Origin of the sequence: Rhodococcus sp. T2V (genome assembly GCF_029269925.1) — a bacterium.
Taxonomy (GTDB): Bacteria; Actinomycetota; Actinomycetes; order Mycobacteriales; family Mycobacteriaceae; genus Rhodococcus_F; species Rhodococcus_F koreensis.
In genome coordinates this window covers 1-57,463 of sequence record NZ_JARJBD010000012.1, presented here as the reverse complement: position 1 = coordinate 57,463, position 57,463 = coordinate 1, and the positions used below count along the sequence as shown (strand labels likewise).

General features: G+C 65.9%; 52 protein-coding genes (1 of these 52 cut by a window edge). 17 read left to right on the top strand and 35 right to left on the bottom strand.

Going from position 1 to position 57,463, the window contains the following annotated elements:
- From P3H15_RS13020 to P3H15_RS12975, 10 genes are all read right to left on the bottom strand, one after another.
- Positions 1-369, bottom strand: partial view of an EamA family transporter gene (locus P3H15_RS13020; protein ID WP_276137614.1) — the 5' end (the start) only. 603 nt of this gene lie to the left of the window's left edge; 369 of the gene's 972 nt are visible here — the first part of the coding sequence; it begins with the start codon at positions 367-369; the stop codon falls past the left edge of the window.
- A gap of 5 nt (positions 370-374) precedes the next feature.
- On the bottom strand, positions 375-1,160 hold the full coding sequence (locus P3H15_RS13015; protein WP_276137613.1) for an enoyl-CoA hydratase-related protein: 786 nt from the start codon (positions 1,158-1,160) through the stop codon (positions 375-377).
- Between the two features lie 116 nt (positions 1,161-1,276).
- On the bottom strand, positions 1,277-2,134 hold the full coding sequence (gene menB / locus P3H15_RS13010; protein WP_276137612.1) for a 1,4-dihydroxy-2-naphthoyl-CoA synthase: 858 nt from the start codon (positions 2,132-2,134) through the stop codon (positions 1,277-1,279).
- Between the two features lie 104 nt (positions 2,135-2,238).
- Complete coding sequence (locus tag P3H15_RS13005; RefSeq protein ID WP_276137611.1) at positions 2,239-2,997, bottom strand: SDR family NAD(P)-dependent oxidoreductase; 759 nt, start codon at positions 2,995-2,997, stop codon at positions 2,239-2,241.
- 38 nt (positions 2,998-3,035) lie between these two features.
- Positions 3,036-3,959 (bottom strand): hydroxymethylglutaryl-CoA lyase, encoded by a 924-nt coding sequence (locus P3H15_RS13000; RefSeq protein WP_276137610.1) that lies wholly within the window; start codon positions 3,957-3,959, stop codon positions 3,036-3,038.
- A 19-nt stretch (positions 3,960-3,978) separates the two neighbouring features.
- Positions 3,979-5,217, bottom strand: coding sequence for an acetyl-CoA hydrolase/transferase family protein (locus tag P3H15_RS12995; protein WP_276137609.1), 1,239 nt, complete (start codon positions 5,215-5,217; stop codon positions 3,979-3,981).
- Positions 5,217-6,410 carry a thiolase family protein gene (locus P3H15_RS12990; protein WP_276137608.1) on the bottom strand — a complete coding sequence of 398 codons (1,194 nt, stop codon included), beginning with the start codon at positions 6,408-6,410 and terminating at the stop codon, positions 5,217-5,219. Before P3H15_RS12990 ends, P3H15_RS12995 begins: the two co-directional genes overlap by 1 nt.
- On the bottom strand, positions 6,410-7,159 hold the full coding sequence (locus P3H15_RS12985; RefSeq protein ID WP_276137607.1) for an SDR family NAD(P)-dependent oxidoreductase: 750 nt from the start codon (positions 7,157-7,159) through the stop codon (positions 6,410-6,412). The genes P3H15_RS12990 and P3H15_RS12985 overlap by 1 nt, the downstream gene beginning before the upstream one ends.
- Positions 7,159-8,325, bottom strand: coding sequence for an acyl-CoA dehydrogenase family protein (locus P3H15_RS12980; RefSeq protein ID WP_276137606.1), 1,167 nt, complete (start codon positions 8,323-8,325; stop codon positions 7,159-7,161). The genes P3H15_RS12985 and P3H15_RS12980 overlap by 1 nt, the downstream gene beginning before the upstream one ends.
- A 72-nt stretch (positions 8,326-8,397) precedes the next feature.
- Positions 8,398-9,477, bottom strand: coding sequence for an acyl-CoA dehydrogenase family protein (locus tag P3H15_RS12975; RefSeq protein WP_276137605.1), 1,080 nt, complete (start codon positions 9,475-9,477; stop codon positions 8,398-8,400).
- 165 nt (positions 9,478-9,642) lie between these two features.
- Between P3H15_RS12975 and P3H15_RS12970 the strand changes: the two genes are divergently transcribed.
- Positions 9,643-10,356, top strand: coding sequence for a FadR/GntR family transcriptional regulator (locus P3H15_RS12970; RefSeq protein WP_072937099.1), 714 nt, complete (start codon positions 9,643-9,645; stop codon positions 10,354-10,356).
- 65 nt (positions 10,357-10,421) lie between these two features.
- Here P3H15_RS12970 and P3H15_RS12965 read toward each other — a convergent pair whose 3' ends face one another.
- Together P3H15_RS12965 and P3H15_RS12960 are read right to left on the bottom strand one after the other, a co-directional pair.
- On the bottom strand, positions 10,422-12,377 hold the full coding sequence (locus tag P3H15_RS12965; RefSeq protein WP_276137604.1) for an AMP-binding protein: 1,956 nt from the start codon (positions 12,375-12,377) through the stop codon (positions 10,422-10,424).
- A gap of 2 nt (positions 12,378-12,379) precedes the next feature.
- Positions 12,380-13,555 (bottom strand): acyl-CoA dehydrogenase family protein, encoded by a 1,176-nt coding sequence (locus tag P3H15_RS12960; RefSeq protein WP_276137603.1) that lies wholly within the window; start codon positions 13,553-13,555, stop codon positions 12,380-12,382.
- Between the two features lie 62 nt (positions 13,556-13,617).
- Between P3H15_RS12960 and P3H15_RS12955 the strand changes: the two genes are divergently transcribed.
- Positions 13,618-14,070 (top strand): MaoC family dehydratase N-terminal domain-containing protein, encoded by a 453-nt coding sequence (locus tag P3H15_RS12955; protein WP_276137602.1) that lies wholly within the window; start codon positions 13,618-13,620, stop codon positions 14,068-14,070.
- Positions 14,067-14,483 carry a MaoC/PaaZ C-terminal domain-containing protein gene (locus tag P3H15_RS12950; protein WP_276137601.1) on the top strand — a complete coding sequence of 139 codons (417 nt, stop codon included), beginning with the start codon at positions 14,067-14,069 and terminating at the stop codon, positions 14,481-14,483. Before P3H15_RS12955 ends, P3H15_RS12950 begins: the two co-directional genes overlap by 4 nt.
- A 64-nt stretch (positions 14,484-14,547) precedes the next feature.
- On the opposite strand, the gene P3H15_RS12945 is transcribed toward P3H15_RS12950, so the two are convergent.
- Together P3H15_RS12945 and P3H15_RS12940 are read right to left on the bottom strand one after the other, a co-directional pair.
- Positions 14,548-16,230, bottom strand: a complete 1,683-nt coding sequence (locus P3H15_RS12945) for an AMP-binding protein (protein WP_276137600.1) — start codon at positions 16,228-16,230, stop codon at positions 14,548-14,550.
- Positions 16,231-16,338: 108 nt separating this feature from the next.
- Entirely contained in the window at positions 16,339-17,118 is a 780-nt protein-coding gene (locus tag P3H15_RS12940; RefSeq protein WP_276137599.1) for an enoyl-CoA hydratase/isomerase family protein, read from the bottom strand.
- 249 nt (positions 17,119-17,367) lie between these two features.
- On the opposite strand from P3H15_RS12940, the gene P3H15_RS12935 reads away from it, so the two are divergent.
- Together P3H15_RS12935 and P3H15_RS12930 are read left to right on the top strand one after the other, a co-directional pair.
- The gene (locus tag P3H15_RS12935; RefSeq protein ID WP_276137598.1) at positions 17,368-18,492 is read left to right on the top strand and encodes a LuxR C-terminal-related transcriptional regulator; all 1,125 of its coding nucleotides are present in this window, start codon (positions 17,368-17,370) and stop codon (positions 18,490-18,492) included.
- Complete coding sequence (locus P3H15_RS12930; RefSeq protein ID WP_276137597.1) at positions 18,485-19,456, top strand: LuxR C-terminal-related transcriptional regulator; 972 nt, start codon at positions 18,485-18,487, stop codon at positions 19,454-19,456. The genes P3H15_RS12935 and P3H15_RS12930 overlap by 8 nt, the downstream gene beginning before the upstream one ends.
- 20 nt (positions 19,457-19,476) lie before the next feature.
- On the opposite strand, the gene P3H15_RS12925 is transcribed toward P3H15_RS12930, so the two are convergent.
- A complete protein-coding gene (locus P3H15_RS12925; RefSeq protein WP_276137596.1) occupies positions 19,477-19,797 on the bottom strand; it encodes a 2Fe-2S iron-sulfur cluster-binding protein in 321 nt (106 codons plus the stop codon).
- A gap of 335 nt (positions 19,798-20,132) precedes the next feature.
- Here P3H15_RS12925 and P3H15_RS12920 point away from each other — a divergent pair, with 335 nt between their 5' ends.
- The 4 genes from P3H15_RS12920 (at position 20,133) to P3H15_RS12905 (ending at position 25,332) form a co-directional block, all read left to right on the top strand.
- A complete protein-coding gene (locus tag P3H15_RS12920) occupies positions 20,133-21,455 on the top strand; it encodes a cytochrome P450 (RefSeq protein ID WP_276137595.1) in 1,323 nt (440 codons plus the stop codon).
- A 4-nt stretch (positions 21,456-21,459) separates the two neighbouring features.
- Entirely contained in the window at positions 21,460-22,689 is a 1,230-nt protein-coding gene (locus P3H15_RS12915; protein ID WP_276137594.1) for an NAD(P)/FAD-dependent oxidoreductase, read from the top strand.
- A gap of 61 nt (positions 22,690-22,750) precedes the next feature.
- Positions 22,751-23,857, top strand: coding sequence for an NAD(P)-dependent alcohol dehydrogenase (locus P3H15_RS12910; RefSeq protein WP_276137593.1), 1,107 nt, complete (start codon positions 22,751-22,753; stop codon positions 23,855-23,857).
- 38 nt (positions 23,858-23,895) lie between these two features.
- Positions 23,896-25,332 carry an aldehyde dehydrogenase gene (locus P3H15_RS12905; protein WP_276137592.1) on the top strand — a complete coding sequence of 479 codons (1,437 nt, stop codon included), beginning with the start codon at positions 23,896-23,898 and terminating at the stop codon, positions 25,330-25,332.
- A gap of 158 nt (positions 25,333-25,490) precedes the next feature.
- On the opposite strand, the gene P3H15_RS12900 is transcribed toward P3H15_RS12905, so the two are convergent.
- The 11 genes from P3H15_RS12900 to P3H15_RS12850 all read right to left on the bottom strand — a co-directional run bounded on the left by P3H15_RS12900 (position 25,491) and on the right by P3H15_RS12850 (position 37,182).
- The gene (locus tag P3H15_RS12900; RefSeq protein WP_276137591.1) at positions 25,491-26,321 is read right to left on the bottom strand and encodes a 5'/3'-nucleotidase SurE; all 831 of its coding nucleotides are present in this window, start codon (positions 26,319-26,321) and stop codon (positions 25,491-25,493) included.
- The gene (locus tag P3H15_RS12895) at positions 26,318-26,863 is read right to left on the bottom strand and encodes a hypothetical protein (RefSeq protein WP_276137590.1); all 546 of its coding nucleotides are present in this window, start codon (positions 26,861-26,863) and stop codon (positions 26,318-26,320) included. Before P3H15_RS12895 ends, P3H15_RS12900 begins: the two co-directional genes overlap by 4 nt.
- Positions 26,860-28,092, bottom strand: coding sequence for a phosphotransferase family protein (locus P3H15_RS12890; protein WP_276137589.1), 1,233 nt, complete (start codon positions 28,090-28,092; stop codon positions 26,860-26,862). Before P3H15_RS12890 ends, P3H15_RS12895 begins: the two co-directional genes overlap by 4 nt.
- Positions 28,089-29,087 (bottom strand): hypothetical protein, encoded by a 999-nt coding sequence (locus P3H15_RS12885; protein ID WP_276137588.1) that lies wholly within the window; start codon positions 29,085-29,087, stop codon positions 28,089-28,091. Before P3H15_RS12885 ends, P3H15_RS12890 begins: the two co-directional genes overlap by 4 nt.
- Positions 29,088-29,134: 47 nt before the next feature.
- On the bottom strand, positions 29,135-29,893 hold the full coding sequence (locus tag P3H15_RS12880) for an ABC transporter ATP-binding protein (RefSeq protein ID WP_276137587.1): 759 nt from the start codon (positions 29,891-29,893) through the stop codon (positions 29,135-29,137).
- Positions 29,862-31,508, bottom strand: a complete 1,647-nt coding sequence (locus tag P3H15_RS12875; RefSeq protein ID WP_276137586.1) for an ATP-binding cassette domain-containing protein — start codon at positions 31,506-31,508, stop codon at positions 29,862-29,864. Before P3H15_RS12875 ends, P3H15_RS12880 begins: the two co-directional genes overlap by 32 nt.
- Before the next feature lie 7 nt (positions 31,509-31,515).
- The gene (locus tag P3H15_RS12870; RefSeq protein WP_276137585.1) at positions 31,516-32,406 is read right to left on the bottom strand and encodes a branched-chain amino acid ABC transporter permease; all 891 of its coding nucleotides are present in this window, start codon (positions 32,404-32,406) and stop codon (positions 31,516-31,518) included.
- A gap of 4 nt (positions 32,407-32,410) precedes the next feature.
- Positions 32,411-33,520, bottom strand: a complete 1,110-nt coding sequence (locus P3H15_RS12865; RefSeq protein WP_276137584.1) for an ABC transporter substrate-binding protein — start codon at positions 33,518-33,520, stop codon at positions 32,411-32,413.
- 216 nt (positions 33,521-33,736) lie between these two features.
- Positions 33,737-35,083, bottom strand: a complete 1,347-nt coding sequence (locus P3H15_RS12860; protein ID WP_276137583.1) for a CdaR family transcriptional regulator — start codon at positions 35,081-35,083, stop codon at positions 33,737-33,739.
- A gap of 51 nt (positions 35,084-35,134) precedes the next feature.
- The gene (locus P3H15_RS12855; protein WP_276137582.1) at positions 35,135-36,025 is read right to left on the bottom strand and encodes a PaaX family transcriptional regulator C-terminal domain-containing protein; all 891 of its coding nucleotides are present in this window, start codon (positions 36,023-36,025) and stop codon (positions 35,135-35,137) included.
- A gap of 59 nt (positions 36,026-36,084) precedes the next feature.
- Positions 36,085-37,182 carry a CaiB/BaiF CoA-transferase family protein gene (locus P3H15_RS12850; protein WP_276137581.1) on the bottom strand — a complete coding sequence of 366 codons (1,098 nt, stop codon included), beginning with the start codon at positions 37,180-37,182 and terminating at the stop codon, positions 36,085-36,087.
- 142 nt (positions 37,183-37,324) lie between these two features.
- Between P3H15_RS12850 and P3H15_RS12845 the strand changes: the two genes are divergently transcribed.
- The 5 genes from P3H15_RS12845 to P3H15_RS12825 all read left to right on the top strand — a co-directional run bounded on the left by P3H15_RS12845 (position 37,325) and on the right by P3H15_RS12825 (position 43,460).
- Positions 37,325-38,497 (top strand): 2-hydroxyacyl-CoA dehydratase subunit D, encoded by a 1,173-nt coding sequence (locus P3H15_RS12845; RefSeq protein WP_276137580.1) that lies wholly within the window; start codon positions 37,325-37,327, stop codon positions 38,495-38,497.
- A 28-nt stretch (positions 38,498-38,525) separates the two neighbouring features.
- A complete protein-coding gene (locus P3H15_RS12840) occupies positions 38,526-39,866 on the top strand; it encodes a 2-hydroxyacyl-CoA dehydratase subunit D (protein ID WP_276137579.1) in 1,341 nt (446 codons plus the stop codon).
- A gap of 3 nt (positions 39,867-39,869) precedes the next feature.
- Complete coding sequence (locus P3H15_RS12835; RefSeq protein ID WP_276137578.1) at positions 39,870-40,826, top strand: acyl-CoA dehydratase activase; 957 nt, start codon at positions 39,870-39,872, stop codon at positions 40,824-40,826.
- Positions 40,823-41,623 carry an SDR family NAD(P)-dependent oxidoreductase gene (locus P3H15_RS12830; RefSeq protein WP_276137577.1) on the top strand — a complete coding sequence of 267 codons (801 nt, stop codon included), beginning with the start codon at positions 40,823-40,825 and terminating at the stop codon, positions 41,621-41,623. Before P3H15_RS12835 ends, P3H15_RS12830 begins: the two co-directional genes overlap by 4 nt.
- 187 nt (positions 41,624-41,810) lie before the next feature.
- Positions 41,811-43,460: an AMP-binding protein gene (locus tag P3H15_RS12825; RefSeq protein ID WP_276137576.1), complete on the top strand. Its 1,650-nt coding sequence runs from the start codon at positions 41,811-41,813 to the stop codon at positions 43,458-43,460.
- Positions 43,461-43,818: 358 nt separating this feature from the next.
- On the opposite strand, the gene P3H15_RS12820 is transcribed toward P3H15_RS12825, so the two are convergent.
- From P3H15_RS12820 to P3H15_RS12790, 7 genes are all read right to left on the bottom strand, one after another.
- Positions 43,819-44,979: an acyl-CoA dehydrogenase family protein gene (locus P3H15_RS12820; RefSeq protein WP_276137575.1), complete on the bottom strand. Its 1,161-nt coding sequence runs from the start codon at positions 44,977-44,979 to the stop codon at positions 43,819-43,821.
- A gap of 226 nt (positions 44,980-45,205) precedes the next feature.
- Entirely contained in the window at positions 45,206-46,030 is an 825-nt protein-coding gene (locus P3H15_RS12815) for an enoyl-CoA hydratase/isomerase family protein (protein ID WP_276137574.1), read from the bottom strand.
- Positions 46,031-46,051: 21 nt separating this feature from the next.
- Complete coding sequence (locus P3H15_RS12810) at positions 46,052-46,930, bottom strand: SDR family oxidoreductase (RefSeq protein ID WP_276137573.1); 879 nt, start codon at positions 46,928-46,930, stop codon at positions 46,052-46,054.
- 12 nt (positions 46,931-46,942) lie between these two features.
- Positions 46,943-48,568 carry a class I adenylate-forming enzyme family protein gene (locus tag P3H15_RS12805; protein WP_276137572.1) on the bottom strand — a complete coding sequence of 542 codons (1,626 nt, stop codon included), beginning with the start codon at positions 48,566-48,568 and terminating at the stop codon, positions 46,943-46,945.
- 234 nt (positions 48,569-48,802) lie between these two features.
- On the bottom strand, positions 48,803-49,399 hold the full coding sequence (locus P3H15_RS12800; protein WP_276137571.1) for a TetR/AcrR family transcriptional regulator: 597 nt from the start codon (positions 49,397-49,399) through the stop codon (positions 48,803-48,805).
- Positions 49,400-49,497: 98 nt separating this feature from the next.
- Positions 49,498-50,136 carry a response regulator transcription factor gene (locus P3H15_RS12795; RefSeq protein WP_276137707.1) on the bottom strand — a complete coding sequence of 213 codons (639 nt, stop codon included), beginning with the start codon at positions 50,134-50,136 and terminating at the stop codon, positions 49,498-49,500.
- 5 nt (positions 50,137-50,141) lie between these two features.
- The gene (locus tag P3H15_RS12790) at positions 50,142-51,731 is read right to left on the bottom strand and encodes a GAF domain-containing protein (protein ID WP_276137570.1); all 1,590 of its coding nucleotides are present in this window, start codon (positions 51,729-51,731) and stop codon (positions 50,142-50,144) included.
- Between the two features lie 126 nt (positions 51,732-51,857).
- On the opposite strand from P3H15_RS12790, the gene P3H15_RS12785 reads away from it, so the two are divergent.
- The 3 genes from P3H15_RS12785 (at position 51,858) to yddG (ending at position 55,134) form a co-directional block, all read left to right on the top strand.
- The gene (locus P3H15_RS12785) at positions 51,858-52,748 is read left to right on the top strand and encodes a carbon-nitrogen hydrolase family protein (RefSeq protein ID WP_276137569.1); all 891 of its coding nucleotides are present in this window, start codon (positions 51,858-51,860) and stop codon (positions 52,746-52,748) included.
- Positions 52,749-52,816: 68 nt separating this feature from the next.
- Entirely contained in the window at positions 52,817-53,737 is a 921-nt protein-coding gene (locus tag P3H15_RS12780; protein WP_072937065.1) for a polysaccharide deacetylase, read from the top strand.
- 335 nt (positions 53,738-54,072) lie between these two features.
- The gene (gene yddG, locus P3H15_RS12775) at positions 54,073-55,134 is read left to right on the top strand and encodes an aromatic amino acid DMT transporter YddG (RefSeq protein ID WP_276137706.1); all 1,062 of its coding nucleotides are present in this window, start codon (positions 54,073-54,075) and stop codon (positions 55,132-55,134) included.
- Positions 55,135-55,231: 97 nt separating this feature from the next.
- Here the strand turns inward: yddG and P3H15_RS12770 are convergent, their stop codons facing one another.
- Positions 55,232-56,593, bottom strand: a complete 1,362-nt coding sequence (locus P3H15_RS12770) for an MFS transporter (protein WP_276137568.1) — start codon at positions 56,591-56,593, stop codon at positions 55,232-55,234.
- A 427-nt stretch (positions 56,594-57,020) separates the two neighbouring features.
- A partial coding sequence (locus P3H15_RS12765) for a GntR family transcriptional regulator (protein ID WP_276137567.1) occupies positions 57,021-57,463 on the bottom strand: 443 nt, incomplete at its 5' end.

Genomic DNA, 57,463 nt, shown 5'->3' with positions numbered 1-57,463 from the left:
ACCGGACAGCGTGCGGTAGATGCAGATCCACAGCGGCACCATGGCCACGAGGAGCGCCGTCACCCCGGAGGGCACGCCGTGCAGCTGGCCGACCGAGGTCAGGCCGTTCCCGCAGGCGAGCAGCAGTACGCCCAGGAACGAAGCGCCTGCCGCTTCCCGCCAGGTGAGGCGCAGCCGCCGCCAGCCACCGCGACAGGCCAGGAAGGCGACCATCAGCAGAGCGGCAAGGAGGAACCGCGCACCCATCGAGCCGAGCGGAGGGACCTCGTCGATCACCAGACGGATCGCGAGATAGATCGATCCCCAGATCACATAGACGAGGAACAGGGCCAGCGCGATCGCACCCCGCCCGGCACGTGCCGGCGTCATGACGCTCAGGAGAATCGCGGAGCGCGCTTCTCGAGGAAGGCGGTGATGCCCTCCTTCGCCTCTCCGTTCTCGAACAGGTCCTGCTCCTGGGCGACCTCGAACCGGAAGCCCTCCTCGAGCGGGGTGTCGAACGACGCGTCGACCGTGCGGATGACGGCGCGCTGCGCGGGCAGCGACATCGTGCACAGCTCGGCCGCGAGCGCCTGCGCTGCGTCGGTGGCGGTGCCGGCGTCGACGAGTCGGTCGATCAGTCCGATCGCATGGGCCTCGGCGGCGAGGACCTGACGGGCACTCAGCATGATGTCCAGGGCGCGGCCACGACCCACGAGACGCGGAAGCCGCTGCGTTCCACCAGCTCCTGGGATGAGGCCGAGCTTCACCTCGGGCAGCCCGAACTTCGCGTCCGCTCCGCCGACTCGCAGGGTGCAGGCCATTGCCAGTTCGAGGCCGCCGCCGAGTGCGAGGCCGTCCACCGCGGCGATCGAGATGCGGTCGGCCGACGCCAGCCGGTCGAGCGCCCCACGAAGTCGATCGCCGTACGCGGTGAAGGACTCCGCGTCCACGGATGACATGTGCTTGATGTCCGCGCCGGCCGCGAAGAAGCCCGGAATGTCCGAGCGGACGACGATCACCTTCACCGATCCATCGGCGTCGGCTGCGTCGAGCGCCGCGTTCAGGCCGTCGATGATCGGCAGCCCGAGCGCGTTCGCCGGCCTGCGCTGCAGCGTGATCGTCATGACGCCGTTATCGACGTCGCTCCACGCGACTGCGGGCGTTGCGGTTTCCGACATGCACACCATCCTTCTCGGTCCAGTCACACGTGAGCGGCAATGTGCGCGCGGGCACGCTTTGCCACTCACGTGAGGTATTGAACCAACCATACTAATTGTTGGACCGAAATGGAAGATCAGGGCCGACGCGGGAACTTCTCGAACTCCGGGCGCCGCTTCGCCTTGTACGCCTCGCGCCCTTCCTTCGCCTCCTCGGTCGAGTAGAACAGCAAATTCGCGTCGTGGGCGAGCTGCTGGATGCCGGCCATCCCGTCCTCGGCGGCATTGAAGCTCGCCTTCATCAGCCGCAGCGCGAACGGCGACAACTGGAGCATCTCGCGGCACCACTGCACGGTTTCCCGTTCCAGGTCGGCGAGCGGGACGACGGTGTTGACCAGCCCCATCTCGCGCGCCTGCTGTGCGTCGTACTGCCGGCACAGGAACCAGATCTCCTTGGCCTTCTTCACCCCGACCAGCTCGGCGAGCAGCCCCGCACCGTAGCCACCGTCGAACGACCCGACCTTCGGGCCGACCTGGCCGAACCGGGCATTGTCCGCTGCGATGGACAGGTCGCAGACCAGGTGCAGGATGTGCCCGCCGCCGATCGCGTAACCGGCGACCATGGCGACCACCGGCTTCGGCAGGCGCCGGATCTGAATCTGCAGATCGGTGACGTGGAACCGGCCGACACCGCCCGCCTTGCCCGGCTCGGTGAGGTAGCCGGTGTCGCCGCGCACCCGCTGGTCGCCGCCGGAGCAGAACGCGTCGGGACCCTCACCGGTCAGCACGATGACGCCGACCGAGGAGTCCTCACGGGTATCGACCAGAGCCTCGGAGATTTCCATCAGCGTCTGCGGCCGGAACGCGTTGCGCACCTCCGGCCGGCAGATCGTGATCTTCGCGATCCCGTCGCCGCTGTGCTCGTATCGGATGTCCTCGAATTCACCGACTGCCGTCCAGGACACGAAATCCGTTGTATCACTATTGTTCGTCATGAGGCGATCATAGGCACACGTGCGAACGATCGTTATCAACAGAGCCCGCAAAACGACGAAGGTGCGGCCCGGAAACCGGGCCGCACCTTGGGAATCGCCGCCCGTCAGGACATCGTCAGACCACCGCTGACGGACAGGGTCTGCCCGGTGACGAATTCTGCTGCATCGGAGGCGAAGTACGCCACCGCGGCACCGATGTCGGTTGCCTGACCGAGCCGCTTCATCGGCACGGCGCGGGTCATGCCGCCGATCACCTTGTCGGCGTCCTGGCCGGAGCTGTCCGCGAACTTGCGCAGCGCCGGGGTGTCGGTCGGGCCGGGGCACACGGTGTTCGCGGTGACACCCTTCGTCGCGATTTCACGGGCGAGGGTCTTGGTGAAGGCGATGATGCCGCCCTTGGCGCCCGAGTAGACGGCCTCGAGCGACGAGCCGACGCGACCGGCGTCCGAACCGATGTTGATGACCCGGCCGAAGCCGCGCTCGACCATGCCCGGGACGGTCGCCTGGATGACCCGCAGCTGGCCCTTGAAGTTGATGTCGAGGATCCGGTCCCAGAACGCCTCGTCGGTCTTCAGGAACGGCATGAAGTCGTCCCAGCCGGCGTTGTTGACGACGATCTCGACCGGGCCGAGCTGCTCGGCGACCTGCTTCACCGCGGCCTGCACGGACGCGGTGTCGGTGACGTCGACGGGCACGGCGATCGCCTGGCCGCCGGCGTCGCGGATTCCGGCGGCGGTCTCCTCGGCGACCTCCAGGTTGAGGTCCGCCACCGCGACGCGGAAGCCCGCTGCCCCGAGGGCGTCGGAGATGCCCTTACCGATGCCCTGTGCACCGCCGGTTACGAATGCGACTCGATTACTCATGTTCTTCTCCGTCTTGTGGTGTTCGTGGTGGAAAGCGGTCAGCGCGGGCTCGCGGCCCATTCGATGGGGCCTGCGACGATCGAGTGACTGGTGAGTTTGCGGCCGAGCACTGTCTGAGCTTCGCGCGCGGCCTCGATGACCCGCGGAAGGTCGAGACCCGTCTCGACGCCCATCTCGTGGAACATGCTCACCAGATCCTCGGTGGCGATATTGCCCGTCGAGCCTGCCGGAACGGGGCAGCCGCCCAGCTCCCCGAAGCTCGATTCGAAGCTCGCGCAACCCGCTTCGAGTGCAGCGTACGCGTTGGCGAGGCCCTGGCCACGCGTGTTGTGGAAGTGTGCGGTCACCTCGACCCCGGGCAGCCGGTCGAGCGCCGCGGCGAAGAATTCCGACGCGTATGCCGGGTTGCACATGCCTGTGGTGTCGCCGAATCCGATCTCGGTGGCGCCGGCCTCGGCGAACCGTTCGGCCAGGTCCAGCACGCGTCCCAACTCGACCTTGCCCTCGAACGGGCAGCCGAACGACGTCGCGATCACCGCGGCGCAGTCGAGACCCTCGGCGACGATCCGCTTGGCCATGACATCGTTGTCGGCCATCGTCTCGTCGACGGTGCGGTTGACGTTCTTCTTGTTGTGGGTCTCCGACGCGCTGACGAAGATTGCGACCTCGTGGAACTTGTCGCGCACCTTCAGTGCATTGTCCAGCCCCTTGCTGTTGGGGACGAGCACCATCAGTTTGGTGTCGTCGGGCACCTCGATGCGACCGAGTACCTCCACCCCGTCCGACAGTTGAGGGATCACGTCCGGCCGCACGAAACTGGCGACCTCGATCCGGGTGAACCCTGCCCGTCCCAGAGCGTTGATCAACCGCACCTTGTCGTCGGTCGGGATGTGCTCCGGTTCGTTCTGGAAGCCGTCACGCGGTCCGACCTCCCGGATCTGGACCCGCTGCGGACGTGCCATGGCGTTGACTCCTTTCCCCTCACTCCGTTGCGGACGCAAGGTCGTACTCCTCGAGATCGAATTCCAGCCTTTCACGGTGCTCGGGTGCCGCCACGGCGATCATGCGCCGCGCACGCTCGCCCAGGGAACATCCGCGCAGTGCCGCGGCACCGTGTTCGGTGACCACGAAGTCCACGTCGGCGCGGGCAGTGGTGACCGCACCGTATTCCAAAGCGGTCTTGATCGTCGACTCCCCGCGCGAATCCGCGCGCATCGCGATGATCGAGCGGCCGCCGGTCATCGCCGCGGCCCGGGAGAAATCCACCTGACCCCCGACGGCACCGGCGTAGGTCGTGTTGCGCAGTTCCGCGCCCACCTGCCCGGTCAGGTCCACCTCGATCGCCGAGTTGATCGACACGAACGATCGCAGCTGCGAGAGAACCTGCGGCGCATGGGTGTAGCTCGCCGGGCGGAAGGCCACCGGAAGGCCCGGCAGCCTGTCGTACAGTGCCGCCGTTCCGAGTGCGGCGCCTGTCACGTGCAGCCCCGGATCGATCTCCTTGCGCGCCCCGGTCAGCACGCCCCGGTCGATCAAGCGGAGCGCCGCGTCGGAGATCATGCCGGAATGCATCCCGAGGTCCTTGTGACCCTCGAGAGCGGTGAGGACGGCGGACGGCAGCGTCCCGACGCCGATCTGGATCGTGTCTCCGTCCGCCACGAGATCGGCGACGTTCCGCGCGATCGCCCGTTCCACCGCGGCGGGCTCACGGTCCGGCGCCTCGAGCAACGGCCGGTCGGTTTCCATCACCGCAGCGAACCGCGACAACGGAATTCGCGGTGCGCCCAGCGTGACGGGCATGCGCCGGTTGATCTCGGCGATGAGAACCGGTGTGTGGTCGAGGGCGTCCGCGATGTAGTCGACACCGACCCCGAGCGAGCAGTTCCCGGCCGAGTCCGGCGGTGACACCTGCACGAACCCGACGTCGCACGGCAGCCGCCGTTCGGCGAACAGCCGCGGCAGTGCCCCGTAATGGCAGGGCACGACCTCGAGGCGGGCGAGGCGGCGGAGTTCGCCGAGGCCACCATAGGAGACGACGGAGAGTTCGTCGGGCAGTTCGCTCGTCAACCGCCGATTCCAGGTCAGTCCCACGAATGCCCGGACCGGGCCGATCGACGACACCTGGTCGAGCAGGGCGTGGACGAGCGGGGTGGGTTCCGCGCTCGTCTGGCTCCACCAGATTCCGTCGCCGGGCCGGATGTGCGGCGTCAGGTCGATCATCAGTCGATCCGCTGGATCAGGGTCGCCGTTCCCAGGCCGCCGCCGCAGCACATGGTCACCAGACCGATTTCGGCGTCACGCCGCTCGAGTTCCGCGACGATGGTGGCGATGAGCCGGGCACCGGTCGCGCCGACGGGGTGACCGAGCGCGATCGCGCCGCCGTTGACGTTGACGCGGTCCATGTCGGGCTTCAGTTCCCGCTCCCAGGCCAGAACGACCGAGCTGAACGCCTCGTTGACCTCGAAGAGGTCGATGTCGTTCATGCTCATTCCGTTGCGGTCGAGCAACTTCCGGGTGGCCGGGATCGGACCGGTCAGCATGATGATCGGGTCCACCCCGACGGTCGTCTGATCGAGAATCCGGGCCCGGGCCCGCAGTCCGTGCGCGTCGACGGCCTCGCGGGAAGCGAGCAGCACACCGGCTGCCCCGTCCGAGATCGGCGACGAACTGCCCGCCGTGATCCGGCCGTTCTCCCGGAACACTGTCTTCAGCCCCGCCAGGCTGTCCAGGCTCGTGCCGGGGCGGATGGTCTGGTCGGTGGACCGGGTCTCGCCCGCGAGTTCGAGGGGGATCATCTCGGCGTCGAAACGGCCCGCCTCGATGGCCTCGGTCGCCAGACGATGGGAGCGGACGGCGAACTCGTCCATCTCCTGCCGGGAGATCTCCCACCGGTCCGCGATGAGTTCGGCACTCTCGCCCTGGTTCACGAAGTCGTACCGGTCGCGCAGCGCTTCCGGCCACGGGTCCCCGTACAGTTCGGAGATCTTGGCCGGTGAGTTCATCGGCACGTGGCCCATGTGTTCGACACCGCCGGCCACGACGACGTCGTGGGTGCCGGAGCCGACCAGGGCGGCGCCCATCTCGACAGCCGTCTGGGCGGATCCGCAGCGGCGGTCCAGGACGACGGCCGGGACCTCCGGCGGGTAGCCGACCTGCAGCCAGGCGTTGCGGCCGATGTTGCGGGACTGTTCGCCGAACGGTGCGGTGCACCCGATCACGAGGTCCTCGACCGTCGCCGGAGCCAGCCCGCTGCGGCGGATCAGGTCGGTGTACACCGCGCCGAGCATGTCGTTGGGATGGGTGTCGCGGAACCAGCCGCGGTCGGGGTGCGACTTGCCCATGGGGGTGCGGGCTGCTTCCGCGATGATCACCTCGCGGGCGGAACGCTGGAAGGGGTTGCGCTGCTCGGCCATCAGATCACCGTCCCGCCGTCGACGGGCAGCACCTGGCCCGTGATGTACGCCGCGCCGTCGGACGCGAAGAACACGAAGCTGGACGAAATCTCGTCCGGTTCCGCCCAGCGGCCCAGCGGGATCCGCGCGAGCGTCTTGGCGGCGAGCTTGTCGTTGCTCCGGATGTTCTCCGTCATCTTGGTGGCGGCGAGCGGCGCGATCGCGTTGACCGTCACCTGCTTCTTGGCGAGTTCCCGCGCCAGCGACTTCGTGAGTCCGATGATGCCCGCCTTCGCGGCACCGTAGTTGGCCTGCCCGATGGTGCCCACCAGGCCGGCCGCGGAGGTCACGTTGATGATGCGCCCACTGCCGTCGGTGGGCAGGTACGGGAGGACGGCCTTGCTGCAGACGAAACTGCCGACGAGGTGAATGTCGACGATGCGGCGGAAGTCGTCTTCTTCGAGGTTCGGGAACATTGCGGGCGCGATGGCGCCGGCGTTGTTGACCAGGATGTTGAGCGTGCCGCCGTTCAGGGCGGCGGCCTGCTCCGCCGCCGCGGCGGCCGCGTCCCCGTCGCGGACGTCGAGGGCCGCGGACTTCGCCGAACCGCCGGCCGCGGTGATCTCCGCGGCCACGGCCGCAGCGGCCTCGCCGTCGACGTCGGTGACGAGCACGGCCGCACCGGCTCGCGCGTATGCCAGCGCGACCGAGGCACCGATGCCGCTGCCGGCACCGGTCACGAGCGCGGATTTTCCGGTGAGTTCGAACATCAGTAGCTCCTGGGAAGGCCGAGGACGTGCTCGCCGAGATAGTTGAGAACCATCTCCTGGCTGAGCGGGGCGATCTTGGTCAGGCGGGCTTCGCGGAAGTACCGGGCCACGTGGTACTCCTCCGAGTAGCCCATGCCGCCGTGGGTCTGCAGGGCGCGGTCCGCGGCCTGGAAACCGGCGTCGGCGCAAAGATATTTGGCCATGTTGGCCTCGCGGGCGCAGGGCTTCCCGTTGTCGTAGAGCCACGTCGCCTTGCGCAGGACGAGTTCCGCGGCGTCGAGTCGGGCCAGCGAATCGGCGAGCGGGAACTGCAGGCCCTGATTCATGCCGATGGGGCGGCCGAACACCTCACGTTCGTTGGCGTACTGGACGCCGCGGCGCAGGGCGGCCCGGCCGATGCCGAGGGCCTCCGAGGCGACGAGCATGCGCTCCGGGTTGAGGCCGTCGAGGATGTACCGAAAGCCCTTGCCTTCCTCGCCGACGCGGTCCTCGACGGGGATCTCGAGGCCGTCGATGAACAATTCGTTCGACGTGACCGCGTTGCGCCCCATCTTCTTGATCGGGCGGATGTCGACCTTCGAGCGGTCCAGGTCGGTGAGGAAGAGTGTCAGACCGTCGGTTTTCTTCTTCGCGTCCTCGAACTTCGTGGTCCGGGTGAGAAGGAGGATCTTCTCCGACTCCATCGCCTTCGAGATCCAGACCTTGCGGCCGTTGACGATGTACTTGTCGCCCTCACGCCGCGCGAACGTGGTGATCTTGGTGGTGTCGAGGCCCGCGCCGGGTTCGGTGACGCCGAAGCAGACGTGCAGGTCGCCGTCGACGATCCGCGGGAGCGTGCGCTGCTTGAGTTCCTCGGAGCCGTGCACGATCACCGGGTGCATTCCGAAGATCGACAGGTGCATCGAACTCGCGCCGTTCATGCCGGCGCCGGACGCGGCGACTTCCTCCAGCAGGATCGAGGCCTCGGTGATGCCCATACCGTGTCCGCCGTAGGCCTCGGGTGTGGTGATGCCCAGCCAGCCGCCCTTGGCGAACGCGTCGTAGAACTCGGTGGGGAATTCGTGCGCGCTGTCCTTCTCCACCCAGTACTGCTCGTCGAACTTGCCCGCGAGCTCTCGCACCGCATCTCGGATCGTCGCCTGATCCTCGGTCAGATCAAAGTCCACAGCACGTCCCGTCGTCGTTGGTTCCGTTTGGACTTAAATTACTAAAGGACAGACCAAAAAGTCAACGGTCGATCATCCGGCGGCCGGCAGGAGGGGCAGATCCCGCGCCAGACGCTCGTTCCACACGCCGTGTCCGCCGAACAGCTTCTCGTCGAGCTTGGCGCGCTTGTAGTAGAGGTGCAGATCGTGTTCCCAGGTGTAGCCGATCGCACCGTGCATCACGAGAGCACTGTCGGCCGCCTGCACCGCGTTTCGCGGCACCTGCGCCTTGGCGACCGCGGCATGGATCGCACGGTCGGCGAGGCCGAGATCGACCGAGGCCGCGGCGTAGTAGGCGATGGAACGTCCCGCCTCGACGGAGACGAGAATGCCTGCCGCAGCGTGCTTCACAGCCTGGAACGACCCGATCGGGACGCCGAACTGCTGGCGCTGCTTGCTGTAATCCACCGCGAGCCGCAGCATGCGGTCCATCGCCCCGAGCGAGTCGGCGGCCACGAGCACGGCCGCCCGCAGCCCCGCGTCCTCGAGCGCGGTGGCGGCTTCGACGTCGATGCGCTGTCCGGCGGCGCTGTCGAACCGGACGTCCGCGGCCGCGCGGGACGAGTCGAGGAGGTGCCGCGGTTCGATCGCGACGCCGGGGTCGTCGACGCGCACAAGATACAGAGCGGCGGTTCCGTCGGGATCCACCGCGGGGACCACCAGCAGTTTCGCCCGTTCGGCGCCGAGCACCGTCGCGACGCGACCGGTCAGTGCGCCGGTCTCGTCGACGCGCACCGAGCCGGCGAGACCGAACGGACGGGTCGCGTCGACGGCAACCGCGGCGAACCCACCGCCGGCCAGCACGTCGGAGGCGACGTCGACAGGCAGCAGGGGTGCCGCGAGAACCGACGCGGTCCAGGCACTCGACGGAGCGGCGTATCGGCCCAGCGCCTCGGCAGTCAATGCCAGCTCGAGCAGACCACCGCCCTGACCACCGATTTTCTCGTCGAGACCGGCGGAGAACCAGCCCTCCTCGACGAATTTCTGCTCGAATTCGGCAGGATCTCCCGATTCACCCCACTTGCGGACATTCGCCGGAGCGGCAAACCGTCCGAGCCAGCCGTCGAGGGCTTCGGTGAACATTTCCTGCTCTTCTGACAGTTCCCAGCGCATACAACTGGTCCTCTCGATGAGACGAAGAATAGGCTGCAAGACAAGTGCAGCGAGAACCCAATGGTATATTAGGTCTGACCGTTAGACCAGAGAGGGCGGGGAGCCATGCCACCAGCCGTGCCGAACACCACCCGGAACGGACGTTCCTCCATTCAGTTGACACCGATGGAGGTACCGAAGGCGTCGGACGTCCTCGCCAACGAACTGCGCGAGCGCATTCTCAGCGGGGACTACGTCGAGGGCACACCGCTGCCGCCGGAGCGCGAACTCGTCGTCCAGACGAAGATGAGCCGCACCACGGTGCGCGAGGCCCTGCGCATCCTCGAAGTACAGGGACTCGTCCGCATCAAGGCGGGCCGGGCCGGTGGCGCCTTCGTTCAGCGACCGGGCGAACAGTCCATGGCCGACACGGTGGCACTGCTCATCCGCGGTCGTCAGATCCGCCTCGCCGCACTGCTCGAGACCCGCGAGGCGATCGAACCGTTCTGCGCACAACTCGCCGCCCGCCATCGCACCGACGAGGATCTCGCCCGACTGGACGCCGCCAACGACGACATCGCCGGAGCGGGCGACAAACTCGACGATTTCCTGCAGGCGAACATCGATTGGCACGTCGCCGTCGCGAGCGCCAGCCACAACGAACTGCTGTCGGGGCTCATGATCTCGCTCTCGCGGGCCATCTACGCCGCGACCGAGAACGAAGGATTCATCGACGACAAGGTCCGCGAGATCACCGTCAAGGCGCACCGCTCGGTGACCAGGGCAATTCGCGAGAAGGACGCCGAGGCCGCGGTACGGCGCATGAGCAGGCACGTCCACTCGTACGCCGAGTCGATCAAGGACTTCGAGCAGCGCACCGACATTCCCCTCGACGAATAGCTTTTCCGTTTTCCTGCTTCGACGACGAAGGCCCCACACCGTGCGGTGTGGGGCCTTCGTCGTACTCACGATGCCGCGTCGCGTGCCCCCGCCACCACTGCGCGGATCTCGTCGACGGCCTCCGGGTTCTCGGCACCCGACAGGTCCCCGGGATCGATGCCGAGCGCGGCGGCCCGCACCGCTCGGCGCAGGATCTTCGCCGACCGGGTCTTCGGCAGGCGCGACACTCGGTGAACAGCGCTCGGCGCGAACGGTTTCCCGAGTTCCGCGGCAACACCGGCGACGAGTTCGGCCGAGATGTCCGTCGTGTCGGTGTCCGCGCGGGGAACCCAGAACGCCCAGACCGCCTCGCCCTTCTTCGGGTCGGGGACACCGACCGCCGCCGCCTCCGACACCGCCGGGTGCGCCGTCAGGACGGCCTCGACCTCCGCCGGGGCGAGACGCTTTCCCGCCACGTTCATGACGTCGTCCGATCGGCCGCGGATGTACCACTGACCGTCGTCGTCGACGAGGGCGTAGTCGCCGTGCCGCCACATGCCGGGGAAGGTGGACCAGTACGCCTCCAGGTAGCGTTCCTCGTCCTTCCACACCCCGCGCGTCATCGACGGCCACGGTTGCCTGCACACGAGTTCGCCCTGTTCCCCGCGCAAGGAGCGGCCCGCGTCGTCGACGACATCCACGTCCATCCCCAGCGACGGACCGCCCAGCGAGCAGCTGCGGATCGGCTCCACCGGATACGGCGCCAGGAACGAGCCGCCGACCTCGGTGCCGCCGGAGAAGTTGATGATCGGCACCCGGCCGCCGAACACGTCCCGCGCGAGCCACTCGTACGAGTCCGGGTCCCACGGCTCGCCGGTGGACCCGATCGTGTGCACCGAGGACAGGTCGTACCGTGCCGCGACGTCCGTGTCCCGCCCGCGCAGGGTTCGGATCAGCGTCGGTGAGACACCGAGCATCGTCACCCGGTGACGCTGTGCGAGCTGCCACAACCGGTCGGTGTCCGGCACGTCCGGCGAACCTTCGTACAGCACGAGGGTTCCGCCGTTGGCGTGGGTGCCGATGATCGACAGCGGGCCCATGATCCAGCCCATGTCGGTGATCCAGCAGAACACGCCGCCGCGCGACAGGTCGAACGAGTACGCGACCTCGCTGGCCGTCTTCACGAGGAACCCGGCATGGGTGTGGACCGCGCCCTTCGGCTTGCCGGTCGTACCCGACGTGTACGCCAGCGCGAACGGCTCGCCCGCGTCCATCGCCTCCACCGGGCCCGGGTCACCGGCATTGCCGAGGAGCTTTCCCCAGGAGATGTCCCGATCGGTGGAATCGACTGGGACGCCGATGTTCTCGACCACGACGACCGACTGCACCGTCGGGCACGCGGCCAGCGCGTCGTCGAGGGCCGGTTTCATCGTGACGGACTTGCGTCGGCGGACCGTTCCGTCCGCGACGATCACCACCTTGGCATCCGCGTCCTGGATGCGGGACGCGATCGCGCTCGGAGCGAACCCCGAGAACAGCGGAACCAGCACCGCACCGAGCCGCGCGACGGCATACACCGACACGACCGCCTCGGGGATCATCGGCAGGTAGAGGGCGACGGCGTCGCCCTTGCCGACGCCGAGTTCCCGCAGTCCGGCCGCGGCCCGCTCGACGTCCGCCGCGAGTTCGCGATACGAGAGGCTGCGGACCGTGCCGTCCTCGGCCTCGTGCGCGACGGCAGTCCGGTCGGCGACCGCGGGATCGGCGAGCCACCGCTCCAGACACGCGTCGACGACGTTGGACGTGCCCCCGACGAACCACTCCGGGTACTCGATTCCGCGTGAGGTGTCGAGCACCTCGCGGTACGGCGATCGGAACGGCAGCCCGAGGTCGCGGACCACGGCGTCCCAGTACCACCGCACGTCGGCGACGGAGCGGGCGCGGAGTTCACCCAGGCCCGAGAGACCGTGGGCGCGGGCGAGCCGGGTGACGTTGGCGTTCTCGACGTACTCGTCGGTGGGGCGCCAGGTGTAGTCGGACACGGTCAGCTCCTCGGCATTTCGAGCATGCGCTCGGCGACGATGTTGCGCTGGATGAAGGTGGAACCGCCGGCGATGGCGGTGCCGCGGGCCTGATATGCGAGCCGTTGCCACCTCGCCGTCTTCTGCGGCTCGTCGTCGAGGGCGAATTGCCCGCCCACCGGCTCGAGGGACAGCCGGAAATCGGCGAGTTCCTCGACGAGGGGGCAGAAGAACAGCTTGCCGATGGACGTGACCGGCCCCGGTGGGCCGTCGTTGGCCGCGAGGGTGATGACGCGCTGCCCGATGAGGTAGTGCACGAGGGCCCGGCCGTAGAGATCGGCCACCTTCTGCCGGATCACCGGGTCCTCGCCGAGCGGACGACCCGCGTCGTCGGTCTTTCCCGCGATGTCGGAGACGATGTCGTCGACGGCACGCTTGGTGTTGACGCGGCCCGTCGCGATCGCCACCCGCTCGTAGGCGAGCGTGCCCATCGCGACCTTCCAGCCGCCGTCGACCTCGCCGACGACGAGGTCGTCGGGGATGAACACGTCGTCGAGGAACACCTCGTTGAACTCCGCCTCGCCGAGCATGTGCGCGAGCGGTCGCACGGTGATTCCCGCACTGTCCATCGGGACGAGGAAGTACGTGATGCCCTTGTGCCGCGGACCGCCGCCGGTGCGGGCGAGCAGGATCGCGTGGGCGGCGATGTGTGCGCGGCTGGTCCAGATCTTCTGCCCGTTGACCTTCCAGCCCCCGTCCACCTTGGTGGCCTTGGTGCGGAGGGACGCGAGGTCGGACCCGGCCTCCGGCTCGGAGAACAGCTGGCACCAGATCTCTTCGCCGGTCAGGATCGGCCGAAGGAACCGTTCCTTCTGCGCCGGTGTACCGAAGTCGATGATGGTCGGGCCGGCGAAGTCCTCACCGATGGTGTTGAGGCGCTCGGGTGCGCCCACCCGGTCCATCTCCTCGGTGAAGATGGCCTTGCGGATCGGGTCGGCGGCCTGGCCGCCGTACTCCTTCGGCCACGACATCCCGCCGTAGCCGGCGTCGAAGAGCAGCCGCTGCCATTGCTGCCAGAACGGCACCTTGTCGACCAGATCGACCGGTTCCGGCCACGGCAGCGTCGGGACCGCTTTTTCGGCCCACTCCCGGACTTCTGCACGGAATGTGGCCTCGTCTGGGGAATCAGCGAGCTCCATTGCACCCTCCTCACGAATTTAGGCTCAATGATACTATAGGTCAGTCCATAAAGGAGGCCCGGATGTCCGACCCACTCCCCGCCGGCGTCGTCGACCGCGTCGAATACGACGTCGAACGCGGCAAGATCCGCGAATTCACGCGCGCCACGTTCACCACCGATCCCGTCCACACGGATCCGGCCGTCGCGCGCGACGCCGGGTTCCCCGACGTGCCGGCCACTCTCACGCACACGGTCGTCGCCGGACACCAGCGCGACCAGCGCGCGTTCGTCGACTCGCTGGGCCTGGCCCTCGCCCGGGTGGTGGTCGGTTCGGTCACGTGGACGTACCTGCGACCGCTCACCGCCGGCGACCACGTGGTCGGCACCCGCCGCGTCGTGGGCGACGAGCAGCGAGAGGGCAAGCGCGGCGGGACGATGCGCGTCGTGACCCTCGAGACCGAATACGTCGACACCGACGGCGAGCCCGTGGTCCGGCTCGAGGAAGTCCTGATCGAACGAGGAGAGCAGCGATGAGAACACCGGCCAAGGTACGCGTCGGCGATACTCCGGACGTCCGGGTGGTCGGTCCGGTGACTCAGACCGACATCGTCCGGTTCGCCGGGGCGGGAGGCGATTTCAACCCCTTGCACCACGATCCCGGCTTCGTGGCCACGTCGGGATTTCCGGGCGTCATCGCGATGGGTCAGATGCAGGCCGGGATCCTGGCCGGATGGCTGTCCGACACGTTCGGTGTCGAGCACGTGCGCTCCTTCGGAGTCCGGTTCATCGCTCCGGTCTTCCTCGGCGACACACTGACCCTGGGTGGCACGGTGGCGTCGATCGACGAGACCGAGGGAGAGTCGCTCGCAACGCTCGATCTCGTCGCCTCCGGAGACAAGGGCCCGGTGGTCACCGGATCGGCGACGGTCGTGGTGGCCTCGACCTGATCACCCTTCTCGAACAATGCGAAAGGGGGCGAAACCGATCGGCTTCGCCCCCTTCTTCATTCGATCAGCTGACGGCCTGTGCCCGTTCCCGGTCGGCCTCGATCTTCGCCGCGATCTGGGCGCGCAACACGTTCTTCTGGATCTTGCCCGTGGCCGTCGTCGGCAGCGCCTCGACGATCTCCAGCCGCTCCGGAACCTTCTGGATCGCCACCCCCTGCTCGAGCAGGTAGGTCTTGATCTTCTCGAGCGTGATGTCGCCGTATCCGGGCGCGGGGACGAGGTAGAGGCACACCGCCTCCCCGAGGCGCTCGTCCGGCATCGCGACCGCCGCGACACCGCGGACGGCGGGATGCGCGGCCAGGAGGTCTTCGACCTGACGCACACTGATGTTCATGCCGCCGCGGATCACGATGTCCTTGGTCCGGCCGGTGACCCGCACGTAGCCGTCCTCGTCCATCCGGCCGAGATCCCCGGAGAGGGAGTAGCCGTCGGGGGTGAACAGCTTGGCCGTCTCCTCGGGATTGTGGAGATACCCGAGCATGTGCATGGCGCCCTTGTAGGCGACGTCGCCCTCCTCGCCGCGCGGAACCTCGTTCCCGAGTTCGTCGACGATCTTGACCGATTGCAACGGCAGCGGACGACCGTCCGAGGTGAGCGACCGCTCGGGCTCGTCGTCGACCGTGCACATGGTGGTCGTGACATTCTCGGAACGGCCGTACAGGCTGAGCACCTGCAGGCCGGGGAACAAATCGGCCGCCTTCGTGACGAAGCTCGCGGGGATCGGGGCGCCGGCCGCCACCCACAGCCGCATGCTACTGATGTCGTGCACGGCGGGGTCGTAGACGTCCATGACCATCTGCAGGAACGTCGTGGCACTCACCGCGACCGTGCAGCCGCGTTCCTTGATCTGTTCCATGCCCCGGACCGGCTCCCACACCTCGATGAGATGCGACGCCGCCCCGTGCATGAGCGGGAGGACGATGCTGGTGACCAGGCCTGTGGTGTGGGTGATCGGCGAGGGGCCGAACTGCACGTCCTCGGGCGTGTACGCGAACCCCTTGGCCAGCAGACGGGATCCGCAGGCGAACGTGTTGAACGTGTGGATGCAGCCCTTGGGACGGGACGTGGTGCCGCTGCTGTAGACGATGACGAACGGCTCGTCCGGACCGACACCGGGCCCGAGTTCGTCGATCGCCTCGTCGGCGCCGATGTCCGCGAACAGCGACTCGAACGACACCGCACGATTCGGGAGTTCGCCGCTCCCGCGGACGACGACGACATCCTCGAGCGACTCGACGGCACCCACGATGTCGGTGTACATACCGGCGTAGTCGAACTTCTTGAAACTCTGCGGCGTAATCGCCAGCCGCACACCGGCATTACCGAGGATGTACTCGACGTCGTCGCGGCGGTAGATCGGCATGATCGGCACCAGGACGGCGCCCAGTCGCGACAACGCGACGGCAATGATCGCGAATTCGATCCAGTTCGGAACCTGCACGGACACGCGGTCGCCGGCAGCGATGCCGTGGCGCCGAAGGCCGACCGCAAGACTCAGCGCCTTGTCGCGCAACTCCCGGAAGGTGATGCCGCCGCTGGTGTCGTCGGTCAGGAAGACACGGTCGCCCCGCTCGGCGACCTGAGCCTCGAGCATGTCGAAGAAGGTGTCGCGGTGCCACTGCCCGGTGGCATAGAACTCTCGGATCTGTTCGTCCGAATAGCGATCGGTGACCGATGCGAACGCCATGGGAAGCCTTCCTCTGTGCGCAGATGTGAAGAGGGAATAGAACAATCTGTGTTGGCCCTCACAATATAATGGTTAGACCGAAACTGCAACGAGCTCCCCGCCCGGCGATCATCGCATGCTCCATACGGGAGAACGCTTTTCGCGAAACGCGGTGACGCCCTCGACGATGTCCTCGGTCGTGAACGCGAGAGCGAGCTGGGACTGCAGCGCCGCGAGTGCATCCGGCAGCGACATGTCCCGGGTGTTGTCGATCGCCTCCTTGCCCAGCCGCATGAGCAGCGGCGATTTGCCCGCGAGCCGCCGCGCCCACGCGCGGACCTCCGCCTCGAAGTCGCCGTCCGGGATCACGCGGTTCACGAGCCCCAGTTCGAGCGCGTCCGTGGCCGTGATGAGCTCGCCGTACATCATCAACTCGTTCGCCTTGAGTCGCCCGACGTTCCGGTAGATCAGGGCGGAAATCATGAACGGGAAGACGCCGACGTTGATTTCCGGGCACCCGAACCGGACCGACTCCTTGGCGAGCACGAAATCGCACGCCAGCGCCAGACCGAACGCACCGGCCAGCACGTCGCCGCCCGCCGCGCAGATCACCGGTTTCCCGAGACCGCCGATGAGCTGATACAGCCGTGGGAAGCGATCCAGACCGGCGTATTTGACGATCGTGGGCGTCTCGCTCGCGAACGCCTTGAGGTCGCCGCCCGCCGAGAAGATCTTCTCGTGCGAGGACGCGAACACGACAACCCGCACGTCGTCGTCCTCGCGCGCACGTTCGAGTGCGGCGAGCAGCTCGTCGAGCACGTCGTCGGACAGCGCGTTGCGGGTTTCGGGGCGATCGAGAGTGAGGACGGCAATGTGCTCGTCGACGTCGTATCGCACGGGGTGCGCCATAGGGCCGATCCTTTCAATTTTGGTCTTACCATTCGACCCTAGTACGACGACGGTATCCGCGACAAGAACCTGTCCGCATCACTTTCGCGGAATACGTGACGTATTTGGACTGACCATATACATTGGAGTGAGGTCGCGGACGGCGCGGAAACGTCCCAGGTGACACCTCCTATACTGTGCGGTACGTCACAGGAATGGGCGACGGTGTCGTCGTCATCCGTGCGGCGGCCGCGGCGCAAGGAGTGGTGAGTGGTCATTTCGACGAGTTCGTTCGAGCTTGCCGAGCAGGCAGTCGCAGAGTTGCAGGAGCTTCTCGGCAGCGAGCCGAACCTGATCCGGCTGGCGGACGGCGAGCCCGATCTCACGGTGATCCGTGCATTCGCGGCCCGGAAGCTACGTGAAGGTGTCGCGTCCCCCGAGCACACGCTGCGCCTCGCGGAACTGGTGACGCGACTCGACGCCGCGAGCCGCGACGACATCGCGCGCCGACTGCGCGTGCACACTGCCCAGTTCGAGGCATTACAGCGGGTCGTGCGTGCGCTCGACACCGGCTCGGACCGCATCGCCGAAGTCGTGACACAGGAACTGTGCACGAGCCTGGGATACGGCAAGGCGATGTTCTCCGTGGTCCGCGGTTCCACCTGGTCTCCCGTCGCACTAGCCGTCAACCCCGAACTGACAGGGGACTTCCACGAACTCATCACGGCGATCGACGGACGCGAGATCTCGCTGCGCGAGGCCCCCCGCGAGGCCGAACTCGTCCGGCGCCGCCGGCCCTACGCGGTGGACGCCGCCGACACCTACCGGCATACGTACCGACCCCTCATCGACTTGTCGCGGCCCGCCGGATACCTCGCGGTTCCCATCGTCGTCGACGCCCGCGCGGTGGCGATGATCCACGTCGACCGCCAGAGCGACAGCCTGTCCGACACCGACGTCCACATCGTCGGAGTACTGGCGGGCGCGTGCGCCTCGTCGAAGGAACGCGCCGACCTGCGTCGCCAGATCCGTACCCGCAACGAGCACGTCGACGCCGAGATCCAGCGGCTCACGCAGGCACTGCGACACCTCGAGCAGCCCCTGACGATGCCGGAACTCGCCACGTGCGACCTCCCCCGCTCCGGCGCGCAGAGCGGGGAGGACACGTCGCAGGCGCCGGTCGTGCCCCGCGCGCACACCTTGACCACTCGCGAGCGCGAGGTGCTCACACTGATGGCGACGGGAGCGACCAATGCGGCCATCTCCCGTCGCCTGTGCATTTCCGACGGCACCGTCAAATCCCATGTCCAGCGGATCTTCAAGAAACTCGGCGTCTCGACGCGGGCCGAGGTGGCGGCTCTGTGCGCCAACGCCAAGACGGTGTCCGGTGGCTGACGCGCCCCACCCCGACGAGAACACCGCGGACACCGAACTCGAACGCGCCATCGCGGACGTGCTGACCGAGATGCGGGTGGCCGACCCGGCGCAGTCGACCGAACTCGGGAGACGCCTCGTCGACCTCCTCGACCGCAGAAACGCCGCCGACGCGAACCGGACCGCCGAGATCGGTGCGATCGCGGCGGGCATCGATCGCGCCGTCCGAGCACTGGACGACGCCGCCTCGAGCGCGGAACTGATGAGCCGTGCGTGCGAACGTGTCGCGGAATTGTGCTCTGCGACTGGAGTTGTCCTGTCCCGCCTCGACGGGGACCGGATCGTTCCCGTGGCCTGGTTCAGCGCCGACCCCGGCACGATGCCGGCACCACCGGCCGAATTCGACGTCGTGGACGGTTCGCCAGAGGAACAGGCGCTCGCGACGAACACGGTCAGAGTCGGCACCGGCGCCCCCGCCGCACTGCAAGAACTGCTGGGCACCAACGGTTTCACAACCGCTCCGGTTTTGGTCGGTGGCGGCGCCGCCGCGCTCGTGCACATCGACACACCCGTGGACGACTCCCGCCGCCGCGCACTGGGGGTGTTCGCCGAAGTGCTCGGCGGGTGCTTCGAGCGAGTCGGCCTGGAATCGCGCCGTGAGCGCCAGAGCGCGCTCCTGCACGACAGCGCCCGGCGATGGGCCGGCGACACCGACGTCGACACGGCGCCTCCCCGCGGCGCATCCGAACTCGCCCCGGCCCAGGCCGACCGCGACGCCGCCGAGCGGCGCCTGCTCGACCCCCTGACCGACCGCGAATCCGACGTCGTCCGATTGATTCTCACCGGGGCATCGAACTCGGCGATCGCCGAGGAACTGGTCATCACCGTCGACACGGTCAAGTCGCACGTGAAACGCATCCTCCGGAAACTCGGTGCCACCAACCGTGCCGAACTGATCGCGAAGTATCAGTCCGGCACCCGGTGACGCTGACGGTGGAAGGCCCCTCAGGCTTCCGAGGACGGCACGGTCACGGTGACGGTGTCCACGTCCGGCGTGAGCACGAGCTGGCAGGCGAGACGCGAGCACGGCTGGACACCGTCGAGGAATTCGAGGAGGTCCTGTTCCTCCAACGTCGGTTCGCCGAACGCCGCACTGGAATCGTCGTCCAGGTACACGTGGCAGGTGGCGCATGAGCAGCTACCGCCGCATTCGGCGACGATGCCGGGAAGGTTGTTGCGGACCGACCCGTCCATCACGCTCTGGCCGGCGGGAACGTCGACGGACGACGTCGAGCCGTCCGGAAGCTGGTACACGACGGTGGGCATGGCGATCTCCTTCAGGTTGACCGGTGAACATCTGCGCGGCCGTCATGCCGTAGCGAAGGTCCGGCCGCGTTCTCGGTACCGAAAATTGTGGCGCCGGTCACTGGCCGGGCACATCACCACTTCGACTGATTACCCCCCTCCCGTGGGGTGATCCTTGCCCCGCCGACCCCGATGTGCGCCGGGGTGACCGGGCACACATCCCCCGTTAGGTGGACAACTTTCAATCAATGGTGTGATGCCCCTCACTCTCGTGGCTGACAGGCTGAAGTCACTCCAGTCGGCGAGGGCGCCGCGACGTTCGGCGCCGCACCACACTGCACCACGAAGGGGAATCGATGAGCACTACAGAGCAGGTCACGGAACTTGTTCCGGACACCGTCGCCCGTCAGATCGTTCTACCCGAAGGACACCGGGACAACGACGCACTGTTCGAGGCCTACCGCTGGCTGCGCGAGAACAATCCCCTCGGCCGTGCCGTGGTGGAGGGGTACGACCCCATCTGGCTGGTGAGCAAGCACGCCGACATCATGGAGATCGAGCGGCAGCCCGACATCTTCACCAGTGCGGGCGGCGAGGACAAGGGCTCCGTCAACCCAATCCTGGCGAACCAGGCCGGCGATCAGTTCACCAAGAGCATCAACAACGGCAGCCTCCGGATCCTCGAGACCCTCACCTACCTCGACCCGCCGGAGCACACCGCGATCAAGGACATCGCGCTGGACTGGTTCCGGCCCACCAACCTCGCCCAGTGGGAAGCGACCATCCGCGATCTCGCGAAGGCTGCCGTCGCCCGGCTTCTGAAGACGGACGGCCGGATCGACTTCGTCAAGGACTTCGCCCTCCACTACCCCCTGCACGTCATCATGAGCCTGTTCGGGGTGCCGGAATCGGACGAGCCCCGCATGATGGCCCTCACGCAGGAGTTCTTCGGCACGGCCGATCCCGATGCCGCGCGGGAGGACGTCGAACCGCTCACCCCGGACGCCGCCGCGAAGCAGTGGGTGGCCACGATTCAGGATTTCTACGCCTACTTCGAAAGGCTGCTGCAGGACCGGCGCGCCAACCCCCGCGACGATCTCGCGACCATCATCTCGGTGGCACGCAACGAGAGTGGCGAGTACTACCCGAACGAGGTGGCCTACGGCTACTTCATCGCCATCGCCACCGCGGGTCACGACACCACCTCGAGTACCCTCGCCGGCGGCATGCTCGAACTCGGCCGCAACCCGGAACTCCTCGCGAAGGCCAAGGCCGATCCGGCGCTCGCCCCGCACATCGTCAACGAATCGCTGCGCTGGGCCTCGCCGGTCAAGCACTTCATGCGTCAGGCGACGCAGGACTACACGCTGCGCGGCCGCGACATCAAGAAGGGCGACCGCTTCATGCTGCTGTACCAGTCGGGCAACCGCGACGCGGACGTCATCCCGGACCCCGACACCTTCGACATCACCCGCAGGCCCAACAAGCACATCGCCTTCGGTTACGGCCCGCACATGTGCATCGGCCAGCACCTGGCGAAGCTCGAACTGCGGATCATGTTCGAGGAACTGCTCCCCCACATCGAGTCCCTCGAACTCGCCGACGACACGAAGATGATCCAGACCAATTTCGTCGGCGGGCTCAAGAACATGCCCGTCCAGATCGAGTTCACCCGGTAACACCATGGTCACGTCACATGCGTCACCCACCGTGGTGATCGTCGGGGCCGGGCATGCCGGCGGCACGCTCGCCGGCATGCTGCGGCAGCAGAAGTTCGACGGTCGCATCGTCCTGTGCGGGGACGAAACCCATCCGCCGTATCACCGCCCGCCGCTGTCGAAGAAATACGCCGACGACGAGTTCGTGCAGTGGCTCAAGCCGGAATCGTTCTACGCCGACAACGAGATCGACACGCTGCTCGGCGATCCGGTCAGCCGCATCGACCGGGACGCGCGAACCGCGACGACCGTGTCCGGAACGGTGCTGGAGTACACGACACTCGTCCTCGCGACGGGCGCCGCGCCGCGGACGCTCTTGCTCCCGGGAAGCGATCTCGAGGGCGTGCTCAGTCTCCGCACCCTCGCCGACGCCACGATGCTCCGCGAGGCGGTGCACTCCGGATCGGCGCTCGCGATCATCGGCGGTGGGTACGTGGGACTCGAGGTCGCGGCGTCGGCCCGCGCCCGCGGATGCGACGTCACGGTGATCGAACGGGAGGACCGGGTGCTGGCCCGGGTGGCGAGCCGGGAACTGTCGACGGCACTCACCGACTTCCACCGGAACCGCGGGACCCGCATTCTCACCGGGGCCGAGGTCCGGGGAATCACGGGCTCCGGCGGCCGCGTCGCCGGGATCGAACTCGGCGACGGAACCGAGATCGCCTGCGACGTCGTCCTGGTCGGGGTCGGTGCCATCCCGAACGACGCGCTGGCACGCGAGTCCGGCCTCGAATGCCTCGCCGGAGTCGTCGTCGACGGGTCGGCCCACACCAGCGATCCGCACGTTCTCGCGATCGGGGACGTGACCTATCGACTGCACGACACGCTCGGGAAGATGGTGCGGCTGGAAAGCATTCCGAGTGCGGTCGAGCAGGCGAAGCAGGCGGCGGCGGTCATCATGGGCGCCCCGCTCCCACCGCACGAGGTGCCGTGGTTCTGGTCGGATCAGTTCGATCTGAAGATGAAGATGGCGGGCATGGTCGGGCCGGACACGCAACCGATCCTGCGCGGCGACGCCTCCGCCACCTCGTTCGCACTGTTCCATCTCGACAGCGACGGGATACCGGTGGCCGTCGAGACCGTGAATGCCGCAGGCGAATTCATGGCCGGAAAGAAGTTCATCGGAAATCGCACCAAGGTCGACCGCACCGCCCTCGCCGATCCCGCGACGCCGTTGCGGGAAGCCGCTCTCTGAGCATTCGATCCACGCCGGTCCTTCTCGGGCCGGCCCCCACACAGACATGGAGTCATTGACGATGGAAGCACTCGCAGCAGTCGCGAGAGAACCCCACACCGAGTTCTCGCTCGAAACGATCACCATCGACGGACCGAAGGCCGGCGAGGTACTCGTCGAAATCGAAGCGGTCGGCATCTGCCACACCGACCTCGCCGCACGCGACGGCGCCCTCCCGACCGCCCTGCCCGCCGTCCTCGGCCACGAAGGTTGCGGCTTCGTCCGCGCAGTCGGCGACGGTGTCACCAAGGTCGCCGCCGGCGACCGCGTCGCCATCACCTTCAACAGTTGCGGAACCTGCCCCTCCTGCACCACCGGGGCGCCCTCCTACTGCCACCAGTTCATGCACCTCGCCTACGACGGAGTCCGCGAAGACGGCACCGGTCCGCTGTCGACCACCGACGGCGAGTCACTGACCGGCCTGTTCTTCGGACAGTCCTCCTTCGCCACCTACAGCCTCGCGTTCGAACGCAACGTCGTGAAGGTTCCCGCCGACGTACCCGCCGAACTTCTGGCTCCGCTCGGCTGCGGAATCCAGACCGGCGCAGGCGCCGTCATGCGCTCCCTCGACTGCCGACCCGGATCCGCGATCCTCGTCGCCGGCGCCGGATCTGTCGGGCTGGCAGCCGTCATGGGCGCCGTCGTGCAGGGCGCCACCACCATCATCGCCGTCGAACCGCACCAGTCGCGCCGCGACCTCGCCCTCGAACTCGGCGCCACCCATGTCATCGACCCCGGTGCCGGTCCGCTGGCCGAGCAGGTCCGCGCGATCATCCCCGCCGGCGTCGACTACGCGATCGACACCTCCGGCGTCCCCGCCGTCATCGAATCACTCGTCGGCGCCATGACCTTCCACGGCAAGATCGGCCTCATCGGCGTGCCCGCCGACCCCGCAGCCTCGGTGCCGCTCAACATCATCAACTCCCTCGCCATGGGGCTGACGATCACCGGAATCATCGAGGGCGACAGCGTCCCCGACGAGTTCATCCCCGAACTCGTCGAGCTGTACAAGGCCGGGAAGTTCCCGCTCGACAAACTCGTCACCACCTTCCCCTTCGCGAAGATCAACGACGCGATCGACGCCCAGCACCGCGGCGAAGTCCTCAAACCCGTGCTCCTGCACGACTGACGACCCCACCACCGAACCTTTCCGATAAGGACACCCCGATGACGATCGACTACCCCGATCTCTACATCCGCGGCGGATGGACCCGGCCCGCCGGCGATTCGACGATCCCGGTCATCTCCCCCACCACCGAGCAGCGCATCGGCTCCGTGCCGGAGGGCACCGAAACCGACATCGACGACGCCGTCGACGCCGCCCGCGCCGCGCTCACCGAGTGGGGGTCGTGGACCGCGGCCCAGCGCGCCGAGGTCCTGAACCGGTTCGCCGACGAACTCGAGTCCCGCGCCGAGGACACTTCCACCCGGGTCAGCAGCCAGAACGGCATGCCCATCACCCTCGCCCGGCAGTTCGAGGGCGGGTTCCCACCGGTTCTACTGCGCTACTACGCCGACATGGCAGCGAAGCAGGAAGACGAGATCCGGCCCGGCATGCTCGGCGGCTCCACCCTCGTCACCCGCTCCCCGATCGGCGTGGTCGGCGCCATCGTCCCGTGGAACGTGCCGCAGGCCATCACCTTCCTCAAACTCGCCCCCGCCCTCGCCGCCGGCTGCACCGTCGTCCTCAAACCGTCCCCCGAAACCGTGCTCGACGCGTTCCTGATGGCCGAGGCCGCCATCGCCGCCGGACTCCCCGCCGGTGTGGTCAACATCGTCCCCGGTGGACGCGACCTCGGCGCCTACCTCGTCGCCCACCCCGGAATCGACAAGGTCTCCTTCACCGGCTCCACCGGCGCCGGACGCGCCATCGGCCGCACCTGCGGCGAACTGCTACGCCCCGTCACCCTCGAACTCGGCGGAAAGTCCGCCGCCGTCGTCCTCGACGACGCCGACCTCGCCGCGAACATCGAGTCGTTCTACGCCGCCACCCTGCTCAACAACGGGCAGATCTGCTGGCTCGGCACCCGCGTCCTCGCACCCCGCTCACGCTACGACGAGATCGTCGACACCATCACCGACCTCGCCAAGGGCCTGTCGGTCGGCGACCCGCTGTCCGACACCACCCAGATGGGACCGCTCGTGTCGTCCCGGCAACGCGACCGGGTGGAGGGATACATCGAGAAGGGCCGCTCGGACGGCGGACGCGTCACCACCGGCGGCCGCAGACCCGCCGACGCCGAACACGGATGGTTCGTCGAACCCACCGTCTTCGCCGACGTCGAGACCGGCCACACGATCGCCCAGGAAGAAATCTTCGGGCCCGTCCTGTCGGTCATCCCCTACACCGACGAGGCCGAAGCCATCACGATCGCCAACCACTCCGACTACGGCCTCGGCGGCTCCATCTGGACCGCCGACCCTGAACGCGGCACCCAATTCGCCCGGGGCATCGCCAGCGGAACAGTCGGAATCAACGGCTACTCCAACGATCCGACCGCCCCCTTCGGCGGCATCAAGAACAGCGGCCTCGGCCGCGAACTCGGACCCGAGGGCCTCGCGAGCTACCAGCAGCTCAAGAGCATCTACCTCGACGTGCGATGACCCCGTGAGTGCGGCCGTGCGACACCACGCACGGCCGCACCCACTTCCACACGAGAGAACGGACGACGCCGGTGACCAACGAAGAACTCGCCGTGCTCGACTTCGCGGTCAAACGGGCACCCTTCGGCGGCGGCTCGACGAACTGTGCACCGTGAAACTCACACCCGCGCGCCCCGACAGGCGGAGGTCGTATTCGCGCGTTCGCACGATGCACTGGCGAGGATCCAACGCCTCTCGATGGCCGACTGCACCCGGCCTCCGGCGTTCCCGTCCGTCCTCCAGGGGAGTGCGAGCACCGTCACCGAAATCAGGCCGCGGGCGACGAGGCCGGCGTCCGATCGGTCGTCGTAAGGCGGCGGGTTGCGCCGCCTGCGCAGCGCGAGACTATTGCCTTCGAAGTCGAAGGCGACGTCATCGCAACTCACGGGTCCCGGATCAGCGAAACTCAGGCCTCTCAGTTCCGGGAACGGAAGCGCGGGCACGTTCACGTTCACCGCGACCGGTGGCAGCCCGGCATCGACCAGTCCGCCGATGACACTTGTGGCTACCCGACTGGTCGTGTCGAGACCGAGCACCGAGTGCGCTTCGGTGCTGAATGCCGCGGCACAGACATCGAGGGATGCGGCCGTGAGTGCGGCGCCGACCGTCCCCGAATGCAGGACGAGCCGGCCAGTGTTGAAGCCGGGATTGATCCCCGACACAACCAGATCCGGCTTCCACCCGAAGGCGCTGCTGCAGGCGGCCCGGACCCCGAGCGCAGGTGGCGCGTCCACGGAATAGGCTTCGATTCCCGCGAAACATTCGACGCCGGGCACCGACACCGTCACTCGATTCCTGTCCCGGATCACGCCGAGGCTGGACGCGCTGCCGCTCGACTCGGCGCTGGGAGCGACGACCACGACCTCGCGGCCGTCGCCCTCAGCCGCGGCAGCGAGCGCCGCAAGTCCGGCCGCCTCGATGCCGTCGTCATTCGTGACGAGGATTCTCATCCGGCGTCAGAGGAGGCGCGGTCGAGGAGTTCCTCCAATTGGGGAACCGATCCGGGATCGGGTTCGAAGCCGAACGGGAGATACCAGGCACTTTCCATCTCGACCAAAGGCTCGATTCCGCCGATCACTCGTGTGCTGATGCGTTCGCGGATGTCTTCAGGCGCCTGCCGGGCGGTTCGGAGGACACCGCGCACGACCGCCCAGAGCCTCTGCGAGGACGCACGCAAATCCTGGGTATGTGCATCCGCATCGGCGTGGACGGATCGCGCATCGGATACGGCGCGGGTGAGTCGGTCGCCGACGTCCGGGGAGATCAGCGCGGCGTCGTCGAGAAGGGCCTGTGCGATGTCCATCTGGCGGCCCAGTTCGTAGCGTTGCCGGGCATGGATGTCGTACACGCGGGTCCGCAGGAATTCGAGGAAATCGATCGTCAGTCGAAGCTGCTCGACGGCCTGCGGATCCAGCGGGTCGACCGCCGGTGCGACGGTGTCACGCAGCGACTTGATCGCAGCACGGAGGGTGTTCTCACTGTGGTCCATCATGTGTTCTTCCCCTTCAGGAGCGTGATGAGTTGGCGAGAGATCACCGGGACCAGTCCCTCCACACGGGTGAGCAGGATGTCCTGGTGTGACTTTCCCAGCCGGGCGATGCGGTAGGAGGACGCCATCGTCGACACGATGATGGTGAAGCAGTTCAGGATCTGGTAGAACCGCAGCCGCTCCGGATCGACGGTGAGACCGGAGACCTCGGTGTATCGATCGAAGAACTCGTCCAGAGGGATGAGGCCACACACGAAGTAACGTCCGTCGGCGTCGTAGTGGCCCATCGTGGGGAGCGTGATCCATGCCAGGTCACGGTGCCGATCACCGATGAGGCCACGCTCCCAGTCCAGCCACCCCAGGATCCGACCGGACTCCTCGTCGAAAAGGAAGTTCCCGCTGCGGAAGTCGCCGTGGACGACACCGGCGACATCCAGGGTGGGCAGATTGCTCAGCAGCCAGTTCGCCGTGATCTCCATGAGCGGGGAATCCTCGCCCCGGTCCTCTTCCCAACAGCGCAGTGCATGGTGGACCATCCATTCTGCCGACTCGGTGGAACCGGTGCGGGGAACCTGCAGATGAGTGAACGACCGGCCCGAGACATCGGTGTTGTGGATCTTGGACAGGTGGTCGAGATACTGAGGTGCCAGCACCCTCCGGTGGTCCGGCCCGAAATCCGTACCGAGACCACTGATCCGCCCGGTCCCCGTGGCCCGAGGTTTGGTGACGCCCTCCACGAACTCGTAGATCAGCGCCGGTTCCGGAAACCATTCCCCCTCGGCGTCGAGGAAATGCGGTCTCGGCACCGGGATCACACCGTTCATGAGAGTCAACAGTTCGTGCTCACGAGCGCGGCTCGTCGCATTCGATCCCTCACTGGGGTCCATCCGAAGCACGAGATGTTCCGGCCGACGGCGACCCGCGGGATCGTCACGGTCGAGTGTGAAACCGATCTGGATCTTGGACACTCCCCCGGTGAACCAGTGCAGATCTCGTATCTCGAAGTTGGACGAACCGAGTTCGTGGCCGAGAAATTCGTCGAGGATCTTGGCCATCTCGGCGAGATCCGGGCGGCGATACGACGGGCCCTTGCGGCGGCTCATCTTGCGTGTCAGCATCGTGTCGACCTCACGCTCCGTCGGGTACTCCCGACGGACTGCGTCGATGAAATCCGGCGACGGGTCGTCGCGGTCGTCGAAGTCGAGACCCCACGTCAGGTCGTGATCGTTCATGCGTTCAGCCCCCGTGCACGGCCGTGGCTGGACATCCGCTCTGCCAGATAGTCCAACCCGTAGATGTCGGCCATCTCCCCGTATCCCACCTTGTCACCCCAGTGGTAGCGGAAGACCCCCTGATAGCTGACGTGGGAGGGGTTGAAGCTGTACCAGGGGTGGCTCGAGATCGCCGTGCCGAAGAACTCGTACTCCTTTCCTCGCGCATCGGTGATCCGGATGTGATTGTTGATTGCCAGGAGTTGCGTGTGTTCGGCCCGGATGTCGGCGTCCACCACGGGATGGACCTCACCGTTCTCCACGACGAAACCGAATCGGAGCTTCTCGTATCTGACCTGACCGTCCCGCAGGTCGATCAGGACGGCGAGGTGAACGGCCAATTCGGGCCCGAAGTTCACCGATACCCACGCCACCGAGCGGGTACCTGTCTCCGTACGGGGGCCCCAGCTGTGATCCATCCCGTCATAGCAATCAACCTTGTATTTCTTGCCACGCAGCTCGAGGTTTCCGGTGATGTGCCCCTTCACCTCGAAATGGCCGTTCTCCCATTCGTCACCGTGTCGACTGTCCGCCGCACTCCGGTCCGCCACGAGGAGCGGATTCTGCTCGGGATCGCCCGGATCGAACGGCTCGTGCAGGGCCCGAAACGACAGGTCCAGTGAGCACGCACCCAGTGCGTTCTCGTAGCTGACGTCGTACTCCTTGGGTGTCGGAGCGTTCACGCTGAGCCCATTCCCCAGCGTGAATTTGGCGAAGGATTCGGGACAGGGCAGGTGCACCTGCGGATCGGTGAATGCGATCTCGTACGGCTGTGTGCAGAATCCCTTGCCGATGAGGATCGACGACGTGGCAATTCCGACATTCGGGCGGGCGAGAACGTACACATTGCCGAAGATGCCCTCGTCGGGGATGGCGAATGGCAGGAACATCGTCTCGGTCCAGGTCCGATCGTCCGGGTCCCTGGGATGAAACTCGGAGTCTGCATCTGTGATCATCGTGGTTCTCCTCTATAGGTGCGGATATGGAATGGATAGCGTTGGAACTAGGCAGTTTCCGGCACACCGGCCGTCCGGCCGGTGCCGAGATACGCTTCGGCGATCAAGGATTCGTCCATCTGGGAGCTCGGACCGACGAAGCCCAGCCGGCCACGGGACAGGACCGCTGCACGGTCGGCGACTCGGAGCGCGATCTGGCTCTGCTCGGCGAGAAGGACGGCTGCCCCACCGAGTGCGTCCCGGTGTTCGCCGAGGAATTCGTAGATCACCTCGACCATGACCGGGGCCAGCCCCATGCTGGGCTCGTCGAGCAGCAGCACCGCGGGTCGCGCCATCAGCGCGCGTCCGATCGCAACCATCTGCTGTTCTCCGCCGCTGAGTAGGCCGGAGGGAGAATTGCGCAGGCGCGCGAGGGGCGGGAAGAGTTCGTGGACACGGTCTATCGAGGCTTCGATTTCCCGTCGGGGGCAGCGTCCCGCTGCATGTGCCGCGAGCTGCAGGTTCTCCCGGACGGTCAGTGGCGCCACGACCTGGCGGCCCTCGGGGACATGGACGATCCCGGCGCGGGTGATCCGGTGCGTCGGAGTGGATGTGATGTCCCGTCCGCCGAAGCGAATCTTGCCATTGTTCTTACGGGCCTGATTGGTGATTCCGCGGAGCAACGTCGACTTGCCTGCCCCGTTCGGACCTATGAGAGCGAGGGTCTCCCCCGCGTACAGTGTCAGCGTCACATCCGTGACCGCAGATACGTGCCCGTAGGAGATGCTGACATCCTCAAGCGAGAGAACCGGATCCGATGTAGGCACGGATGACCTCCTTGGAATCGAGTACGTTGTCGGGTTTGCCTTCGGCGATTTTCCTGCCGAAGTCCAATACGACGAGCCGATCGCAGAAGGAACGCATCATCGCCACGTCGTGCTCCACCACGATCACAGCGACACCACGCGATCTGATGTCCGAGATCGTGTCGAACACGTCTTGCCGCTCAGTGGGATTCATACCTGCGGTTGGCTCGTCGAGCAGTAGTACGCGGGGCTCTCGCGCAAGGGCACGCGCGATCTCCACCCGTCGTCGCACCCCGTACGGCAGGCTGCCCACCGGGATGTCGGCGGCCCAGTCGAGACGATTTTCGGTGAGCAGATTTCGGGTCCGCTCGTGCACATCGATGCCCGGACGCCGCGCGATGCCCAGCCGGACGTTGGTCGACACAGTCTCCTCGTCCATCAGTCGGATGTTCTGGAAAGTCCTGGCGAGCCCGGACTGAGCCGTGACGTGTGGGTGACCCCAGAGTTCGGAGAAGTCGTGCTCGAGCAAGGTGCCGGTTCCGCTCTCCGGACGATAGACGCCGGACAACACGTTCAGGAGAGTCGTCTTTCCCGACCCGTTCGGGCCGATGATGCCGAGCACCTCCCCGGATCGTGCTTCGATATCGACAGCGTCCAGCGCGCGCAGGCCCCCGAATGACATGACCACATCTCGCACCTCGAGGACGGTGTCGCCTGCGGGCCCGTCGTCCCGCAGGAGTGGGAGCACCCGCTCCGCGGATGTCTCGTCCGCGCTGTCCGGTGAGGAGGGACTGCTGCGGACCGGCCACCACGAGCGGAGACTCCCGAGGATTCCGCTCGGCGCAAAGGCGACGATCAGCACGATCAGCACGCCGTTGACCAGTGCCTCATACGAGGCAAGACCGGTCAAGGCGACGGGCAGGCCGATGATGACGAGCGCGCCGACGAGCGAGCCGGTGACGAACACCGTCCCTCCGATGACCACTATTGCAAGTAGCTGGGTGAGTAGTTCGAAGCTGAACTGGCCCGGTTCCACGAAGCCCGACATATGGACGTGGAGGGCGCCGGCGGCTCCCGCAAGGATCCCCGAGAGCGCAAACAACGCGGTCCGGTAGCGGACGACGTCGACTCCCTGGTGGCTCGCCATGAGGGAGTCCTCCCGCATGGCACTGATCGCGAGCCCGAATCGCGAACGCTTCAGTGCGATGAGACCCGCAACGGCGACGACGACCACGATGCAGATCACGAGATCGGTCGTGGTCCGCGGGATGCCCACCTTGCCCTGTGCGCCCCCGGTCAGTGGCAGATTCAGCACCGCCACGCGCACGATTTCCGCGAACGCGATGCTCGCGATGGCCAGGTAGATGCCGTTGAGCCGGTGCAACAGACCGGCCAGCAGCAGGGCGACGAATCCGGATGCGAGCGTCCCCCCGATGAGAGAGACCACGAACGGGGCCCCTGCATCGACGGAAAGTACAGCCGAGACGTACGCCCCGACAGCCATCAAACCGACTTGGGGTACAGCGAAGATTCCGGCGCTGAGCACAACGTAGAGCGACAGGGCAACGAGTGAGAGGACGATTCCGTCCCTGATCACGAAGTCGTACGCACCGAAGATCGAAAAGAATTCTGTCATGGTCGTGTCACACCCTTGTCAGTTCTGCGCGGGTCCGGAACAGACCTTCGGGCCTCAGAGCGAGGAAGAGGAGCATCAAGACGAAGACGACGAGATCGCGGTAGGTGCTCGACAGGTACCCCGTCGCACAGGTGGACGCGATCCCGATGACGAGACCGCCGACGAGCATGCCGCCGACACTGCCGAAGCCGCCGACAACCATGGCTCCGAGCGCGATCACCAGGTAGGTCGAGCCGAGTCCGGCATCGATGACGTTGAACGCGATGGCGACGAACGACGCGGCGACACCTGCCATGGCGCCTGACGCGAAGAACACTCCGGCGCTGACGCGATCCACGTTGACGCCGAGAATCGCGGCGGTGTCCTTGTCGAAAGCGACGGTGCGGATCTCCCGGCCGAGCTCCGTTCGGGCGAGTAGCCAACTCGTCACGGCGACGATGACGAGCACCAGGCACACCATGATCAGGTGCAGGGTGGTGATCCGAACGGGGCCGATCGACAGCGGTGCACTGGTGAACGCGTCGGCGTTCATTCGCACGACGGCACCGTCGAGGTGGTGGTGTGCCAGCTCGACGAGCACGATGAGGCCGCCCATCGAGGAGATGAAGGCCGCCATCTCGCCGCCCCGGCGATGAAGGACACGGCGGATCAGCAGGAAGTAGGCCAGCACGTTGAGTAATCCCGCCAGCACCGCGACGACCGGCAAGGCGGCCAGGAGGGACCAGCCGAGTCGTGAGGTGAGCTCCCAGGCGAAGATTGCTCCCCAGGTGAAGACCGCTGCATGCGCGACGTGGAAGATCCGGAGGTTTGCCATCACCAGACCGAAACCCGATGCATAGAGCGCATATACGCTGCCGAGAACGATCCCGTTGACGGTTTGCTGAAGCAGGAAGTCCATGGATTCACCCGTCCGATCCGGCGAGGACCATGGCTCCTCCGTCTGCGAACGTGGCCATGACCCCGCTCGAGATCGCGAGACCGTCCGCGGTCATTTCGAGCCCGAGAATCCCGTGTTCTCGCACCAGGTCCGAGGTCGAGGCAGCGGGAAGGAGATCACGCAGAGCGCTACCGTCAACGGTTCCACTCTTCTCTGCCTGGATCACGGCAGCCACTGTCGTCCAGCCGACCTGATAACCCAGGGCACCGTAGGCAGTGGGGACCTCACCGTACTTCTCCGTGTACCGTCGTTCGAAGGCTGTGGGATTGGTTCCGCCTGGCGCCCATACCTGCGGAAACTCGAAGCCTCGGGCCGAGTCCCGGGCCACCGTGTAGGTTTCACCGCTGATCGCAACCGTTCCGACCAGTTTCACGTGCTCGAATTCACCGGCGTTCTTCATCTGGAGGATGAGATTTCCGGCCTGGGCCGGGAGGACCGAGAGAACCACGGCATCGAGCTGATCCCGCCTGAGATTCGCCAGCACAGCGGAGAAGTCGGTGTCCTGGGACGAAACCTCCTGCCGAGATGCAAATCCGGCCGGTAGCCCCTTCTCGGTTGCCTCCGCCAGAGTGGTGAAGGATGGATTGTCGCCGGCCACAACCAGACCGATACGGGTGTGGCCCTCCTCGGCCAGGCGACTGCCGACCGACATCGTGGGCGTGCTCAGATCGGTGAATCGGAACGAGTACCCGCCCGAGTTCTCCAATGCGCTACCGGCGCCGCTGACCAGGGTGATCCGGTCTTCGTTCGCCAGGGGCGCCACCGCTTGACCGAGTGGGCTCTGCGAGTCCTGGACAACGAGTGGCACACTCTGTTGACGGAGTTTGTTGTACCCGGTCACCGCCGACGGTACGGCCGATTTGGCATCCTCGGTGAGGACCTCTATCGATACACCGGACTCGTCCAGTATCGGTTCGGCCTCGTGCAGAGCGAGTTCGAATCCTCGCTCGAAGGGCTTGCCGAACGACATCGCCGCGTCACCCGTGAGATTGGCGAGGAGCCCAATCCGGACGGCACCAGAGTTGTCACCGGCCGGGCCGCCACATCCGGTGAGTGCCAGAAGCGCAGCAACCATCGCGGCTGCACCCGCTAGTCGTCGCTTTCGCGTCCAGTTGACGGATCGCATAGGAACTCCTTGCTATTCGTACTCCGAAGCATGTGAGTTGGAACACGCTGGGCGCCAGTTAAAGCCGTCGTCGATTCGAAGGTCAAGAACTTCGGCCCGGACTCACGTCGCCGCATTGGAGAAGTCGACAAGGAGGGGTTCAGCTCCCTCGAATCTGCCCCACGTTCAACGCACTACACGGTCGAAACCCGGCACCGCGTGGTGACCCTGGAGTCGGAGGATCAACAACGCAGTCTGGGCGCTGAGCTGATCGTTCGAGTTTGCGGCCACGTCGAGACCGGTGATGTCGTGCACCCGCCCCAGTCGGTGTCGCACAGTATTTTCGTGCACATCCAGCCGCACTGCGGTGTCGCGCACACTCCGTCCACTATCGAAGAACTCCTGCAGGGTACGGAGAAGGTCGTTGTTCGACACTCCTCCCGCAAGTAAATCCCCGAGAACGTCGTACACGTACATCCGAACGGACTGTTCGTTGCTGTTCGCTACCAGTAATCGTGCAGGCCCGAGTTCGTCACAGGCGATGGCGCGGTTCGATTCCGAGGGGTATCGGTCAAGGCACCGGGCAGCCTCGAATGCCTCCCGGTACGCCCGTCGGAGCTGACCGGGCCGGGTCACCGATGAGATGCCCGCGACGGCAAACCGGTCACCCATCCGGTCGAGGCCCTTGTTGACTGCCGCCTTGCAGCGCGCGATCACCGTCGCATTCCCGCCCCCTGCCGGCGCCTCGATCGAGAGGATGACGCCCTCGGTGCCACGAATCGTGAGGATGTCGACGTCGAGATCTTCGGAGATCAGATCACCGAGGCGGCCCGCATCGACTGCCGAACCCGACGACCGGCCCCGTTCCAGGACGAACGCAATGACCCGGTCCGCGGCCAGATCGACGCCGAGGTACTCCGCGCAAGCCCGAAGATCTGCATCGTAGGTAGTCGACCGAACCATCTGCCGCGCCAGGTTCGCACGTGCATTCCAGGCCACGCGGGCGATCCGCCGCTGGGAGACGAACTCGGCCGTCAGGTGGACCACTGCCCGGTCCACGGCCCACTGCACATGTGCAACGGACACGGATCCTTCGATCGGGGTGACTACCCATCCGAAGAGGTGGTCGCCGTCGACAACCGAACCGAGCATGTAGTCGCGGCCACCCGTCCGCCCACCATCCACTCGCACAACGCCGGCAGGCGCGCCGGCCGCTACCGGTCCGCCCGGCGACTCGAGCCGCTCCAGCGTGGGGATCGCGGTAGACGACGCACCCGGAGGGACGGCCCGGCTGATCACCTGCCCGGCGGGACCTATCAGGAATACCGTTGCCTCTAGCATGTCGGACAGAGCGCTGATCAGGCCGGACAGCGTCCCGACCGCTGCCGCGCGGTCGGCAAGCGTGGTTTCCAGTCTCAGTTTCCAGGACAACGAGGCCGGCGTTTCCTCTCGAGAATCGGCGGCCGCCTCCGGCTCGCCGCCCGGCCGTAATGCGGACGACCCGTTCCCTGCCTGGTTTGCCCTCTGTGCCACAGACCACACTGTAAATTATTGGACCGAACATGGGAAGGTCCCCGAAACCGCCTACGGCACCCGAGCGGTGGGTACGTCGAGACCGGCGATCCGACGCCAGTGCGCGTGGGCGGTGGGGGTCCACTCGGCGCGGAGGTCCCGCAGCCGCCGGGCGGCTTTCAGCCCGCGCCAGTCCGGCAGCAGCACCTCGGGGAGCCGCGGATCCCTGTAGGGCATGCGCCGTAGCGCGTCCGCGAGTTGGAGGTGCGCGAACAGCAACTCGTCGCCCGGCTGGAAGGTTCGCGCATCGAAGCGGTCGAGCAGTTCGTCGTACTCCTTCTCGGCGGCGTCCAGATCCCATGAACGGCGGACGAGTTCGCTCTCGGGAATCCCGGGCACGGCGAGCGTCCCGACGAACGAGACCGTGTTGGCGGTCAATCCGAGAGACTCGATGGTTCGTTCCGCTTCCGCGGCACGGTCGACGTGGGGAGTGACCCAGACGCCGGGTGTCGGATTCCCGAACCCGGCCCACCGCAACGCGGCATAGAGCTTCTTGCGGGTCGAGCGGTGAGACTCCGGAATCGGCACGTTCACGACGAGCCACCTGCCGTCCCACTGCGTGGTGTCCACGTCGGTGGAGAAGACACGAAGTTCACCTTCGGTGAAGAGCCGATGCGCCTTGTCCGTCAACGTCCACTGCGTTTCGCGTCCGTTCCGGTCGGCGGCGATCAGACCTGCGGAACCAGTGCGCGCGATCGCCTGCCGGGCGGCATGCTCCCCGTACCCGAGTCCTTTGAGGACGTAGAGAAGCGCGGCCGTCCGCACCGGCTGTCCGTACGGTTCGACGAGTTCGCCGAGCACGGTGACGAGGACCGACCGCGCGCTTCCGGTCGACGCCACTTCCTTGTCGGGGGTGGACTCCGGTTTCGAGTCGGACGGCTTCGAGTCAGACATAGGTGTCATCGTCGCGCATCACGTCAGCCCGTTGCCACAACACCCCTCGAGGCCCCGGTCAGCGATCGTCATTCGACACCCCAGTCCCGGAATACCGCCTCGGTGTCGGCGCCGGGTGGGCGGGGCGACGCATAGGTTGCGGGTGGCGCCTCGGCGAAGCGTGGCGCCGCCGCCGGCTGACGCTGACCGAACGCGGTCACGACCGTGTTGCGCGCGGCGATGTGCGGGTGATCCGGCACCTCGGCGAGGGCCAGCACGGGCGTCACGCACGCGTCGAGGTGCGCGAACGCCTGCACCCACTCCTCTCGGCTCCGCGTGACGAAGACGTCGGCGAAGGTCTTCCGGAGCGCCGGCCATGCCGACTCGTCGTACTGGTCCGGCAGACCCGCGGGGTCGAGTTCGAGTCCCGTCAGTAGCTGCGCATAGAAGACGGGCTCCACTGCGCCGACCGCGATGTACCGACTGTCGGCGCACTCGTACGTGTCGTAGAAGGGCGCCCCGCCGTCGATGACGTTGGTCCCGCGCCGATCGGACCAGAGCCCGTTCTCGGTGAGTGTCCAGAACATCGTCATGAGCGCACTCACCCCGTCGACCATCGCGACATCGACCACGTCTCCGACACCGGTCTGTTCCCTCGCGTAGAGGGCACCGAGAATGCCGGTCACCGCCGGCATCGAACCGCCGCCCAGGTCGGCGACCAGGTTGAGCGGTGCGAGTGGCCTCTCACCGTCCCGTCCGATGGCGTTCAGCGCACCGGTGAGCGCAAGGTAGTTGATGTCGTGCCCGGCATAGGGCGCGAGCGGGCCGTCCTGGCCCCAACCGGTGATCCTGGCGTACACGAGCCGAGGGTTCCGCCGACGGCACACGTCGGGACCGATGCCCAGTCGCTCCGCCGCACCCGGCCGGTAGCCCTCGATGAGGACGTCGGCCTCGTCGACGAGCTTCAGGATCCTTGCCAGGTCGGTGGGATCCTTCAGGTCGGCACTCACCGAGCGTCGATTCCGCAGTCCCGCGTCCTTGTCGACGGGCAGTAGCTGCGACACGCCCCCTGGACGCTCGATTCGCACGACCTCGGCGCCGAGGTCCGCGAGCTGCATCGCGGCGTGGGGCGACGGGCCGATCCCGGCGAGTTCGACGACCCGCAGTCCAGCCAGCACTTGTTTCATCCGAATCCTCCGAAGAGTCGACTTTGATGTTTGACATCTCTAGCAACTATCTATCCAATAACGTAATATCTCAAGTCAGGTCGCCGCGGCGCAGTTCGTCAGTCGTCGCGGTGTATCCGTCCACCAAGTCGAAGGGCTGGATGTGAACGAACTGGATCCGACCGTCATGTCGTCGCTGCGAGCGGCGGCCGATGACCCGGTCACTTACGCGCAGGCATGGAAAACGAAGAACGGAAACCGCGTGATCGGTTCCTTTCCGATGAACTTTCCCTCCGAGATCGTGCACGCCGCCGGTGCGTTGCCGGTGATCGTCCAGGAAAGCCGCACCCCGATCACGGAGGGCCGCAACCTGCTTGCCGAGTTCTACTGCGGCTACACGCGTAGCGTCGCCGATCAGGCCGCCGTCGGTGAACTCGACGTCTTCGACGGCTTCGTCGCCGCCGATCACTGCGTGCAACTCCTCGGCGCCGTCGACGTGATCCGCTGGGCGCGACCGGAGAAACCGGTGCACTTCGCGCAGTTCACCAGCGCGATGGACGATCCGTGGACCAAGCCGCGGGTCGCGGGCCGTGTGCACGAACTCAAGCACGAGATCGAGGGGGTCGTCGGGACGACGATCACGGACGAGTCGCTCGCCGAGAGCATTCGGCTGTTCAACACGAATCGTCGCCTGCTCCGGGAACTCTACGACCTGCGGCGCACCGGCCGTGCGCGCATCACCGCGAGCGACATGCAGGTACTGGTGAAGTCGAGCATGGTGATGGACATCGATGAACACAACGCCGCCCTGAACGGTCTTCTCGTCCGACTCGATCCGAGCGCCGACGCACCCGGCGACCTGGTGCGGTTGCATCTCTCCGGTCACTTCTGCCACGCCCCGCGCCCCGAGGTCCTCGATGTGATCGAGGAATCCGGAGTGATCGTCGTCGACGACGACCTGTACACCGGCTTCCGGTACATCTCGACCGACGTACCCGAGCACGGCGACCCGCTGGAGGCGCTGTCGGCGTGGTACCTCGACCGTAACGACAACGCCCCGTGCCCGACACGGGTCACCGTCGGAGTCGACTGGGATACCTATCTGGTCGACTCACTCGAGAAGAGCCGCTCGAACGGTGTCGTCGTTCTGATGGCGAAGTTCTGCGAACCCCACATGCTCTACTACCCGGAGTTACGCAAGGCGCTCGACGCGCGCGGGATACCGCTGCTGCTCCTCGAGACCGAACACGAAGGCAACCCCGTCGAGACGCTCCGCACCAAGATCGAGACCTTCGTGGAGCGCATTCGCCGCCAGCTCGCACCCGTCCCGTCCTGAATTCGACTTTCACTCAAAGGAGTTCGCCATGGCGATCGAAGAGATCAGCAAGGAAAAGACCCGCCGCTTGTCGAGTACGCGGGTCGGCGGCAAGTTGGTGGCCGACTATTGGGAGAACATCTTCACCGCCAAGGAACGCGGGAAGCACGTCGTCTGGTACAACGGCGCCGCACTGAACCCGCTTTTCCAGGCCGCGGGCCTGGAGTGGTGCCACGGCGAGGCGTTCGCCGCCCGACTGGCCGCCCAGCACCTCGAAGGGCCCGCCCAGGCTGCCGGCGCCGAGTACGGCTACATCGGTGAGCTCTGCTCCTATGCGCGAACACATCTCGGCTGCGCCGTGCTGACGCACCAAACCGCGGCCGACCGGGAGACCGGCGTGGTCGGCATGGTCGACCAGCAGGAACTGGCGAGCAAACTGCCCGCCCCGGATTTCTTCGTCAACGGCTACGCCGGATGTAGCACCGGTCAGCAATGGGACGCGATGACGTACCGGGTGTTCGATCGCAAGCTCCCGCTGTTCAACGTCTCGATCCCCATGCTGTGGGGCAACAAACCCGACGCCGGGTACATGCGGGGCGAGGAGTGGACCGAGGTGAGCAAGTACGTCGAAGGGCAGCTGCGCGAGCTCATCACCTTCCTCGAATACCAGACCGGGAGACCGTTCGACTGGGATGGACTCAGCGAGAGCATGTCCTACATCAAACGGGCCTCCGAGCTGCGCCTCGAAGGAATGGCGCTCTGCACGCAGGCACCCACGCCTGCGACCTACTGGGACTGGGTCGCGAGCATCGCCCCGATCAACTTCCTGCCCGGCAATCAGGCGCTGGTCGACTACTTCGCCGGCGTGAAGGCCGAAATTCAGCAGCGGGTCACCGACGGGGTCAGCGCGGTCGCGGACGAACGCTACCGCGTGTACTTCGACGGCATCATGAACTGGAACAAGCTCGGCTTCCTCACCCGGAAGTTCGCGGAATACGACGTCGCCGTCGTCGCCGGCCGCTACACCCACGAATCTTTCTGGCAGGAGCCGCAGCTCATCGACGTGGACAACCCACTCCTGGGCATGGCGCAGCACTACCTGCTCTGCCCACTGAACCACGGATTGAAGAACCTGCAGGAACTCCTGCTCCGCCGGCTGGACGAATACGCGATCGACGGGATCGCGTTCCACTCGACGCGGACGTGTCGGGCGATGACCAACCCGCAGACGATGCTCGCCCGCGCTGCCGAGACGGAGCGCGGCGTCAAGTCGTTCTTCTTCGAGGGCGACGTCGCCGACGCGTCGTTCTACAACGACGAACTGTTCGACAGTCGACTGGAGGCGATGCTCGAGGCCATCGACGTGCAACGGATGAAGTCAGCGGTCTAGCGCATGACTACCGGAAGTTGGTTCGTCATGGGCGTCGACCTCGGTTCGACGACGGCGAAGGCCGCCGTGGTCGACGAAAGTGGCGCACTGGTCGGATCGAGTGTCATCCAGATGGGAGCAGTGAGCCGGGAGGCGGTCGGCCGTGCGATGGACGGTGCGATGGCCGCCGCGGGCGTCTCGCAGGACGACGTCCGGCGCACCATCAGCACCGGCTACGGACGCAAGCTGGTCCCCGGCACGGACCGCACGTTCACCGAGATCACCTGCCACGCCCGCGGCGCCGCAGCCCTGCACCCGGGTGTGCGGCTGGTGATCGACATCGGCGGACAGGACAGCAAGGCCATCATCGTCGACGACGACGGCCTCGTGGAACGGTTCGCCATGAACGACCGGTGCGCGAGCGGGACCGGCCGCTTCTTCGACGTGCTCGCGCGGGCGCTGGAAGTCGACATCGGCGCGGTCGGCGAACTCGCGCTCGCCGGTTCCGAGGGCCTCGAGGTCAGCAGTATGTGCGCCACGTTCGCGGAAACCGAGGTGATCTCACTACTGGCGCAGGGCCGCGAGAAGGAGGACATCGCCGCGTCCGTGCACAAAGCGGTCGCGGCGCGCACACTCGGACTGGTGGCACAGGTCGGCAAGGCGACACCGACGGTGATGACGGGCGGAGTGGCGAAGAACCCGGCCGCGCGTCTGCACGTCTCACGTGCACTGGGCCACTCGGTGCACGTACTCGATCAGCCCCAGATCGCGGGCGCGTACGGTGCCGGACTGCTGGCACGTGACGACTACGCCGGCGGACCCGTCTCACCCGCACGATCCGACGCCGCGACGAAGGAACAGCTCCGGGTGAGCCTGTCGGCCGGAACCCCGCACTGCCAGGACTGCGACGGCAGGCCCGGCCATTCCCATTCGGGCACCGGCGAACCGGTGCCCCTCGAACTGCAGAGGAACATCCGATGACAACAGACACACCCGAAGTCTGGGTACCGGACCTGTCCGAGGCCACCGTCTACATCGTGGGCGGGACGAGTGGGGTCGGCCTGCAGGTGGCCCGTCAGTTGGTCCGGGCGGGCACCCAGCGCATCGGTCTGGTCGGCCGCAACACCGAGCGCGGCGAGAAGGCGGCGGCGGAGGTCCGATCACTCGCGTCGGGTGTGTGGGCCTTCTTCGCCGCAGGTGACGTGAACGTCCCGGCGGAGGCGAGCAGGGTGACCGACGAACTGAGTGCTTCGCTGGGACCTGCCGACATCTTGATCAACAGCACGGTGAGCGCGTTCACGCCGAACCTCTTCCACGAGACGCCCGCCGAAGACGTTCCCGCCATCCTGCTGCAGCAGGCGCTCGGGCCTCTCAACATGTGCCACGCGGTGCTTCCGCACATGCGGGCGAAGCGCGGCGGCGTGATCGTGAACATTGCCTCCGACGCCGCCAAGCACCCCACCCCCGGCGAGTCCGTCATCGGCGCGGCCATGGCGGCGATCGTGATGTTCTCCAAAACCCTTGCGATGGAGGCCAAGCGCGACGGAATCCGCGTCAACGCGGTGACGCCGTCGCTCATCCGGGACACCGGCGCCTACGACCGTGTCATGGCCGAGCCGTTCAGTGCCAAGCTCTTCGCGAAGGCCGCCGGACTGGCGTCACTGGGGGTCGCCGAGCCGGTCGACGTGGCCGACCTCGTGTTGTTCCTGTGCAGCCCTCAGGCCCGTCGGATCACCGGTCAAGCGGTCAGTCCGAATGGTGGCATCTCGGCGGGGTGAGGTATCGAGTGCCGCGCTCAGCTCGTCCACTATTTTGACGGATTCATAGCGATCAGCTCCAGATATGTATTACATTGCGTGGTGACTGAGACACCACTTCCCAGCCGACTCCGGCTTCCTCGTCACGAGCACCTCTCGCTCCACCAACTCCCCCCCACCCCGCACAGTCCGAAGGCAGGATTGCATCATGCCCCTCGAAAAGTCTCTCTGGCCGGCGACACCGAGCTCAGGCGTCCGCGACATCACCGTCGGCGACCTGCTGCGAGAGGCCGCGTCGGCGGAACCCGACCGCCTCGCCCTGGTCGACGGAACTCCCGATCCAGCCGATCGGCGAGAGTGGACCTACCGTCAACTCCTCGCCGACACCGAGATGGTAGCCAGAGCACTGCTGGCCCACTTCGCGCCCGGAGACCGGATCGCAATCTGGGCGCCCAACAGTGCAGAGTGGGTAATCCTCCAGCAAGCGATCGCGATGGCCGGGATGGTGGTGGTGGGCGTGAACCCCGCCTACCGCGCCCACGAACTCGAGTACATCCTCCGCCAGTCCCGCTCGGTCGGACTCTTCTACCGGGATACCTATCGCGGCGCGGACCTCACGGCACTTCTGGCGGAAGTACGGCCGTCGCTCCCCGAACTCCGCATGGTGATCGCACCCAGCGAGTGGCGGTCCTTCATCGCGACCGGCGATCCGGAAATGGAGTTTCCCGCTGTCGCACCCACCGCCCCGGTGCAGATTCAATACACCTCCGGAACCACCGGTTTCCCCAAAGGTGCACTGCTGCATCACAAAGGAATCGTCAACGAAGCCACGTTCGTGTTCGAGCGGGCCGGGCTGGTGGACCACGTCGTCTGCGTCAACGCAATGCCGATGTACCACATCGGGGGCGGTGCCGTCACCGAACTCGGGACGTTCGCCGCGCACGGGACCTTTGTGGTGCTACCCGGCTTCGACGCCGCGCTCATGCTCGAGATGCTCGAGGCCTACCGCGGAACGCACTCGCTGATGGTTCCGACGATGCTCATCGCACTTCTCGAGCACCCGGACCGCGGAAGACGCGACGTGTCGAGCCTCCACACCGTGCTGTCCGGTGCGGCAGCAGTTCCCCAGGCACTCGTCGAACGGGTGCTCGACGAACTCGACTGCCAAGTCACGATCCTGTTCGGGCAGAGCGAGATGCACGGCGTCATCAGCCAGACCCGAGTCACCGACGATCCGGCCGATCAGGCGACCACCGTCGGGCAGCCGCTGCCGGAACTGGAAGTGAAGATCATCGACCCCGTCTCCCAGGAAACTGTCCCGATCGGTGAACAGGGTGAAATATGCTGTCGCGGCTACCAGACGATGCTCGGCTATTCCGAGATGCCGGACGAAACCGCCGCCACCATCGACGCCGACGGATGGCTGCACATGGGTGATCTCGCAACGATGGACGAACGAGGCTTCCTCCGCATCACCGGCCGCCTCAAGGACATGATCATTCGAGGCGGCCTGAACATCTATCCCCGCGAGATCGAAGAACTGCTGTTCCGGCACGACGACGTGGCCGAGGTTGCGATCGTCGGAGTTCCGGACACCCGATGGGGCGAGCAGATCGGCGCCGTCGTGCGACCGGCGGACCCCGCCAATCCGCCGGACCCGGCCGAATTGAAAGCCTGGTGCCGCGACCGAATCGCCGCCCACAAGACGCCGTCGCTGTGGTACTTCACCGACACACTCCCCATGACACCGTCCGGGAAGATCCAGAAATTCCGTGTGCAGCAGGAAATTGCGTCCGGGGCGCTCACGGCTGCACGCCCCGACAACAGGTCTGTGCCGGAGCAACTCTCGAACAACTGAGAACACGCTTCGCCATACCCGCCCTTTCTGGAGAGTGGAAGGATGAGGACGTCGACGGCGAACGGTGGGCGAAGGTCATGAACGTTGCCCGCAGCGTCGTATGCAGGCCGTCCGGCCTGCATACGACCTGGACGAATTCACCATCAGCAACGCCAGGCCGAACGCCTCCGCCTACCGCTGACACGGTTGCTCCACCCAGTGGGTCGCCACCTGACATCTGCACCGGTTTATCAAGGGCGCAGGGGCGTCGATTGGGCCGGTTGCTACCTTCTGCCAGGTGAGGCCGCTGAGGACCGGGGTTGAAGGGTCCTCGGGCCATACCGTTCGTCATCTGTGTCGCATCTCCGTGGTCCGGTGATCAGAGCGTACGGGCGATCAGTGTCTTCATGATCTCGTTGGTGCCGCCGTAGATCTTCTGCACACGGGCAGCGGCATACATACGCGCGATCGGGTACTCCATGATGTAGCCGTATCCTCCGAACAGCTGCAGGCAGCGGTCGATGATGTCGCACTGCTTGTCCGAGCCCCACAGCTTGGCCATCGAGGCGGTAGCCGCATCGAGTGCTCCTGCCAGGTACTGCTCGATGCAGTAGTCGACCAGGGTTTTGCCCGCGAGTATCTCTGATGTGCACTCTGCCAGTACGAACTGAGTGTTCTGGAAGTCGAGGACTCGCGATCCGAAGACCTTGCGGTCCTTTACGTAGTCAAGGGTAGTGAGGACGGCGGCCTCTGCCATCGCGACGCCGCTGATGGCGATGCTCAGGCGTTCGCGGGGCAGTAGTCGCATCAGTTGGGTGAATCCTTGCCCTTCCTCACCACCGAGGAGGTTTGCTGCCGGAACCCGCATATCGGTGAAGGACAATTCCCGGGTGTCTTGGCCGTGCTGTCCGATCTTGTGCAGGATTCTGCCGCGTTCGAAGCCGGGTAGGTCGGCGGTTTCGGCGACAAGCAGTGAGACGCCCTTCGCGCCGAGGCTCGGGTCGGTCTTGGCGACGATGATCAGCAGGTCGCAGTGGGAGCCGTTGGAGATGAAGGTCTTGGATCCGTTGATGACATAGCTGTCGCCGTCGCGGATGGCCGTCGTGCGGATGTTCTGCAGGTCCGATCCGGTGCCTGGCTCGGTCATGGCGACCGCCAGTACGGCCTCACCCGTCGTGACCTGTGGGAGCCAGCGCTTCTTCTGCTCGTCTGTACCGAAGGTCGAAAGGTATGGCGCGCAAATTGTCGAGTGGATGTTGAAGCCGAAGGCTGTGTCGTGCGCGTGGGCGAGCTCCTGCAGAATGACGGCTTCATGACCGAAATGACCACCGCCCCCGCCGTAATCCTCGCTGATTTCGAGGCCGAGTAGGCCGGCGTCACCCGCCTTTCGCCACAAAGTTCTGCCGACCTGATTTTCGGCCGCCCACCGCTCCTGGTGCGGGGTTACCTCTTTCGCGAAGAATTCTGCGGCGTGCTTACGCAGCGCGATGTGATCCTCGGTCTCCCACGCGCTGTGATAGTTGGGGAACAGTGTCGGCATAGTTCCACTTTCTGGCGATCTCGTATTCGATGTTGGGTTCGAACAGCGGGCGACTCGTCGTTCGGAATATTGCAGTGGGTTGCGATGTGACCGGCTCTCGACCCGTTCGAGTGTTGTTGTCGTGCAGCCGGCTTCTGGTTGAAGCCGGCTGCACTGGTCATCGCGTGTTCCTGAGAGAGCGATCGCAGGTGGTCCGACTACGAGGTGTCGGCCCGCACACTCTGGGTCATACCGTATGCGACTCCAGTGCGACCTGGTGTGTACCCGCTCGGCCTGGATCGGACTTGTCGAAGAACTGTGCGGAGCGCTCACTGATGGTCGGGTTGTCGCCGCAGAGCGCGTATCCGAGCAGAGCCTCGAGCTTCAGCTGGTCGTCGAGTGGTCGGCCGATGACCTCGAAGATCGTTTCCTTGGCCGATTCGATGGCTTTCTGGTCGTTGCGGAGGATCGTGGCCACGAGGTCGTTGGTCGCGGACTCGAGATCGTCGTGGGGAACGACGCGGGAGACCAGATTGGCGTGCAGGGCCCGCTGGGCGTCGATCGGCTCACCGGTCAACTCCATCTCGAGGGCGATCCCGACACCGGCGGTGTTGACCAGCCGCACGATCCCACCGTCTGCCGGGTGCATCCCGCGGCGGAGTTCGAACGATCCGAATTGGGCCTTGTCCGAGGCGATCCGGATGTCGCAGGCCAGGGCGAGTTCGAGGCCTCCGCCCAGCACCCAGCCATTGAGCGCGGCGACGATCGGCTTGTAGATGCGGTGCTGTCCGCGGGTGATACCCCCGGCGAAACCGTCGGGAAGCTTGTTGCGGGCGAGCATCGGGCCGCCGTCGCTCCACGTCGGCACGTGCGTCTTGAGGTCGGCGCCGGCGCAGAAGGCGTCGCCGGTTCCGGTGAGGACGGCAACTCGGAGGTTGTCGTCGGCGGCGAAGTCCGCCCAGATGGCGCGCAGCAGTTCGTGGGTTTCGACGTCGATAGCGTTCTTGACCTCGGGGCGGTTCAGCCGGATGTGGGCGACGGGACCGCGCTTGTCGTAGACGACCTTGGACATGATTGTTCTCCTTGCAGGAATTCAGGACGAGACCGCGGTGAGGATCTCGGGGGCCGTCGAGCGGTGGAATCCGTCGAAGGGTTCGTTGTGGACAGCGGGCTGCAGTTGCCACCAGCCGCGGCGGGCATTCGGGGCGCCGCCGTCGATGCGCAGGCAGGATCCGGTGACGAATCGGGACGCCGGGGAGAGCAGGTAGACGATCGCGGCGGATACTTCGGCTTCGGTGCCGAAGCGCTGCAACGGGATACCGGGAGTGACCTCGTTCTGAATGAACTCGCGGTCCTTCTCGTCATAGGTGTCCAGGCCGCTCGAGGCGATCGACCCTGGCGCGACGGTGTTGACCCGGACGCCGGCGGCGGCCCACTCGGTGGCGGCACTCTCGCTCAGGGTGAACATGCCACCGCGCGCTGCCGCGGAGTGCGAGAAGTGGGGCCAGCCGTGCCAGATGTCGGCGATCATGTTCACGACCGACCCGCCGTGCTGGGACATCGAACGAGTGAACACCTCTCGCATGACGATGAAGCCGCCGGTCAGGTTGTTGCGGACGACTGCTTCGAAGCCCTTGGTGGAGATGTCCTCGAGCGGTGACCGGTACTGGCCGCCGGCGTTGTTGACGAGACCGTCGATTCGGCCACGATCGCCGACGATGGTGTCGATGACCGCGCCGACGCCGTCCTCATCCCGAATATCGGTGACATGCCTCGACACCGATCCCCCGTCCTCGGTGATCTCACGGCTCACATGGTCGAGCTTGTCCTGGTTGCGCCCGACAATGGCCACGTGCGCACCGAGCGAGGCGAGTTCGTGCGCCGTGCAGCGCCCGATTCCGCTACCTCCACCGGTGACGACGATCGTCTGCCCGTCGAACAGACCTGGTGCATAAACAGATTGGTAAGGCATGGTGACTCCTCTTCAGGCGCGGTCGCTGTACTTCGCGCGCAGTGCAAACTTCTGGATCTTCCCGGTTGCTGTGCGGGGAAATTCCCCGACGTACTCGATGCGTTCGGGGACCTTCCACATGGCGATCTTGTGCTCGTCGGCGAGATGGTGGCGCAGGTCCTCGATCGTGAGACGGGTGTCGTCCCGCGCCACGACCACGGCGCACGCGCGTTCTCCCACCGCATCGTCGGGCAACCCGACCACGGCGACGTCCGCGATCGACGGGTGCAGCAGTAGGGCCTCCTCGACCTCACGGGCACTGATATTGAAACCGCCTCGGATGATGATGTCCTTGATCCTGCCCGTCACCCGCAGGTAGCCGTGCTCATCGATCCGCCCGAGATCACCTGTCCGCCACCAGCCTGCGGAGTCCTGCCCCTCGGCCGTGAGCTCCGGGCGTCGCCAGTACTCGAGCATCCTGCCCGGCCCGCGGTATCGGATTTCGCCATCGACCCCGGGATCGGCCTGCTGCTCGTCGAAATCGACGATTCGCAGTTCGACTCCGGGTACCGGTGCGCCGTCCGAGGACGCAATCCGTTCGATGGAGTCCTCGGGCCGGCAGACCGTGGCCATCATGACCTCGCTGGACCCGTACGCACTCACCACCCGGCACCCCGACAGCCGTTCTTGGGCCTCCTCCACCAACGAGGCGGGGATCGCGGCACCCGCGGTGAGCCAGAACCGCAGCCGGGACACGTCGTGCACCGCCGGGTCGTAGGCGTCGAGCAACATTCGAATGAACGGTGCGGGACTGGCCGTTCCCGTGCACTTGTACGCGTCGATGCGTTCGAGAGCGGCGGCCGGGCTGAAGATGTCGAGTAGATGCGCCTGCGCTCCGGCGATGGTGGGGGCCATGACACCGAGGGTCAGCCCCAGAGTGTGGGCCACCGGTGAGGGCACGAACATCACATCGGACCGTGTCATTCCGAGAACGGGCACGGCCTGCTTGGGCAGAAAAGACGCGGTGTTCCAGGTGTGCAAGCACCCTTTGGGACGCGACTCCGTACCGGAGCTGTAGAGGATGATGTGTGCATCGTCCGCAGCCGATACCGGCGGGAGGGTGTTCGTATCGTGCTCGGCGGCGAGCAGCGTGCCGAGGTCGACTCGGCCGTCGCCATCTCCTGCACGGGCCGTCACGTGGAAAGACACACCGGGGACCGCGGCGGCGATCTTCTCCCCCATCGCCGCATGGTCGAACCCCCGGAACTCGCCGGCGGTGACAAGGCCGACGGCCTCGGAGTTCTGGACGATGAACTGCACCTCGTGCTCGCGGTAGACCGACACCACGGGGACCATGACAGCGCCGATTCTCGCGAGCGCCGCATAGACGAAAAAGAACTCGTTCCAGTTCGGTAGCTGGACGACGACCCGATCCCCCGGCCGCACCCCGAGCCGGATCAGTCCCGCGGCGAGATTCCATGCTCCCTTGCGGAATTCGCCGTAGCTGTAGGTACTGGTGCCGTCGGAAATATACGGGTGGCCGGGATCGACCTCGGCCCAGTGGTCGATCGCTGTGACAAGCGTCGAGTGATCCCAGTAGCCGGCCTCGTAGTAGGCGCGCACCTGGTCCTCGAATCGCGGATCTGCGCTGACAGTCATTGATCAAGCCCCTTCGGCTCTGACGCGGCTCGCATCTGCCGCGTAGGAAAAGTTATACATGATTAACTATCGGACCAAAAGGGGTCACTTCGGAGCGCCTCGCACGCGAGGCGATTTCTGACGTCGACGAGTGGTACGAGGCGTGCGCAGACGGGCGGGTAGTGACCGTCGATCGGGCAGTTCGGTCGCAGTCACGCCTACAAGTAAATTAGCGTTAACAAATCCCGTCGGGGGTCACGGCTCCATGGGGAGACCGACGACGGCGCACGCCGCTCGGCGGAGCATCGCCTTCAGGCGATCGTCCGGCATACCGACGTTGTGGACGAGCGCCGATTGGATCGCGCCGATCGTGGCATGGACGAGAACACGAGCAGCGGACTCGTCGAGCGCGGGGTCTAGTTCACGCACCACGTGCACCCACTCCTCCACGTATTGCCGCTGCTTACGCCGCAGACGAACCTGGTCGTCGGGAGAGAGGTGCTCGACTTCCCGGTAGTAGACGCGTGCGAACTCTCGCTCGTCAACGACGAAGTCGACCTGCCGGTCGATGAGAGCCCGCAGAGCATCGGGGATGGCTTCCCGACGGTCGACGATTTCACTCTCCTCGCGAAGCAGACCATCGAGAGACCGATCGAACAGCGCCAACAGGAGTGTGGCCTTGTTGTCGAAGTGCCGATAGACCGCGGCTCCACTGATTCCGACCTGGGCGCCGATGTCTGCCATCGACACCGCGTGGAACCCACGCTCCGCAACCAGTTCCGCCGCCGCCGCAAGGATCTTCTCCTTACGGTCGGGATCGCGGCGCCGTGCGAACGGTGCAATTTCGGTCATCGACTCCAGCTCTTCCAGATTCCTCGATCGTCGGAACAGTGCACTCGAAGCATATGACCGTGAGCTCGTCGACACTGCCCGGCCCCCTACCTGCAGCCCTACTCGATGAGGAACCGCTCCTTGGCGTAGCGAACCAGCCCGGCGCGGTTGGATTCTCCGGTCTTCTTGAGCATCTTCCCGATGTGGAATTTCACCGTGTGGAACGTGAGGTTCATGCGCTCCGCGATGGCGTAGTTGTCGAGCCCGGCGGCGATCATGGACACGATCGAAAGTTCACGCTCGTTGAACGCCGGTTTCTCGGTGGTTGCCCGGCGCGCGTCCACCCACTCCTTCAGGAGTGCGGGATCGATGTACTGGCCGGAGCGGACGACTGTTCTCAGCATGTCCGGGAGCGCCGACATGCTCGCCGCTTTGAGGATGTATCCCGATGCGCCCAACAGCATTGCCCGGTCCACGAGTTGGGCGTTGCCGTATCCGGTGTAGAACACCACTTTGGTGGCGGGCGAGGCGGCGAGTAGGTCGCGGCACAACGACCACCCCTGCTCTTCGCCGATGAAGAGATCCAGCATGACGATGTCCGGCGAGCAGCGCAGGGCGTCCTTCTCCGCGCTGGCGACACTTGCCGCTGCTCCGAGGAAGACGAAATCGGGTTCCCGCTCGGCCAACCGCTCGAGGCCGGCATGGACTATCTCGTGGTCGTCGATCGAGAAGACACCGATCCGGCGCGGTTCCGGCACGTCGCTCAACTCGATACCGCCTGATCGGAGCCGATCGGGAAGCTGGCCGTGACGGACAGTCCTCCCGACGGGGTGCGATCGAACCTCACCTCGCCGCCGACCTTGCGCGCTTCACGCTGCATGAACTCGATTCCGTAGTGGCCCTCGAAGGGTTCGTGTGCGTCGAAGGATCGACCGTCATCGCTCACCGACATGACGCACACCCCGGGGTGGACCTCGAAGGACATCGAACATCGGTCTCCCTTCGAATGATTCTCGGCGTTGAAGACGGCTTCCTGCCCTACCCTGCACATCGCCTCACCGATGTCTGCAGGCACCCGCACGTGCATGCCCGCTCCGCTGACACCGCCCGACGAGAAGTCGGCAGTTCGGCTCATGCCCGACACACTCGGCACAGCGAACACACGCTCCGCGACGTCTCCGAGCGTGCACTCACTCGCCCGATCGCTCTGCAGGAGGTGACGCAGTTCGTCACGCACCAGCGACATGCACTCGTCGACACTCGCGCTGATGGACGCTGCACGGGATCGGCTGTCACCGGTCGACTGGTGCTCGAGTTCCTCTGCCGCGAAACCGATCTGGGTCAACCGGCGCACCAGATCGTCGTGGAGTGATTGCGCGAGCCGGGCACGTTCCTGGTCTCGAACGACCTCCCGCCGGCTCTCGTCCAGATTGGACCGGTCCAGACCCAGCAGTGCGGCGTTCGCGAAGTCCGCCAGTACCCGTTCGTCGTCTTCGCTGTACGCGCGCGGCCGCCGGCTCGCGACGTAGAGCACCGCCTCGACGTTGCCGCCGTCACGGACGGGAACCGCCAGTGCCGAGTTGATTCCCTCGCCACGCGTCTCCTCGCGCATGGCGGCGCGAAGGTTGCGATCTTCCTCGTAGTTCAATGAACGAATGGGGTGCCCGGTCTCACGCGCCGCCCCGCCGAGCCCCTCGCCCGACCCGACCCGGAGATCACGAAACGGGTCGGTGTTGATCCCCAGCGTTCGAGTGAAGACGAAGTAATTGTCATCGACCGGCAACGACAGGTACGCGACATCTCCTTCGAGCAGATTGCGTGCGGCGGCGAGAGTGATGTCGAAGACGCGGTCCAGTGAGACGTCGGACGTTGCCGCGCGCGCGACAACCCGGTAGGCACGGTCGAGGTCGCGATGCCTGGTCTCGTGGACACGGGCACGGAGCGCGTCGATATCCCGGGCAAATCGCCGGACTGTCGCGAGCGTCTCCGCGTCCAGCGCGGCCGCCGACCCCAGGATCACCTCACCATGCCCGTGGCCGTCCGCGAACGGGAGGATCAGTGCACGGTCGAAATCGAGTGAGACCGGGCGCATCAACGACGTGAGCCGCACGTGCCGGGCCGTGGCCGCGACGGGTGACCACTGGATGTTGCTGCGCACGGGTTCCTCCGGCGTGAACACCGAGCCTCCCAACGGCTCCGATGCAATCACCCGCAGGGGCCCGCCACTCGGTGCGTAGATAATGACGGCCTCGCGCGCCTTCATCGAGACACGGAGAAGCCGCAGCGGCTCGGCGAGCTCCTCCGCGAGCATCGAGAGCTTCCACCGAGGCGAATCTTCCGGGAGACCGACCATGTCATCGAATACTACGGAGATTTGCGTCGCTAGCCATATGGCTAGCCCAGGTCTAGCCGCCTTACGGCGCACTCGTCGTTAGCGTGAATGCATCCGTAATGGTCGTCACAACCGAGGCAGGGTTCAATGTCAGATTCGATCACAATTTCCGCCGCGAGCTTCGCAATCCGTCCGGTGAGTAGTTTCGACGAGTTCGCCGACCATTCACGAGGACTCCTCGACCAGGCGACCGGCAGCGACCTGGTTCTCTTCCCGGAGTTGTTCACGCTGGAGTTGTTCACCATCGCCGATTCGTGGCAAGACGATCCGGTCACCGAATTGACACGTATCGGTGATTACACCCGGGAGTACCGTTCTTTGTTCCGTTCGGAAGCGCGCGAGCGCAATCAATTCATCGCGGCGGGATCGCACCTGGAATATCGCGAAGACGGATACTACAACATCGCATACATTTTCGGTCCCGACGGAGAACAGTACGAGCACCGCAAGACGCATATCTTTCCTGCGGAGGCGGATTGGTCGACGAGGGAGGGCGACGACATGGACGTCTTCGAACTTCCATTCGCCACGGTCGGTTTCAACGTCTGCTACGAGACCGAAATTCCCGAATGTGCGTCGTCGCTCGCCGAACAGGGCGCAGAGATAATTCTCTGCCCGTCGTACACCTTCACCGAGTACGGGTACTGGCGGGTGCGGCACTGCGCGCAGGCCCGCGCCATCGAGAACCAGGTGTATTTCGCACACTGCGCCACCGGCGGCGCGCCCGGCGGCCCCATCCCGAGTGGGTGGACCCAGAGTTCGATCCTCTCGCCCTGCGACCTCCCGTGGACCCCCTCCGGGGTCGTGGCGCAAGCGCCTGAAGCGAACACCGAGAATGTCATCACGGGCATCGTCGATCTCGATGTCCTGCGCCGGAACCGTCTCGACGGTGCCGCGACCACGTTCCAGGATCGCCGCCGGCGCGTGGAGTCCTACCGCCGCTGGCCCTCACACACCACCGCACGCCAGCTCGGCTAGGGCACTCGACCGATCTCGACGAGCCTTACCCCACCACGAGCACGACACCGATATCAGGAGAAGCGACAATGGGTCATCTCGAATTGCCCGCGGGCAAGAAGATTGCAGTCAATCTCGGAACCGACTTCGACGCACAGTCACTCTGGCTGGGTGGATTCAACAAACCCAGCCCGTCCTTTATGTCGCGCGGCGAGTTCGGCGCCAAGGTCGGCGTCCCGCGCCTACTCGATCTCTACGCCCGCTACGACATCAAGACCACCTGGTTCACGCCCGGGCACACCGTCGACACGTTCACGAAGGAATGCGAACAAATCGCCGAGAAGGGTCACGAGTTCGGCCACCACGGGTATTTCCACGAGAACCCCACCCTGATCGACGCCGGGACCGAGGAGGAGCTGGTCGAGCGGGCCTTCGCCACCTTCGACAAGCAACTCGGTGTTCGTCCGACGGGGTACCGCTCGCCGTACTGGGACTACTCCGACAACACCCTGGACATCGTCGAGAAGATGGGGTTCAAGTACGACTCCTCCCTGATGGGCCGCGACCTCGAGGCATACCGTCCGCAACGGTGGGCCATCGACTGGGAGAACGGCAACAAGCCCGGCAAGGCGAGCCACGTCCTCGAACTGCCGGTCAGCTGGTACCTCGACGACTTCCCGCCACTCGCCTGCATCACCGGAGTGCAGGCCGGCCAGCAGGACAGTCGTACCGTCTTCGAACGCTGGCGCGACATCTTCGACTACGGCTACCAGAACGTCGAGGGTGCCGCGTTCGTCTCCTGTGTGCATCCGCAGATCGTCGGCCAGGCCCATCACATGATGTGGTACCAGAAACTGATCGAGCACATGGTGTCCCACGACGGCGTCTGGTTCGCCACCACTGACGAGATCGCCGACTGCTGGGTGGACGACGAGGAGGACAAGCGGAACATGGAGCTTCCCGACATCCGGACCACGGCACCGCGTCCGAGCTACTACCCCGACTTCTGAGTCCGACCGAGAGTTCCGTGTGGCCCGCTCCCGAGCGGGCCACACGGCGTTCCCGTGATGGCCACCGCTGATCATTCCTGCGGGTTGCACGCCTACCGACCACTGCGGCGCACGTCACCTTGCTAACTTTGTGATCACAGATTACATTCAGGTAAGAATCGCGTAACGGTCAGGTTCCCTCGCGCCGATGTACGCCGATTCGTGGTGCCCACGACAACTCGATCCACAGACCTCTCAGGTGTGCCGCGGGACGAACTCCCTCCTCGCCTGCACGTCACCGTGTTCGGGTTCGACAATCCCTGAGCTCAGCACGAAGGAGGATCATCTTGGCAAGAGTGGCGATGACCGGCCGGAACGCAACCCTGGCCGGCCTGGCAGCAATTGTGTTGTGGAGCACCATGGTCGGCATGATCCGACTGGTCACGGAGAGTCTCGGCGCCCTCGGCGGCGCGGCCATGATCTACACGTGCTGCTCCGTCTTGTTGTTCCTCACCGTCGGGTGGCCCACACTTCGCGAGTTCAACCGCGTCTATCTGCTGACCGGTGCGCTGATGTTCGCCGGATACGAAGTGTGCTTCGCTCTCGCGATCGGACTGGCAACCGACGCGCGACAGGCGATCGAGGTCGGCATCGTGAACTACCTGTGGCCGTGCCTGACAGTCCTGTTCGCCATCCTGTTCACCGGTCAGAGATCCTCGATCTTGTTCATTCCCGGCATCGGATTGTCCATTGCCGGGATCGCCCTGGTCCTCGGCGGTGACACCGGACTCGACCTGCCCGGGACCATCGAGAACATTCGCACGAATCCCCTGAGTTACGCTCTCGCACTCCTGGGTGCCGTCATCTGGTCCGCGTATTGCACCGTGACAAAGCTGTTCGCCAAGGGCAACAACGGGATTACTCCGTTCTTCATGCTCACCGCGGCATCGTTCTGGGTCCTGTACCTGATCAGTGACACCGAACCCCTCCACCTGACGCTGACCGGGGTGGTAGCGACACTGGTAGCGGCTTGTGCCATCGGCTTCGGCTACGCCCTGTGGAATGTGGGCATTCTTCACGGAAACATGACCTTGCTCGCTGCCGCTTCCTATTTCACGCCGGTGCTGTCGGCTGCGTTCTCTTCGTTGATGCTGGCTACCGCGCTCGGAGTCACCTTCTGGGTCGGCACCGCCATCGTGTGCGTCGGAGCAACGGTGTGCTGGGTCGCAACGCGCGAACCCAAGAAGGCCGACGAAGTTACTCCTCCGGCAGCGTCCACACCCGAGGTCACCATCACAGACACACCGCAGGATCGACCATCAGTGCGCCTGCGAAGTCGACGGAACTCCTCGCGCGGCCCGACCGCACTCGGACTTCGCCGGCGCAATCACGAAGCCGGCGCGATCGACACCCACTGACCGCCGGGGTGGTGGCGCGCCGAACCGGCCATGAAACATACGAGAACCGTGTCCTTCCGAGCGAAGGACACGGTTCTCGTATGACGCCTGGGTTCTGCTACACGGAGATCGTCTCCGCGGGGGCGGGCGACTTGCCGGTCTGGCCGAGCCCGGCGCTCTCGGAGAGGGACAGCCCCCGGGTCTCGGGTGCCCACATCTGGGAGATCACGGCACCGAAGAGGGTGACGCCGGCGGCGATCAGCATGGTGACGCCGATGCCGAGGCTACTGAGGGACAGCGGAACCAGGAACGTGCCGATCGCCGCGCCGATGCGACTGAGCGAGGACGCCAATCCGACTGCGGAACCGCGGACTTCGGTGGGGAACAGCTCGTTCGGGTACACCCACTGCAGGATCTGGGAGCCGCCGATGAGGACCGCGTAGGCGGCGAAGAGAACCATGATGATCGCGCTCGGCGCTCCGGGGAAGATTCCCAGCAGCAGCAGGGCGAGACCCGACCACACGAAGCTGTGGATCAGCAGCGGGCGCCGGCCCATCCGGTTGACCAGCAACAGCGCGACGATACAACCGACCATGAACAGGATGGTGATGGCGGCGGATCCGATGTGTGCGGCGTCGCCCTCGAGTTTGAGGGCACCGAGGATGGCCGGGGCGAAGGCATAGACGGCGAACAGCGGAACCACCGAGCAGGTCCAGAAGAGGGTGATGAAGGCCATCCGCTTGCCGTAGCCGGAGCGCAGGAGTTCCTTGACACCGACGTTGGTGTCTTCGTCCGCAGGAAGGTCGGCGACGGTGACACCGGGACCGTAGACCTTGAGCAGCACTTCGTTGGCCTTGTCGATCTTCCCCTTGCTGACCAGCCACCTGGGCGACTCCGGCGTGCCGACCCGGGCCACGCAGATCAATACTGCGGGGAGTGCGGCACTGGCGAGCATCCAACGCCACGCGTCGTCTCCGGCGGTTCGCGCCAGGACCTCGCCGACGACGTACGCTGCCGCCGCGCCGACGAACCACATGGTGACGAAGGCACCCAGCAACGGACCACGGTATTTGCGCGGCGCAAACTCCGTCATCAGTGACGTGGCGATCGGGTAGTCCGCGCCCACGGCCATACCCAGGAGCAGCCTCAGCACGATCAACCAGACGACGCCCTCCACGAAGAACTGCGCCACGGAGCAGGCGATGATCGCGATCAGGTCGAGGGTGAACAGGACCTCCCTGCCGAAGCGGTCGGTCAGCCAACCCCCGGCGAAGGCACCGAGCAGGATGCCGATCAGCGTGGACGCCGCGATCAGGCCCTGTTCGGCCGACGACAGGTTCCACTGGCCCGAGATCTGCACCATCGCGACACCGATGATCGAGAGGGCGTAACCGTCGAGGAACGGCCCTCCCGAGGAGAACACCGCTAGTTTCTTGTGAAATGTGGACAGTGGTGCGTCGTCCAACGGATTGGTCGTCATCTCGGACTCCTTGTTGACATACGGTGCCGACCCGGACCTGATGCGGTATTCCTCGGTGGCGATATCGAGGTGGTCGGATTTGATTCAATTCCTGCTGAGACACACGGCGATTCGAGAACACGTGATTCTCACCCGAGGCCGTGTCGGCGACCCGGCGATGCAAGTTGGCTTCGTTCACCGCTTCCCGCACCAGCTGGCGTGATGTGCGCCTCGTCACAGAACAATAATATGTAATCACAGATCACACAACCCCCTGGGCGTGCTTCCACACCGATGGCACAGCAGAGGGCACGACAGCTCACCCGGACGCGGGCCGACCGTCTTCGGTGGCGCGACCGTCCGGCCGTGGTTACTCGGGGGTCATACCGGCCCGAGGGTGCACTGCTCGACGGCGATTCGCGCCGACGGCGTAGAGGTGTGTTTCGCGCTAGCCGGCGTCTGCCGACGCGGCCTGCTCGGTCGCCAGGAGCGCTTTGATGCGGTCGGTCGCGTCGAGGAGCGATTCCTCGTTGACCGCTGCCGCGGATTCACCCGAGCGGTCCCGGGCAGCAGCAACGAGGCGCTCCTGGAATCGCCACAGCGGGTCGTCTCCCCCGGAGTCCAGGCTTCCCTGCGCGCCCACGATCTTGTAGGCCCGGCAATGGTTCCACAGGTTGCGGATCGTCTGCAGAAGAACAGGATTCGCGGCGGCCTCGTACAGGATCGACAACAGGGCCTCGTCGTGGTCGAGGAGGGCGACCACGCGTCCCTCGTCGACGGCGGCGCGCATCAGCGTGAACTCGGCCTGCATCCGGTCGCAGTCCTCGGCGCTGATCCGCTGGGCGCCGAGCCGGGCGGCCTCCACCTCGAGCAACCGGCGCACGTCGTAGA

What these genes read in the sequence shown, in the direction of transcription:
- P3H15_RS12910 (WP_276137593.1), top strand. Translation starts at nt 22,751, where the DNA reads ATGGAAGCACTCGCAGCAGTCGCGAGAGAACCCCACACCGAGTTCTCG.
- P3H15_RS12800 (WP_276137571.1), bottom strand. Translation starts at nt 49,399, where the DNA reads ATGACCGAAATTGCACCGTTCGCACGGCGCCGCGATCCCGACCGTAAG.
- P3H15_RS12810 (WP_276137573.1), bottom strand. Translation starts at nt 46,930, where the DNA reads ATGCCTTACCAATCTGTTTATGCACCAGGTCTGTTCGACGGGCAGACG.
- P3H15_RS12770 (WP_276137568.1), bottom strand. Translation starts at nt 56,593, where the DNA reads ATGACGACCAATCCGTTGGACGACGCACCACTGTCCACATTTCACAAG.
- P3H15_RS12955 (WP_276137602.1), top strand. Translation starts at nt 13,618, where the DNA reads ATGTCCGACCCACTCCCCGCCGGCGTCGTCGACCGCGTCGAATACGAC.
- P3H15_RS12865 (WP_276137584.1), bottom strand. Translation starts at nt 33,520, where the DNA reads ATGGTTGCTGCGCTTCTGGCACTCACCGGATGTGGCGGCCCGGCCGGT.
- P3H15_RS12905 (WP_276137592.1), top strand. Translation starts at nt 23,896, where the DNA reads ATGACGATCGACTACCCCGATCTCTACATCCGCGGCGGATGGACCCGG.
- P3H15_RS12975 (WP_276137605.1), bottom strand. Translation starts at nt 9,477, where the DNA reads ATGCGCTGGGAACTGTCAGAAGAGCAGGAAATGTTCACCGAAGCCCTC.
- P3H15_RS12920 (WP_276137595.1), top strand. Translation starts at nt 20,133, where the DNA reads ATGAGCACTACAGAGCAGGTCACGGAACTTGTTCCGGACACCGTCGCC.
- P3H15_RS12875 (WP_276137586.1), bottom strand. Translation starts at nt 31,508, where the DNA reads ATGACAGAATTCTTTTCGATCTTCGGTGCGTACGACTTCGTGATCAGG.
- P3H15_RS12885 (WP_276137588.1), bottom strand. Translation starts at nt 29,087, where the DNA reads ATGATCACAGATGCAGACTCCGAGTTTCATCCCAGGGACCCGGACGAT.
- P3H15_RS12995 (WP_276137609.1), bottom strand. Translation starts at nt 5,217, where the DNA reads ATGATCGACCTGACGCCGCACATCCGGCCCGGCGACGGAATCTGGTGG.
- P3H15_RS12805 (WP_276137572.1), bottom strand. Translation starts at nt 48,568, where the DNA reads ATGACTGTCAGCGCAGATCCGCGATTCGAGGACCAGGTGCGCGCCTAC.
- P3H15_RS12850 (WP_276137581.1), bottom strand. Translation starts at nt 37,182, where the DNA reads ATGAAACAAGTGCTGGCTGGACTGCGGGTCGTCGAACTCGCCGGGATC.
- P3H15_RS12815 (WP_276137574.1), bottom strand. Translation starts at nt 46,030, where the DNA reads ATGTCCAAGGTCGTCTACGACAAGCGCGGTCCCGTCGCCCACATCCGG.
- P3H15_RS12970 (WP_072937099.1), top strand. Translation starts at nt 9,643, where the DNA reads ATGGAGGTACCGAAGGCGTCGGACGTCCTCGCCAACGAACTGCGCGAG.
- menB (WP_276137612.1), bottom strand. Translation starts at nt 2,134, where the DNA reads ATGACGAACAATAGTGATACAACGGATTTCGTGTCCTGGACGGCAGTC.
- P3H15_RS12870 (WP_276137585.1), bottom strand. Translation starts at nt 32,406, where the DNA reads ATGGACTTCCTGCTTCAGCAAACCGTCAACGGGATCGTTCTCGGCAGC.
- P3H15_RS12825 (WP_276137576.1), top strand. Translation starts at nt 41,811, where the DNA reads ATGCCCCTCGAAAAGTCTCTCTGGCCGGCGACACCGAGCTCAGGCGTC.
- P3H15_RS12900 (WP_276137591.1), bottom strand. Translation starts at nt 26,321, where the DNA reads ATGAGAATCCTCGTCACGAATGACGACGGCATCGAGGCGGCCGGACTT.
- P3H15_RS12820 (WP_276137575.1), bottom strand. Translation starts at nt 44,979, where the DNA reads ATGCCGACACTGTTCCCCAACTATCACAGCGCGTGGGAGACCGAGGAT.
- P3H15_RS12915 (WP_276137594.1), top strand. Translation starts at nt 21,460, where the DNA reads ATGGTCACGTCACATGCGTCACCCACCGTGGTGATCGTCGGGGCCGGG.
- P3H15_RS12855 (WP_276137582.1), bottom strand. Translation starts at nt 36,025, where the DNA reads ATGACACCTATGTCTGACTCGAAGCCGTCCGACTCGAAACCGGAGTCC.
- P3H15_RS13005 (WP_276137611.1), bottom strand. Translation starts at nt 2,997, where the DNA reads ATGAGTAATCGAGTCGCATTCGTAACCGGCGGTGCACAGGGCATCGGT.
- P3H15_RS12780 (WP_072937065.1), top strand. Translation starts at nt 52,817, where the DNA reads ATGGGTCATCTCGAATTGCCCGCGGGCAAGAAGATTGCAGTCAATCTC.
- P3H15_RS12840 (WP_276137579.1), top strand. Translation starts at nt 38,526, where the DNA reads ATGGCGATCGAAGAGATCAGCAAGGAAAAGACCCGCCGCTTGTCGAGT.
- P3H15_RS12890 (WP_276137589.1), bottom strand. Translation starts at nt 28,092, where the DNA reads ATGAACGATCACGACCTGACGTGGGGTCTCGACTTCGACGACCGCGAC.
- P3H15_RS12925 (WP_276137596.1), bottom strand. Translation starts at nt 19,797, where the DNA reads ATGCCCACCGTCGTGTACCAGCTTCCGGACGGCTCGACGTCGTCCGTC.
- P3H15_RS12895 (WP_276137590.1), bottom strand. Translation starts at nt 26,863, where the DNA reads ATGATGGACCACAGTGAGAACACCCTCCGTGCTGCGATCAAGTCGCTG.
- P3H15_RS12790 (WP_276137570.1), bottom strand. Translation starts at nt 51,731, where the DNA reads ATGGTCGGTCTCCCGGAAGATTCGCCTCGGTGGAAGCTCTCGATGCTC.
- P3H15_RS12945 (WP_276137600.1), bottom strand. Translation starts at nt 16,230, where the DNA reads ATGGCGTTCGCATCGGTCACCGATCGCTATTCGGACGAACAGATCCGA.
- P3H15_RS12950 (WP_276137601.1), top strand. Translation starts at nt 14,067, where the DNA reads ATGAGAACACCGGCCAAGGTACGCGTCGGCGATACTCCGGACGTCCGG.
- P3H15_RS12830 (WP_276137577.1), top strand. Translation starts at nt 40,823, where the DNA reads ATGACAACAGACACACCCGAAGTCTGGGTACCGGACCTGTCCGAGGCC.
- P3H15_RS12990 (WP_276137608.1), bottom strand. Translation starts at nt 6,410, where the DNA reads ATGGCCGAGCAGCGCAACCCCTTCCAGCGTTCCGCCCGCGAGGTGATC.
- P3H15_RS12835 (WP_276137578.1), top strand. Translation starts at nt 39,870, where the DNA reads ATGACTACCGGAAGTTGGTTCGTCATGGGCGTCGACCTCGGTTCGACG.
- P3H15_RS12960 (WP_276137603.1), bottom strand. Translation starts at nt 13,555, where the DNA reads ATGGAGCTCGCTGATTCCCCAGACGAGGCCACATTCCGTGCAGAAGTC.
- P3H15_RS12985 (WP_276137607.1), bottom strand. Translation starts at nt 7,159, where the DNA reads ATGTTCGAACTCACCGGAAAATCCGCGCTCGTGACCGGTGCCGGCAGC.
- P3H15_RS12785 (WP_276137569.1), top strand. Translation starts at nt 51,858, where the DNA reads ATGTCAGATTCGATCACAATTTCCGCCGCGAGCTTCGCAATCCGTCCG.
- P3H15_RS13000 (WP_276137610.1), bottom strand. Translation starts at nt 3,959, where the DNA reads ATGGCACGTCCGCAGCGGGTCCAGATCCGGGAGGTCGGACCGCGTGAC.
- P3H15_RS13015 (WP_276137613.1), bottom strand. Translation starts at nt 1,160, where the DNA reads ATGTCGGAAACCGCAACGCCCGCAGTCGCGTGGAGCGACGTCGATAAC.
- P3H15_RS12940 (WP_276137599.1), bottom strand. Translation starts at nt 17,118, where the DNA reads ATGGCGCACCCCGTGCGATACGACGTCGACGAGCACATTGCCGTCCTC.